We start from the raw sequence: 57671 nt of genomic DNA on the forward strand, positions 1-57671 counted from the left end.
TTTACATTCTCTAACTAGATTTAATGTTTTTTCTACCTCACCTTTCTCTGATGCCGTCGATTCAGGCAGTAGTTTTGCCATATCAATCATTAGTTCCACTACTATCATACAGAATGTAATGATTGAAATCGGATTTTCCCCTCGCTCATATCTGGACATTTGCTTCTCTAATACTCCGACTTTACTTCCTAGACCTGCTTGAGTATATTTTTGCCTTTCCCTCTCATATTTTAACTTTTTCCCTACTTCATAGTCTGTAGTCATGTCTCTTTAAAATATTTTGAGACAAAGATATACTCTTTTATCTAAGATTCTATTAAAGAACACTCTCCTACCGCACAGAAATGTAAAATAGGAGAGCTGAGTAAAAGAGGTTTCTGCTTTCTCTAAATATGTGCACCACGGCTGATAAGGTACTCCTTTACGTCCTCTTTATACCTTTTATCTTGATATTCACTATCTTGAATAGCCAAGCGCAGCGGTGTATTATCATTCTTGTCTCTGGCATTTATATTTGCCCCATTTATTACAAGACATTTGACCATGTCAAAGTTACAATGTTCAGCAGCTATATGTAATCCAGTGGTGCCATCTTCTGTTGTAGCACTGACATAAGCTCCTTTCTCTATTAGGTATTCTACTACTTCAACATTATCTCGCTCAACAGCATCAAGTAAAGGTGTCCAGCCGTTTTTTTCCACAAAGTTTACATCAACTCCTTTCTCCTCTACCAAATATTCAACAACATCCAAGTGGCTACATAATATTGCTGTTTCCAACAGATCATTGCCGTCATAAACAACATTTTTTTCATCTATCAGATATTCTATAGTATCCAGGTCACCACCTACAACAGCTTGACCAAATAAAGTACCTCCATATTCGTCTGCTGTCATAGGATCAATACCCTTTTCTTCTACAAAATATTTGACTATTCTAACATGGCCATATTGAAATGCATAATATACGGGAGAACCTTCACCGTCAGTAATATTATAATCAGCACCCTGATCTATTAAAAATCTTACCACATCAATATTTCCTGAATAGACAGCGTAATACAACGGAGTCCAACTACATTCATCCTGAGCGTTTAAATCAGCTCCTTCAATTAGAATATATGCAGTTAAATACAAATTACCTTTTTTTGCAGCAATACACAAAGGAGTACATCTGTACCGACCAATAGCGTTAATATCAGCCCCTTTCTCTATAAGATGTTTAACTGCTTCAAGATTACCTTCTTCCACAGCTAAATGCAAAGGCGTATTTCCTTTATCACTCTTAACATTAACATCTTTCTTATCTACTAAATACTTTTCTATGATATTACACATACCAACCTCACTAAATTAATAAAACTATTCCATTCTACAGACACAAACATTATTTTTTTATTAACTGCAAAACCCGTATAAATTCCTATATGCACTGCTCATTCTCTCTCATGAGGGCATTCATAATTATGCTAATATCTTATATATATTAATTAATAATCTCACTTTCTTCCCTCTTCAATGGCCTCTTCTATGACAGCAGCTATTTCGTTCAACTTCTTCAACTGATTAACTTCTGAATTTGCACGCATTTCCTTAAGCACCTTTTGATAAAGATCTTGTCTTTTCTCATTATCGAACAGTTTGCAGTATAGTTTTAGCTGCTCAGGGGTCTTTGATAGTAGTCGTGCTAGCGTATTGTTGCTTAATTCTCTACGGCTATTGTTATTATTACTCATGTAAAAATCCTCACTAATTAACGCTTCAATTTTTTTTAATGTTTACTACTGTTTTCTTAGTAGTATTGGCATAAAGCCATCTATTTTGGCGGAAGTCAAGAGATTTTTTAAATATTTATTTGTTATTAATAATAGTAAGGATATCAATATATTAATTTCGAAGTTGAAAAGTAAAATCAATGGTAGTTGGGCTGACACTTTCCACTTTTTCTAGCTTTGTGCCAAGCTTTAGAGCATTATACAACGCATAACTCACACAACAACTATTCCGCCAACTACCGCTATGGCGTACATTTTCAATACACAAGCTATGATACTACTGACTAGTAATGCTGCACCAACACTACCAGCCAAGATTGCTCGTCTTTGTTGCATTGATGGTTTTTCTTTTTTGTCTGCAGTATTTTCTTTGCTAGACCCATTATCAAAACATGCAGCAGAAGAAAGGCTGTTGGAAGCATCTTGCTCTTGTATGTCAGTTTCTGTTACAGCAGTTTCATTTTTTTCGCATATTCCAGCATTATCAAGCTTTTCTATTGAAGCAGCGATATCTTTGTCCTCTATAGCTATTGCATTACTGTTTTCGCATGGTTTATGTTCTATAGATTCTTCAAGACTACTTTCATTACTATTTTCATATGCATCAACTGGTACCACGATATTATCTTGAAGCACTTTTTCACTTCTAGCTGTAGTAGCTTTGGCTGTTACAACAGTGGACTGCTGGGTTACTCTCTTATTAACAAGTTCTCCGGAGAATTTTAAGATTTCTTCTACAGCCTCACTATTTTTACGTGCTTCAGCATAGGTGAATGGAGTGTAAGTTGTTTCTTTGCCATTTGAATGTTTTATCGTTATTCTTTTTTTGACAATCTCTTTCAAGATACCATTTTCCTCAGAGATTTTTAACACTGCTCTCATAATGTCATTGTCTCTACGTGATATAGCATCTGTAAGTATTGTATGATTTTCTTCCCGACCATCTGAATGTTTTGTGGTCATCTCTTCATTCAGAACTTCCTTTAATAGTTTTTGTTTTTTGGCTTCTTCTAAAAGATCTTTTACAGCTTGATTATTTTTATGACTTATAGCATAATGTAGTAGTGACAATGCCTCCTCTCTACCCTGATACTTGTAAGTTATTTTTGCTAAAAGAATCGTACTTGCGTTATAGCTGGACCTTTTGAATATTCCATTTCTGAACCTTCCAGCAATACCTTTCCCTTCTTCTATTTCTCTTGCTAGCTTTTGAATATTCTTTCTATCTTTATTTGTTAATTCATATATATCACATACTAATTCACCAGTCAGTTTTGACGTTTTCATAGTTCCTCCTATTGTAAGATTTGTTGATTTAGTTGTAGTAGTTGCAGTTGCTCGCTCCATAGCTTCGGTATCTTCAATAAGCTATGTTTTATTGTTTAAAGTATCTTCGGCTTTGTTGCATATGAAGGAGCGTAGATGGCAAATTCGAAGATAGGCAGAATTTTAAGTTAAGCAAAGTAAGATTGAAGGAAGCTATAAAAATTAGAAAACTTGATTGAAATTAGTAACGACAAAAAATCTTTTATTGACTCAATTCTATTTTATTCTACAAATTTGCTTTAATTTTTCTTGTAAGTTCTCAACTGGGTGTGTATCCTTACGTGAGTGAAGATTGATAAAACGCATTCTATATCGCTAATTTTGTCAAATTGACAAGCAAGCGTGAGAGGAGTTCTTTTTTAGTGTTACTCCTTCACTCACAAATTTTGAAAAACATGCTAAAAGAACAAGACAAAATATTCACCAACCTAAATGGTAAAGAAACTCCCCTGCTTGAGGGTGCAAAAAAACGTGGTAGCTGGCAAAAAACAAAAGAATTACTGGATTTAGGATCAGAAAAAATCATTGATGAAGTAAAGAAATCTGGCCTGAGAGGTCGAGGAGGTGCAGGATTTTCCACCGGCCTTAAGTGGAGCTTTATGCCTAAAAATCCTACAAAAGCATATTTGGTAGTCAATGCAGATGAGTCAGAACCTGGTACATGTAAAGACAGAGACATATTACGATATGAGCCACACAAGCTACTTGAGGGGATTCTTCTAGCTGGCAGAGCGATCAGCGCATCAGCTGCGTATATTTATATCAGGGGTGAATTTTATAATGAATATTTAGTTCTAAAAAAGGCACTTGAGGAAGCCTATAAAGAAAACTTAATTGGAAAAAATGCCTGCAAATCAGGCTATGATCTTGATGTGTTTATCCATAGGGGTGCAGGAGCTTACATATGTGGGGAAGAAACAGCTCAACTCGAATCAATTGAAGGAAAAAAGGGCTTTCCTCGCATGAAACCTCCATTTCCCGCAGGTGTTGGACTTTTTGGCTGCCCAACCACAATAAACAACGTTGAAACTATAGCCATGGTTCCAGATATTCTAAATCGCGGAGGAGAATGGTTTGCATCTCTTGGTAAACCAAATAATACTGGCACTAAGATCTTTTGCATTTCAGGGCACGTAAACAACCCGTGTAATGTTGAAGAAGAGCTCGGAATTCCACTACGTGAATTAATTGAAAAATACGCAGGTGGAGTGCGAGGAGGTTGGGATAATTTACTTGCTGTGATACCTGGTGGGTCTTCAGTGCCATTAATTCCAAAATCTATGTGTGATACTATTGAAATGGATTTTGATTCATTAAAAGCTGCACAATCAGGGCTTGGTACTGCTGCTGTAATAGTGATGGATAAATCAACTGATATAATAGCTGCAATAGAGAGGTTATCACACTTTTATATGCATGAGTCCTGTGGGCAATGCACACCATGCCGTGAAGGTACTGGATGGATGTGGAGGATTATGAGGAGGATGGTGGCAGGAGATATTAAGCCTAATGAAATAGATAAACTGCTTGACCTTACGGCTCAAATAGAAGGACATACAATTTGCGCGCTTGGCGATGCTGCAGCTTGGCCGATTCAAGGATTAATAAGACATTTTCGCCATGTTATCAAAGAGAGAGCGATAATTTAACTCTACTTATACTTCTTAAGCCGTTTTGCTACTTAGCAACCAGAGCTAAAAAATATTGATTCCCTTCTCTTTTAGGTGCCAATTCTACCTTTGCAATATCTTCAGTGTCTCTAATTAGCCGTTCTAATTTTTGCAGTCCAACTTCAGTGTTTATAAGCTCTCTGCCCTTAAATCTCATTGTAACTTTGATTTTATGTCCGTGGGCAAGTAGGTCTCTTGCTTGACGCAATTTTGTTCCGTAATCGTGATCACCAATATTAGGACCCAGTTTAATTTCTTTTATAGTTAATGTTTTTTGTTTCTTTTTTGCTTCACTTGCTTTCTTTTTTATATCATACTTTTGTTTGCTATAATCCAGAATTTTACATACTGGAGGGGTTGAATCAGGTGCAATTTCTACCAAGTCTAAACCAACACCCTGTGCAAGTTCCAAAGCTCGTTCTATTGGCACGATTCCGACCATTTCACCACTATGATCAACTAAGCGCACCTCCTTAGCTGTGATGAATCCATTAATTCTGTTTTTATTGTTCTTTTTGACTTGCAAACTTTAACTCCCTTAATTCAAATTAATACTTTTTAACAACAATTCAATAGCCTTCTCCAAAGAAAAAGACTCCTGTCTTTCCGATCCTAAATTTCTCACTGACACAGTTTTACTTGTAACTTCATTTTTGCCTACAATCCACAATATAGGAACCTTGTTTGAACTATGCAAACGTATCTTATAACTAATTTTTTCATTGGTCAAATCAGTCTTGACTCTCACACCTTGTTCTTTTAAAATATTGCTAATTTCTGTGGCGTAACCGTCAGCTTCATTTGTAATGGTCAGAATAGCAAGTTGCGTTGGAGCAAGCCAAACTGGAAATTTTCCTGCATAATTTTCTATCAAAATTCCAATAAAACGTTCAAAAGTTCCAAGAATTGCCCTATGTAACATGACAGGGTGATGCTTGTGCCCATCTGCCCCTATATAAAAAGCTCCCAGACGTTCTGGTAAAATGAAATCAACTTGTAATGTTCCACATTGCCAATTTCTGCCTATTGCGTCTTTCAAAACAAACTCTAACTTTGGACCATAAAATGCACCTTCACCAGGGTTAAGTTTATAACTCAAGCCCGCTTCTTTAACGGCTTCAAGCAGCGCTTTTTCAGCTCTATCCCACACTTCATCATTACCTGCTCTAATATCTGGACGGTCTGAAAATTTCACAGAAATTTCATTGAATCCAAGCTCTGAATATACTTCTTTTAAAAGGTCACAAAACTTTACAGTTTCAGAATTTACTTGTTCTTCCATACAAAAAATGTGTGCATCGTCTTGCGTAAAACCACGCACTCGCATCAGTCCGTGCAATGAGCCTGAGCTTTCATTTCTATGGCATGTGCCAAACTCTGCCATACGTATCGGTAAATCACGATAGCTTCTGGTGTGAGAATTAAAAATCTGCACATGACAGGGGCAACTCATGGGTTTTATTGCTAGCTTTTTGCTTTCAGACTCGTCAACAGTAAACATATTTTCACGAAACTTATCCCAATGTCCAGATCTTTCCCACAGCTCTTTGCCTACTAAAATAGGGGTTTTTACCTCAAAATAGCCATTATTTATCAACTTCTTTCTGATGTAAGACTCAAGAACATTATATAAAATATATCCTTGTTCATGCCAAAAAACCTGCCCGACAGCTTCCTCTTGAATGTGAAATAAGTCCATATCCTTAGCAATTTTGCGGTGATCGCGTTTCTCTGCTTCTTTGAGACACTCAAGATAAGCGTTTAATTCATCCTGATTTCTCCATGCTGTGCCATATATTCGCTGCAACATTGGGCCCTTTGCATTACCTCGCCAGTATGCACCCGCTACTTTCATAAGTTTAAACGCTTTAACTCTGCCGGTTGATGGTGAGTGCGGACCACGGCATAGGTCTACAAAATCGCCTTGTCTATAAACAGTTAGGTTTTCATCCTCTGGTATGGATGAGATAATATCAACCTTATATTTTTCGCCTATACCACTAAAGAAATCAATTGCCTGTTTGCGAGTCCAAACCTCTCGAACAAATCTGTGATTACTTTTTACAATCTCTTTCATTTTCTTTTCTATTGCGGTAAGATCGTCCGTAGTGAAGGTAAGATCTGTAGCAAAATCATAGTAAAAACCGTCCTGAATTGTTGGGCCGATAGTAATCTGAGTATTAGGAAATAGCTCTTTCACTGCCTGCGCCATTATATGAGCAGCATCATGCCTTATTATATCTAAACCCGCTTCGTCACTCAGTTGTATTACCTCTATCTCTGTATCAGATTCAATTTCACGTGAGAGATCATATAACTCACCATTTACTTTCAATGCAACTGCTTCTTTCAAAGTATCCGGTTGTAATATATCAAAGCCAGTGACTTTACCACTGTATTCTTTTACTTTTTGTTCGGTTGAAAAAGTAACTTTAATCATTTATCGACCCTTTTGTCATCCAAGTAACCCTATCCTTGTCATCCCCTATGATGTCATCCCAGTGCGTGACACTGGGATCCATCTTATTTTTATAATGGAAATTAGTTTAACGTATGCTTCTAAAATCTGTTGTCCATTGCACAATTTGCAAATATTTTTATACCTGGATCCCAGTGTCACACACTGGGATGACAAAAAAAGGAACACTGAAATGACAGAAAAAAAGCACCTGGGTAACAAAGGAATGATTTGAAAGCTATAAATTTTTAACATCAGTAATACGGCCTATTCTTTTTTAACCTGAGTGCAATTGCGTCTTCCCAAACTTCACCATTACGCAATAACTTTTCTTTATTGTACATTAGCTCCTCTCTTGTTTCAGTAGCAAATTCAAAGTTAGGACCCTCCACAATTGCATCAACTGGACATGCCTCTTGGCAAAGCCCGCAGTATATGCATTTTGTCATGTCAATATCATAGCGTGTGGTGCGACGACTACCGTCTTCTCTTTCCTCTGCTTCAATAACTATTGCTTGAGCAGGGCAGATAACTTCGCATAATTTACAAGCTATGCATCGTTCTTCACCGTTTGGATACCTACGTAACGCATGCTCACCACGAAACCTTGGACTTAAAGGGCCCTTCTCCATAGGATACCTCAAAGTAACCTTTGGCTTAAACATATATTTTAATGTAATAACAAACCCTTTAATTAACTCTACAAAAGACCAGTACCAAGCTAATTTCTTGAGCATAAAATATTTAAAACTTGTGTCAGTCATTATAAATCATATTATCAGTTTTCAAAATAAATATTTTTACCTGGGTGACTTTTACAGCTTTTCTATATAATACATTCACTAGTATGATAGTACTGCATTAATATAAACTAGCAAGATAGATAAAAATTTTGAATATTTTCAAATTAGGTATTTTGGTTTCTTAAGTGTAATATTGCTAAGTAGTTTATATAAATAATGACAAACACAAATGAAACTATTTTTGCTTTATCGACCGTATTTGGTAAGTCAGGAGTTGCAGTAATTAGAATTTCAGGCAACTATGCGCTTAAAGCTTTAAATCATTTTCATATTAAGAAAGAAATTAAACCAAGATTTGCTACTTTAGTTGATCTATATGATGATTCCAGTCAATTAATAGATAATGGAATAATCATCTATTTCCCTGCTCCAAACAGTTTCACTGGCGAGGACGTTATAGAGTTACAAGTGCATGGAAGCAAGGCAGTCATAAAAATCATCTTGGAGGAATTATCAAAAATTTTCGTTATGGCCAGGCCTGGAGAATTCTCACTTAGGGCTTTTCTAAATGGTAAATTTGACTTAACGCAAATAGAAGGGATTGCAGACTTAATTGATGCTGAAACGAAAATGCAAGCTAAACAAGCGATTAAGCAGATATCTGGAGAATTGGAGAGACTATACAGCAATTGGAGGCAAAGATTAATAACGATACAATCCAAAATCGAAGCATATATAGACTTTCCAGAGGACATTTGGGCAGAAAAAAGTGAATTGGAAAAAATTAATAATGAAGTGCAATCTCTCGTGCAGTTGATACAAGAGCATTTAAATGATAATAGACGGGGCGAAAGGTTGCGTGAGGGTTTACATATTGTAATAACTGGTGAACCAAATGTCGGTAAATCAACTCTGTTTAATTTCTTAGCCAAGCGTGATATTGCTATTGTTTCTGAATATGCAGGCACAACAAGAGACGTGCTTGAAGCTCATATTGACATTGGCGGATACCCAATCATTCTCTCTGATACTGCTGGAATTCGTGAGAGTTCAGACCCGATAGAATCAGAAGGCATAAGTCGAGCGAAAAAGAGGTCTTTTGAAGCTGATTTAAGAATAGAACTGTTTCCTTTTGAACAACGACACGATGTCAATTATCAAGCCACAGGCAATATACCATCCGTTGTACCAGTGCTTGACACACAACTATGCAAATATTGTAATCAACAAACGGTGTCATCCCAGTGCGTGACACTGGGATCCAGATATAAAAATACTTGCAAATTATGCAATAGACAATGGATTCTAGAAACATGTACTGAAAACAATGTTCATGATGAGATAAGCTGGATTCCAGTGTCAGCTACTTGCATGACATCAGACCAAAATGACACCATTTATGTTCTGAGCAAAGCTGACGATGTTATCAATAATCACAATATAAAAATTAATGGCATAGATCTTTTACCCATTTCTATTTTAAAGGGAATAGGTACAAACAAGTTGATCTCTCTCATAAAAAAGAAGGCAGAGGAGAAATTTGGGCATGATAGAGACACTCCTGTGATTACTCGGCAAAGACATAGGAGTCACATGCAGAAAGCACTGGAACATTTACAACATTTTAATATCGATAATCCAATTGAGTTAATATCTGAAGATTTGAGGCTCGCTGCATTTGAACTTGGTGCGGTGATTGGAATTATTAATGTTGAGGAAATATTGGGTAGTGTGTTTAGCAACTTTTGCGTGGGCAAGTAAAGCTTTTATAGATTGCTTAAAATAAAATGTTGTGATAGAAAAGAAATGGACGGATGGCCGAGCGGTTTAAGGCACCAGTCTTGAAAACTGACGTACGTGATGAGCGTACCATGGGTTCGAATCCCATTCCGTCCGCACAGCATCTCGCTATGCTAGCTGATTTTTAGAGCTTATTTGGACTATGTGGTTCATAACGCTGGAAATCTTATCTAATCTAGCCACATCTTTTAAAAATACATCCCTTTGTAAATTGACCTTATTAGCGAAGAAAGCTAATATCTATAAATAGATTACCATCTGAATATGAAAACCAATATAGTAATAATAGGTGCAGGGCCTGTTGGAATATTCACTGCTTTTCAAGCGGGAATGCTTGATATGAGATGTCATATAATAGATGTTTTGGATCAAGCAGGAGGACAATGCACAGCTCTTTACCCAGAAAAGCCAATATATGATATACCTGGTTATCCTGTAATTACTGCCCAAAAATTAATTGAGCGACTAATGAAGCAAGCTTCACCATTTGAGCCTGTTTACCATTTAAGTCAAAAAGTGGAAAAGATTTCGAATAACGGAGGTGAAAACTTTACTGTCATAACAAACATAGGTACAGAGGTAAAATGCAAAGCCATTATCATTGCTGCAGGTAACGGAATGTTTGAACCTAACCGTCCACCCTTAAGTGGTATATTAGAATATGAAAATAAATCTGTATTTTACAGTGTAAATAAAATTTCTGATTTTCAGGACAAAACTATAGTCATTGCAGGGGGGGGTGATTCTGCAGCTGATTGGACTGTAGAACTTTCTAAAGTTGCAAAGAAAATTTATGTGATACATAGAAGAAAGAAATTTCGCTGCACTCCTGAAACTAGAAATAAATTAGAATCACTTGAAAATGATGGAAAGATAGAACTGGTAGTGCCATATCAATTACACGAACTAGCAGGAGGTAATGGGCAGTTGAGCGCAGTGATAGTAAAAAACATTGCCTCTAAGGAAGAAAAAGAAATATCCGCTGATTTTTTGCTGCCATTTTTTGGACTGTCAATGAATCTTGGTCCAATAAACAGTTGGGGTATAGAGTTAGAACATGGCCGCATAATTGTCGACCCAGCTACACTTAGAACCAGTAGAGATAGAATATATGCAATCGGAGATATAGCTACTTATTCAGGCAAACTAAAGTTAATATTAAGTGGTTTTGCTGAGAGTGCCATGGCTTGTTATGACATATACAAAATAATCCACAACTCTCCAGTCAATTTTCAATACTCGACTTCAAAAGGAATTCACGGGAAAGAAAAACTTGCTTGACACCCTTCGCCAGCGCCCTTATTATGATAGTGAAGCTATTTATTTATCTTCGCAATCTGTGCAGGTTAATGACAAAAAACTTAGGGTATTTGGCGTCTCATGTTTAATTTTTCGCACTACGTGCATCGCATGTCTTTAAAAATTTTTAGGTTTTTACCTATATAAGCCGAAACGCGCTTACAAAGCGTTTAAGACAGCAAAAAACGTCAAATTGACAAGGGAGAATTTGAATGCTAGCTACTACGGGGTTTCTTTGCCTTTTTTCCTGCTTAGTAAATTTCTTAAACACTTGCGGTGTAGGTTAGTTGCAAGTTAAAAGCAGCTAAATCGCTCTTAATCAAGCGTTTAGAATAAAAAAACGCCGATATTTTAGTACATAGTAAATAGCCAACCACCACGGGGCTTCTTTTGCCTTTTTTTTCATTTGGTAAATTTCTTAAATATTTATGGCTAAACGACAACCGTCATCCCGCTACGTGTTAGCGGGATCTATGCCAAGAGATACCGTGACGATATGATGTAGGACTGCTGTCATTCCAGCGCGTGACGCTGGAATCCAATTCTTATTACCTGGTGTAAAGTTAAGTTTCCTGGATCCCAGTGTCTGGGCACTGGGATGACATCACAGGGGCGCTGGGATGACACCTTTGGGCACTGCCGTCATAAAGGAACCAGTGCCTGCTACTCGGATGACAGATGGAATGGCACTGTCATTATAAAGTGAACCAGCGTCGCGCGCCGGGATGACGAAGAAAGAGCATAAGGCATTGTGTTTTACGTTGTGCATTTTATTAACCGACACTATAAACAACATCCTTACAATTATGAGATTGGACCACAACTTGCTCAAGCGTTAAGCTGCTGCGTTTAGCGTCTTTACCGTGGTTTTCCTCAAGAACATTTGTTCTTTCTCGTTTTATTTCCTCGATTAATTCTTCATTAACCTTTTTAGGACCAATCTCTTCCTGCGAATATATAAGATTAGTGCAATTTGTTTTTCTATAGTAATGTACACCAAGACATATACTTAATAACGCAAGTATACCAGAACCTATAAGTAATGATAACCCTATGTTATTAATCAAAGGGTTTTGGTAAAATTTTTGTACGTTATTAACACCGCCTTCCGCGTACAGCAATAAAGGAAGTGCTATATTTGCAGCAACTACACCGGTCAGTAATGCAGTAAATAGTGGCCTATTGTTAATTACTGATTCTATTTTATTAGTTCTAGTAATTACTTTTTCGTCAATATTAATGAAGCCTTGTTTAGCTTCCCAAGCATTAAGTACAAAATTTGAATGAGTGCCATTGCTATATTCCAGTCTTACAGATTTTATAGCTTTATCTTCTGGCTGACGCTCCAACACCTCAGCTAAAATTTCATCCGCACCTTTTTTTTGAATGGAATATTCTTTAGTATTTCTAAATTGTTTTATTGCACAAAATATTGGACTAATTGCAAGCAATGCAGCAAGTGCGATAACTGGTATAGTGATATATTTTGGGCTGTTTGTAAAAAATGCAATAAATTTTGCTTCATCTTGTAAATATACTAAAGCTGCAGATGTGCTGAGTATAATAGCACTTGCACCAAAAATTACAAAACCCTTCTGCTGCAAGGCATATTTTGCTCTTGGCAAGAATCTGTTTGTTTTCTTGCTTGGGCTGATTAAAGGAATTTCTGAATCCATTTCACTATCGGTATCATCACTTTCAAGTAGAGAAGGAGTTAAACTATTATTGAATTTTTCTAACATATCTTTCTCACTTTTTTCCCTATCCCAAGGGTCACTAAATTCCGTTCCTTGTGAAACTGATCTTTTCATTCCATAGCTTATTCCACTATCCCAACTCTCTTTGGGAGTTTTATTACTCGGATTTATAACTGCATAAATAGGTTCTCCTGATCCACCGTGGACTGATTCTTCTGAAAGAGGTAAATTCAACTCTGCATAGGCATGTTCTTCTGATCCATTATCAGATAATCCTCCTAAATCTGAACTTGCTAGCATTTGTGGCACATCAACATAAATCTCATCTCTTGTTTGTGGTGGAAAAAGGGGTGGTGGTACTGTAGTATTAGGACTAAGTAAAGCTTGATTTTTTGGCGGAATCAGTGGTGCTGCATTCATTACACTTGAGATAGGATTTTCTCCTTCTCCAGGCGATGATGGAGCTTTTTTGCCATCTTCACCTATTGGTATATAAGAAAGTATTTTTACTGTATCTTGATCTTGTGTTCCTGGCATATTTATCCTCCAAAATTAATTACTATGCTGGTTAATTACGCTATAGTTATTAAGATGTAGTAAATACCAGTTTACGGATAATTATTAGTATAGAAATTGCCTATCAAAGATTCTTTCATTCAGAGGGTAATCTTTGTCAAAAAGCAAAGTGATTGTGTTCTCATGGTCTTTTTGTATTTTTATCTGTGATATATCATGAAATTCTTTGTAATCTGATACTACAAGTGCTGGACGGTTTTTTGTGTCGTTAATGTCAATTTGTACGATTGTATCGTTTGATATTAACGCTCCATTCCAATGCCTTGGGTAATAGCTATTGATAGAGGTCAATGCAAGTAAATTTGAATTTAGTGGTAAAATTGGACCGCCGGCAGAGAAGTTATATGCAGTGCTGCCTGTGGGAGTAGATAATATTACTCCGTCCCCTCTAAATTTTTCTACTTTTAGTTTATTATTAATAGTAATATTCATTTCTACTATTTGATTTGCTTTTCTAAAGACATATACTTCGTTTACCGCTATGTAGTGATACCTCTTGCCATTTATGTCTGCTGCCTCCATTTTTAGTAAAGTTAACTGAGTTGAAGTTGCGTGCTCTATATGATCAATTAAATCTTCACTGCGGCTAAAGCATTTATTCATCAAAAACCCAACATTGCCAGTGTTTACTCCGTATACGTGTGTGTTTTTGTTTTCTATAACGTAATTATGCAAGGTGCGTAGCATAAAGCCATCACCACCAACAACTATCAATAGATCGATTTCGGACTTATTTTCTTCTGTTATATTGATAAAATTAAGTTTCTTTAATAGTTTAGATACTTCCTGCGATTTTGGTGATTGAGAAGCAACATAGCCTATATTTTTGTATTTATGCATGCTTCAGTAAACCCTCTAAAACTTAAAGAGGAGGAAAATTAGAAAATGCTTCCATATTTATCGTTAAACTTAGCTAATTTGCTAGTTTTACTTGCTGACCCGCTTGTTAAACTTCCAGTCCATGCAGGGTGAGTGAGGGGATCTCTATCAAGTTTTATCTTATCACCTTCCTTTCCATAAGTGGAACGAGTTTCAAACTCTTGACCATCTGTCATGACTATAGTAACCTTATGATAATCAATTTCTGCCATTGTTGCTTATAAACTTTTAGTCAGTTAATATTCTAGTGAACTTAATTCACTAAGTCAATCATTATTCTAAAATATTGACAAAAAATAAATAAAGTAGTATATTTAATAAGTAATGAATAATAGTTATCATGATTTTCGCTTTCCCTGGTCAGGGCTCTCAATTTGTAGGAATGGGAAAAAGTTTATATAGTGAATTTTCTGTTGCTAAACAAGTATTTGATGAAGTAGATAGCGTACTGAATAGAAAGTTATCTAATTTAATTTTCAATGGTTATATTGAAGAATTAACTATTACAGAGAATGCTCAACCAGCTATAATGGCAGTGTCAATCGCGACGCTACGTGTTATCGAGCATGTGTTTGGTGAATCTCTTTTTTCTAATTATGGAATTAAATATGTTTGTGGACATTCAGTCGGTGAATATACAGCGCTATGTGCTGCAGGGGCATTGACTCTTGAGTCTGCAATCAAGCTGCTGAAAGTTCGCAGCGAAGCAATGCATGAAGCTTCTTTGAAATGTGAAGGGGGAATGGTTGCATTGCTTGGAGCGGAGCTAAACGAAGTGGAAGATGTTTTAAAATCAGTCCAGATTGATAGAGTTTGTGAAATTGCAAATGATAACGGTGGTGGGCAAATAGTTATAAGTGGTACTAGAGAGGGTCTTGAAATATTACCCGATTTGCTCAAGAACTTGAACATCAAGAGATTAGTTAAGTTACAGGTTAGTGGACCTTTTCACTCATCTCTTATGAAACCTGCTGATGAAAAAGTTTTGGAATTTTTGGAGGGTATTAAAATAACCCGTCCTATAGTTCCTTTGATATCAAATGTTACAGCTAAAGAGGAGAGTGATCCCAAAGTTATAAAAACTTTGCTTGCTAAGCAAATTATAAGCAGAGTGAGATGGAGAGAAATGGTTTTGTATATGGCAAGCCGTGGCATTAACAAATTTGTTGAAATTGGCCCTAATAAAGTTTTATCTAATCTAGTTAAAAGAATTGACCAATCTATCAGTACAAAAAGTATAGGTAATATTGGTGATATTGACGGCTTCTTTGATGAATCATTAGTACTAACAGCGAAAAATTTAAAAGTTGGGTTAAGTTAAAACACATCTATTTGCCAGCGCGTCTAGCTGGAATGACAGAGGGTAATGCAAGAAATCAACGAACTACCTGTCATTTCATCAGGTTTCTTAATTCCAAGTAGCTGTAAAATAGTAGGGGCAATATCAGATAATCTTCCGTCTCTTAGTTTTAGATTATCGCAAGACACAATAAATGGCACTTTATTTAGAGTGTGTGCTGTATGAGGTGTATTATTTTCTTCATCGAACATACATTCCACATTACCATGGTCTGCAGTAACAATTAATGCGGTGTTGCTTGACTTTTTAACAGCACTCAGCACTTTCGCAAGACAATCATCTACAGCTAGCACAGCTTTTTCAGCTGCTTTTATATTACCTGTATGCCCTACCATATCAGGATTAGCATAATTTACAACTATCAGTGCGAATTCTTGGGAGTGAATTTTTTCTACAAGCTTTTCTGTGAGCTTGAAGGCTGACATTTCGGGCTGCAAATCATAAGTTTGAACTTGTGGTGAGGGAATGAGTATTCTTTCTTCACCAGAGAAAGGTTCTTCTTTCCCACAATTGAAAAAGAAAGTCACATGAGCGTATTTTTCGGTTTCGGCGATGCGTAATTGTTGCAATTTATTGTCTTCTATTGTTTGTCCTAAAGTGTTAGCAAAAGATATAGGAGGAAAAATATAAGGAATTTTGAGATCTTCTTTATATTTCATCATGCTTAGAATTGAAGAGAGTTTTGCTATTTCAGTATGGTTTGTTTTACTAAGCAAAATACTTGCTAATTGTATCATTCGATCAGCACGAAAGTTAGCCAACAGCACTCCATCTTCTGGTTTTATACCTTGATAGTCACCTATTACTGCGGGCCTGACAAACTCATCAGTTATGTTATTTTGATAATTTTCATCAATCAACGATACTGCATTATCATGACGAGGTGCCTTTGCAAATGCGATAGCCTCATAAGCTTCAATTGTTCTCTCCCACCTGTTATCACGGTCCATAGCATAGTAACGCCCAGAAACAGTAGCAATTCTTATGTCATTTCCCTTTATACTCTTTATAAATTCTTGAATGCATTTTTTTCCTGAATTTGGTAATGTGTCTCTGCCATCTAAAAATGCATGTATCACCACTTTGATTCCATGCTGTGATATTTTATTTGCTAAAGTCGAAATATGCTTTTGATGCGAATGAACACCGCCATCTGACACTAATCCCATTATATGGCATACTCCGTTCTTACTTTTTAGATTACTAATAAAACTTTGTAGATTTACATTGTTTTCTATTGTTCCAATCTCTTGATTAATGCGCTGAAGGCTTTGCATTACTACTCTACCACTGCCAATATTCATATGGCCAACTTCTGAATTACCTATTTGACCACCAGGTAACCCAACATCAGCTCCACAGGCGGATAAACTGCATTTTGGATAATTAGAGCTAATATATTGCCAACAGGGTGGATTTGCGTTGCTAATAGCATTATATTTACTGCTTTCTACTCCATTTCCCCAGCCATCTAGTATACATAAAACAACTGATTTAATGCCCATATAAGATTAACACTAGAATTTTACAGAGAAGAGCTCCCCGGGCCGGATTCGAACCAGCGACCAATTGGTTAACAGCCAACTGCTCTACCACTGAGCTACCGAGGAATAAACCGTCTTTAATTTATCACGTTGAACGTTGATTGTAAACGTTTTTTGTATACTTTGTAAGAGCCTGTTCATAATCTTTTCAGAAGCAAAGCAGTGAAAGCCAGAACGACTATTTGTAGGCTAGTATTGAGTTTTCGCTCACAATTTTTCCACAATCTTCTACATTTTTCTAACCAAGTAAAAGATTTCTCAACAACCCATCTTTTTGGCAATACAGCAAAGGAATGCAATTCACTTCGCCTTATTACTTCAACAGTTGCACCAATAATATCTTTTATTTGAGTTGCAAAATTCTCTCCTATATAGCCCGCATCAACCAGTATATTTTTAACTCCAGAAAGGTTTTCTTTTGCATTGTTGACCATTCTCACAGCACTGCTGCGGTCAGTTGTTCCTGCAGTTGTTACATAAATTGCATGTGGTAAACCTTGAATATCAACTGCGATATGGCCCTGAGATTTTTTTACCAGCGTCATAGCCTTTTTCTTCAGCAGTATCTGCGTTCTTTACACTCTGAGCATCAATTATGCAAAAGCTGTTTCCGACCATTGTTTTGTCGCAACTATATTTTTTTAACACGCGCTCCAAAACACTTTCTTTACTTCCGTTTGGTTTTTCACTCCATTTTTTAAAATAATCATAACAATTGCGCCATTTTGGAAACTCTTTTGGTAGCATCCTCCACTGACAACCGCTTTTCAGGACGTATAACACTCCACAAAATACATTATACAAATCAAGTTTTCTTGGTTTTGTTTTTTTTCTACAGGACTCTAGATCTGGTAAAATAATCTCAAATCTTTCCCGACTTATGTTACTTGGGTATAAACTCCTCATATATCCTAATTTATATACATTATCTCTTAGTTTATTCCTTTCTTGAGATTATGTACAGGTTCTTAGCTATATTTCTAGCTGTAACTATAAATGTATGGATTTTTTATCGTGCCATGTTATAATTAACGTCTTGCTAAAAATTAAATATTGATGAATGAACTAAAAAAGTTAAGTATTACACAAATGCATAACGGGCTCAAAAAAAGGAGTTTTTCCGCTGTTGAACTCGTGGAGGCGCACATCAGTGCGGTTGAAAATGAGAAATTAAATGCATTTATAACAAAAACCCCAGAGATAGCAATGAAAGCTGCTAAAGCTGCAGATAAACATTTCTCTAGGCAAAAGGATGATTTAATCTCGCCGCTCATGGGTATACCAGTTGGCATCAAAGATCTATTCTGTACAAAAGGAATAAAAACAACAGCATGCTCAAAAATGCTGGAAAATTTCGTTCCGACTTACGAATCTACGGTGTCTGACTTGCTTTTAAAAAGTGGAGCAGCCATGCTCGGTAAGCTTAATATGGATGAATTTGCTATGGGTTCTGCGAACACAAACAGCTATTTTGGCCCTGTTGAAAATGTTTGGATTAGAGAAAGTGATGGGGAAAAAGTTGTTCCTGGTGGATCATCTGGTGGATCTGCAGCATCGGTTGCTGGATTTTTATGCGCTGGAGCGTTAGGGAGCGACACCGGTGGATCTGTACGCCAACCAGCAGCTTATTGTGGAGTAGTTGGAATAAAGCCAACTTATGGAAGATGCTCGCGTTTTGGTATGATTGCATTTGCGAGTTCTCTGGATCAAGCAGGAGTCATTACTCGTTCTGTCTCTGATTCAGCATTAATGCTGGAAGCAATTTGTGGCTATGATAAAAAAGATTCAATATCGAGCGAAAAGCCAGTGCCTAAATTTTCTAGCTTTATAAATGGTGATGTTAAGGGTAAGTGTATTGGTATACCAAAAGAATATAGGATGGATGGAATTTCAGAGGAAATAGTTCATAATTGGGAAAGAGTTGCTTCCTATTTAAAAGAAAATGGCGCTGAAGTTGTTGACATCACTCTGCCACATACTAAATATGCAATACCAGTCTATTATTTAATCTGTTCTGCTGAAACTTCATCCAATCTTGCTCGTTACGATGGTGTGCGTTATGGATTAAGGGTTGATGCTGATACCCTTGAAGAAATGTATTCACTAACAAGAGCAGAAGGTTTTGGTAAAGAGGTGAAAAGAAGAATTTTAATTGGCGCTTATGCGCTTTCTTCAGGTCATTATAATGAATATTACGAAAAAGCGCAGTGCATTAGGGCATTAATCAGAAATGATTTTATAAAAGCGTTTGAAAAAATAGATTACATACTTGTGCCATCTGCTCCAACAGAAGCTTTTGGCTTAAATGAAAAGCCAGATCCGCTAATTATGTGCATCAATGATGTGTTTACCGTGCCAGCAAGTCTGGCAGGATTGCCTGCTATTTCTGTTCCTGTTGGGCTTTCCAATGAGGGTTTACCACTTGCCTTGCAAGTGATTGGAAATTATTATGACGAAGCTGGAATATTAAATGTGGCAAGTGTGATAGAGCAAAATTGCGGCAGAATAATTAGACCTCTTGCATAATCTATTTTCTGATAGTAATTTTTGCATTAAAATTTGCTTATGCTTATCAACGTACTCTATGGTTCCATTTTTAGATGAATAGCAAAAACAGGGCATATTAATCTGTTTACAAAATTTTCGTGTAACAGTTCACACTTAATTAAACAGACTAAATTCTGTAATTTTGGGATGTTGAAAAATTTACCTTACGTTGTCATTCCAGCGTGTGACGCATAACTGTACGAACATTGTGATTTGGGCCTACCAGAAGGGCAATGCCTCTTATCCAAGTACCCTCTTCTTGTCATTCCAGTGCTTGACACTGGGATCTAGTTCTCTTTACAAATTCACCAAAAGTGTTTCATTCTATAACGCAAAACCCATATTCACAAAACCCAATGCATTACTTGCAGTTAAGTTTCCTAGATCCCAGTGTCACGCACTGGGATGACAAAAAAAGGAGCACTGGTTCACCTTATGACGGTGTCATCCTAATACCTTCCCCTGTCATCCCAGTGCGTGACACTGGGATCTCATTTTACTTTATGATGATGTTATGAAAGTAGCTGACACTGGGATCCAGAAGACTTAATTTCAACCAAATAATAAAGGCTAGATCCCAGTGTCACGCACTGGGATGACAGAAGAAGGTGCTGAGATGACAAAAAAAGGAGCACTGACCTCTCTTGGGCTCTTTTAGCTATAAACATTAAGAAATTTACCAAGTGGAAAAAAAGGCAAAAGAAATCCTAGTCACTGTCTATTTTCTGTATTGGCGTTTTTTAAGTCTTAAATGCTGCAATTTAGCTGCTTTTAAGTGCAACTAACCTTAGCTTAAATGTTTAAGAAATTTACTAAGCAGAAAAAAAGGCAAAAGAAACCCCGTGGTAATTAGTGTTCACTCTCTAATCCTGCAAATTGGCGTACTATACTGTCTTAAACGACTTATAAGCGCGTTTCAGCTTATATAGGTAAAAACCCGAAAATTTTATAAAGACATAGAGTGCACATAGTGCAAAAAATTAAAAATAAGACGCCAACTACGTTGTTTTCTTGCTGTTTAATCTGCACAGATGAAGATAACTGAATACCTTCAGTTTCATGATAAGAGGACTGGCAAAGCTTGTCAAGTAAGTTTTTTCGTTTCTATTCCCAATGTTATATGGTTATGCAAGAAGTCTATTGATTACCGGTAGTAATTTGTCAGTAATACTTGATATCTCTGCTGCCGATATTTTGTGATCATAAATTTCCTCAACATGTGACGCTATATCTCTATAGCCCATACCACTGGCAAATGTGCTCAAAATCTTCGTTTCAAGCTCTGGATGTAAGTTTGTTTGCCTTTTTTTGACTCATGTCAAACCTCCATTTTTTATATCAATTTATTACTTTTTTTTCGGTTTGACACGCTTTTTTGAACATTCCCTGGTCACGATTTTCATTAAAAGACAAATGTGAAGGATTAGAGTATCCACTTTAACCTCTCTAAATTTGCTCACAATCTCTTAACTTGACGCGTATGACTCCCTACTTGGATGACAGATAGTAGTGCGAAAGCCTCTTACAACTTACTTTTAATTAGTCTAACCCATGCGTGCCAATCCCTCTCACCAAGATTGCTTTCAAAAGATAGGAGATCCTTTACAGCTTTTGAGCAAATTTCTTCACTTGGAATTGATAACTCCCTATTCATTGCTAACGTTAAACATTGAGTTTTGCACGCTTGTTCTAAATGATACGTGTAAAACATTGCTTCTTGTATAGTCCGACCACACGTTATAGATCCATGATTACGCATTAACATGACAAAATTTTCTTTCAGATCAGCTATTAACCTCTTTCCTTCTGTATTGCTAAGTGCTAGGGAATTATAATTATGGTAAGAGATTTTATTGTAAAAGTGCAGTACCCATTGACTTATAGGAAGCAGCCCATCTTTGAGAGAAGAAACCGCTACAATAGAAGGTGTATGCAAGTGAAAAATTGCTTGAATATCTTTCCTTGCTTGATAAACAAAACCATGAATTATATAGCCAGTTTTATTATATTGATATTCTGTACCCTCAATCACATTTCCATCTAGTGATACTCTCATCAATGAATTTTCATTCACTTCGTCAAAGCATATACCAAATGGGTAAATATAAAACGACTTTTGATCTTCAGAACGTACCGAGAGGTGAGTATATGTATGATCATCCAGTTTAAGGTAAGACAAAATCTGATAGGCATAGACTAGATCCCTTTTTACTTTGCTCTTTGTTAACAACACAATCCTCTGTTAGAATCTTCTGAAGATTTATACACGAAAAAAAGGCTTGTAGTAAACTAATAAGTCTATGCCACTCTGTCTTGCTTTCTGAATACCAAACACTTTTGTGTTGTAGCTTGCTTAAAAATAGTTATCGTTATTATAGAGTTTATATACAGAATTTATGTTTCTAAATTACATAATATCTTAACTATAAAAATAATTTTCTATATAATATTTCATATGTTTTAAAGCTTTATTTTTATGTTATTATAAATGTAAGTTTCAAGATTGAAAATAATATGGTAAGTATTAACACAAAAAAACAGCCAGCAGGATTTTTCATATATCTCTCTGGTCTTCCAGGAAGTGGTAAACTTTCCACAGCAATAGAATTATCCAATATGATAGACGCATTAATTGTAAATAGTAAGTTCTATAACAATGTTCAAATTTGCTCTATATACAATGGTGTCTTTGAACGTGATCAAATACCTAAAGAAGTTCAAGATAGAATATATGGCATTATGCAAATTATGCTTCAGGTAATAGAAAATTATCCAATTCACTCAAAAAATTACATATTTATTGATGAGTTGATGGAAAATAATGACCAGAACATGAGGATGTATGATTCAATAGTAAGGCTTAGTAAAAAAATGAACACAGAAATCCTTCCTGTGGTACTTAGGTGTGATCTACCGACATTACAAAAGCGTATTGCATTAAAAAGGCAAAGAAAAAATAGGAAGGTGACTAATGTAAATAGCATGATAGAGCAATTTAGGATTAACAATTTATTTATACCACCGAGTGCCATAGAGATAGAAAATTCAGATATGAGTATAAAAGAAGTAGCTCAAGAGATAGTAAACCAGATGCACAGGCTTAGCCACATTGCATGTACGCGAAAGAATAGTCTATAATGATTTCATATACTGAGGCTCATTTAAATATAGAGCCTCAACTTCATTTAATTTTTGCTTGTTCTTCAGTCTATAATGAACCAATAGTCCTGCATGGCTAGCATTTAAATTGCAATCCATATGTGTAATGCAGTCACTGCTTGTAGCGTGACACTTGGATCCAGGGTCACGTGCTGCAGTTGGACCAGATAGCGGCAATAAATTGAAATCAAATAACTGCGTATAAAACCCTTGAGCATTTTTGATTATAGCTCTGATATTTTTTTTGCTATTCGTACAAAGCAAAGATATTGTGTAAGCTTGAACTTCCAGCGCATTAACTCCGTATAATGGCTTATTTGTAGCAAGATTTATACCTTGTGCTGCTGATATACCAACTCTAATTCCAGTGAAACTTCCTGGTCCAACTACTACCGCTAAATGATCTATTTTATCATAATTATAATTGTGCTTATCAAACAAAGTATTCAGAATTTGAAAAAATGATTCTGCATGATTGTTGCTGGCGGAATTGCGCTCTACAAAACAATTACCATCATAATCAACTATTGCTATTGAACTACCAGTACCTACAGTATCAATCGCTAAAATAGACATTACTTAAGCTTATCATAGAGTTTTGTAAACATCATAGTAAAGGCACCATTACCCATAACATTTGCTGAAGTGATTATTGGGTCAAACACTATATACAAGGCTGTGATTAACGAAAGCATTTCTGGAGAGAATTTGAGATATTTCTCAAGAATAGGTAGCATTACCATAATTCCTCCTGCCGGCACTGCAACGATAGCAAATTTAAATAACAAAAAATAGAGAAGGAAAGTTACATAGTCTGTTGTGCACAATGAATAACCGGAGGCAATTATCATTGATAATATTATGATAAAAAAGCAATCACCTACTAAATGAAAGCTAGCAGTTATTGGTATAACAGACGATGCTATGTCAGGTTGCTTTACATTTTTTTTGCTTCCTTCAAGAGTAAGCGGCATAGTTGCATTACTAGACATTGTGCTCATTGCAGTAATAAATGCCGGTATCATATTGCCTATGCTAGCTATCCAGCTTGTGATCTTGAATGAATTTGCTGCTCCATATAAGAGGAAAACATAAAGGTAGGTTGCAGATGCTATAATAATGAAAATTATTGAGTAATCCTTAAATATTATAGATAAAACTTGATCATGTTGCATTTTTAAAGCAAGCCCAAGTACAAATATTGGAATAATCGGCATCAAAAATGCCTTCAAAATGAAGAGAGTTAAATCTAACATTTTGTGCGAGAGCTCTTTGCCTTTCTTGGGTAGCAGAATGGACACTACTATGCTGGACACAAATCCACAAGCAAGAGCATGAAAGTTAGAAAGGAGTAGCGGTAGCTTAAACGACCACAAAGGAGCAATTGTTTCTTCATACTTTATATCTTGTATTGAATAAGTGTTTTGTAGGATAAAATGCCCAACCGAATAAGCTATTAAACTTGAAGCCAGATTCGATAAGAAGATCATTATAATAAGTAACAATATGAACTTTATAGCTGACTGCTTAAGATTGTTAACACTGCTAAAGATTAACGCAAAAATAATAAAAGGCATTATAAATAGCAAAACCTCTTTTATACTCAGGCTCGTTGAGTACAAGAAGGTTTTTGCTTCCATTGGAACTAAATGACCAAAGAATGCAACTGAAGTGATGACAGCAAGTAAGATTAATAGTTGTAGCACGTTCTTGTATACCAATGTCCTATGGACATATATATGGTAAGTTAGTTGTTAAGTAAAGCAAAACTGTCTAAACTGCTGTGGAACACTATGAAAAACCAGCTGCTTTTGCTACTCTAGTGCATACCGCACGAATATTGTCTATCAGATCCCAGTGCCCTCTTCTTGTCATTCCAGTGTCAAGCACTGGAATGACATCGCTTATTATGTAACATTGTATCATATTACAACGTTCGTACAGTTGTGTATCAAGCTACTTGGATGACACCCTTCTCTGGCGAAAATTGCCCTTAAATTGCAATACTTGTACAGTACGCGCTGGAATGACAAAGAAGAGTGAAATTAGCACTCACTTATTATTCGTGTCGTTTTCAGTAAAAGCCTCTTCCCATGTGCCTTGAGTTGCTGCGCGGCTATACTCTGTTACTCTATTTTCAAAGAAATTCGTATGTTCCACGCCATTTAGTATTTCATCGAGCCATGGAATAGGATTATCATTGACATCATATATGGACTCAAGACCTAATTGCATTAACCGTCTGTTTGCTACGTAGCGTATGTAATTGCGCACTTCTTCTGCGGATAGTCCTTCAACATCTCCGAAATCAAAAGCAAGCTTTATAAATTCATCTTCAAGTTCAACGATAGTGCGGCATGCAGAGTATAATTCCTCTTTAAATTCTTCGTCCCAAATTTCATTATTCTCTTTAATAAATGTATTAAATAACATAATAATTGAATTGGTGTGCAAAGTTTCATCACGGGCTGACCAGGCGATTATCTGCCCCATTCCTTTCATTTTTCCAAAGCGTTGGAAATTGAGCAAAATTGCAAACGATGCGAATAACTGCAACCCCTCGGTAAATGCACCAAACACCGCTAGAGTTTTAGCTACATGTTTTTTATCGTGTTTTTTACTTTCCTCAAATTCTAGCATGTACTCATACTTCTTTCTCATAGCATCATACTTTAAGAATGCTTGATACTCGCTTTCTGGCATGCCAATTGTGTCTAAAAGATAAGAATAAGCTGCAATGTGTATGGTTTCCATATTGGAAAAGCTTGCAAGCATCATGCATATTTCTGTTGGCTTAAATATATTTGAATAATGCCTCATGTAGCAGTTATTTACTTCAATGTCCGCTTGAGTAAAGAATCTAAAAATCTGAGTTAGTAGATTTTTCTCTACGTTTGAAAGTTTAGTTTTCCAATCCTTCACGTCATCAGCAAGCGGAACTTCCTCAGGTATCCAATGGATTCTTTGTTGCTGCAGCCACGCATCATACGCCCAAGGGTAATTAAAAGGTTTGTATATTGGATCTGCTTCTAACAATGACATAAGACACCTATTATTTTCTAAAGTAAATATTATATTAAGTGATATTGAGAACTAGTCAATTTAACTTTTTGAAATTTGACGTCAGGTAATTTATTAGTGTATTATAGCTTCAAGTAATTTATCAACAGAAATGCGAGTATTAATATCTTTTATTTTATTATTTACAGTGAGCTGCACACACACTATTCACAACCATGGAGCTCCTGGCATTAGTGTTGAATTGTGGAGCAAGATAAAAGTAGGTGACGATAAAGAAAAAGTGGTTCACACTTTAGGATCACCAATATTAGTATCAAAGTTCGATGGCAATGTTTGGTATTATGTCTCATATAAAATTAAACAAGCTAACTTCTTAGGAAAAAGGAAGTATAGCAGTAAGTCTCTGCAAATTTCATTCGATCAGAACGGTAAAGTTGCAGATACAAAAGAAACTGACATCTCAGAGAGATCTTTGGCTGTTCCTGATTGAAAATCTGCTCAAATCTCTCTACGTCATACCGCCGCGGTATCTCAGCATAGATTCCGCTAACAAGCAGCGGAATGACGGCTTATTAAATTATGGAATTACTTTAGCTATAGAATAAAGTCTAGTGTTACTTCACGCCAAATGTGGTGGTGCTGAGTAGGCAAGCCGGTCAATGGGCTACATTTATATACTGCACGCATTGCGTTATCTGCTATCGACCTGAAAAGTGGATTATTTCGATAGGAATCACTGTCTGCTACATCGGCCATAATTATCTCGCCTTGACTGGATAATAATAAGTTAATTTTTATATTAAAATTTTCTTTGTAAGCTATGCTTTCAGGAATGCTCCAGCATTTTGTAAGTTTGTCTCTTATAGAGTTAATAATTTCTGTTACAACTAATTCATCCTTTTTACTCTCAACGCTTTTTTCGTTTCCTATTTCATTTTTTGCCTCTCTAACATCCCTTCTTAGTTTCTTCCCTACACTTTTTTTTCTTTTTGGAACTGGAATGAATTCTTTACCCTCGTTAATAATGACTTCTTCTTGCATTTCGATAATTTGCCTCGGTTGTGCTGTTTTTTTCACAACAGTGTACTCAACTGTTTCTTTTTTCCTTTGTGGTATAGGAACAACTGACGTATCATTCGTTTGGGCTTTTGTTGAAGGTAACGAAAAAAGCAGAAAACAACATAAAGATAAAAAAAGAATGTAATTAGAATAGAAAAAACGCATATGTTAAGCAGCTTGTTTTACTGGTTTAAAGCTAATATTGCACATAAAGTCAATATATTTTAGTTGATGGACGAGTTTGAAGTAAATAAGGAATCCCTTCAAAGTTGCAGGCAAGCGAAAGATTGTCTTCTCGACAGACAAAGGAATTGTATAATGGATTAAAAGGAACCGTATGACAAAAATTATAGCAAAAGAATATACAGAATTTTTAGAGCAGTTGAAAGAACATATCGCTACTAGTCGTTATAAAGCAGCACTTGCAGTAAATAGTAAGCTTATTTTGCTTTACCACCATATTGGTACAGAGATCCTAAAACGCCAAAAAGAACATGCCTGGGGAGCTAAGGTAATTGATCAATTAAGTAAGGATTTGAGAAGTACATTTCCAGAAATGAAAGGCTTTAGCACGAGAAATCTGAAGTATATGCGTAAGTTTGCCGAAGAATATCCTGATGTTGAATTTGTGCAGGAGCCTCTTGCACAATTAACTTGGTATCACAATATCACTCTTTTGGAAAAAATAGAAAGTCATGAAATAAGATTATTTTATGTAAAAAAAGCTATTGAGCATGGCTGGTCACGTAACATTATGGTTATGCAGATAGAGCTTGGACTACATAAACGTCAAGGGAAAGCTATTACTAACTTGTTGTCTAAGTGAAGAAGGTCGCCCTTCCTCACTCGACTTCAAAACCTTACTATTACCCACAAATATAAATGTTTGTTGCATAGCTCTTAATGGCATAACTTTTGCTTGAAATAACTGTTTATATGGTGCAATTTACAGCTTTTAGTTGCTAAAATTATAACTCTTAGTTTAATAATTTTAATCCAATAAGCTTTCAGGTTAATAAAATTAAATTATTTGAGTAAATACAATACTATGTTTTTATTTGTGGGTAATAGTAAGCTTCAAAACCGTACGTGAGACTTTGCGCCTCATACGGCTTCTCTCCAATTTGGTGCTTTTCATGCACACCTCCTGTGTAATTCATCGTGACAATGTCCATGTAACAAAGATAAGTTTTTGATCATATTGTTTCGTCTATTCCGGTCTTTGTGATGTATTTCTATTGTATCATCACTTTTAAACCATAGTCTACAATTATCGCATTTACTTTGTTGCAACCTCAATAATTTTATTACTCCTAGTGGCTTATCTGGTATTTTTCTCAGACATTTACCCCAATATACCCAATCACCATCATATGGGGATCTGGTTTTTTGCACTTTGATATGTCGTTTAATAACATGATCGCTGTGTATAGTAAGACGTATCTTGTTACTTGTCATAAAGCGCCAGTTTTCGTTATTATACTTCTTAAAGTACTTTCTTTTTATCCAGCATCTCCCTTTGTTTGGGTGCCTAAAAACTGCCCACTTTCAGAGTTTTCTATGCATAATATTATCCAATGAGCTAAAGATTTTACATGAAACTACCGAGGAGTAATATTGACTCCATCCTCTGTTTATTGGATTGAGATCCTTTATCACCCGTTCTTGTGGTGCTCCACGCATTTCTCTGAGCTTATGTTTAATAGCTAGTGTATGCTGTTTTATAGAATTACGACTTGGTTTACTTGTAACCTTTCTTACTTTCTTTTATTGGATATTGTCTTATTGAAAATCCAAGAAAATCAAATCCTGGTTTTGTTTCGTCAATGGTTCTTAATGTATGAGAAACTCTTGTTTTAGAGGGCTTTAATTTTAGTCCAATGGTTTCTAACCATTCTTCAACTAAAATTTTTGCTTTAAGAATAATCTCTTCATTTTCATGTATGATGACAAGGAGAGTAGACCGGCGGAACTTCCCCACCAGTCTCCATAAGTGTTGAAAGTATCAAAAATGGCGTGATATAAGATGATCGACAACATGTAAATTACCTCCTGATAGTAAAACAATTGAGCGTATAAAAGAATCATTAAGATCTAGTGTAAATTGCAATAATGCCATTTTAAATCCATGTAAATTGTTTTTAATTTTATAAACGAGAAACAGCAGGGCTGTAATAATAATCATATAAATATATACTTTCATTCCGTTCATGCTATGGCTCAAAAAGTGTTTATATCCAAGGTTTTGCTTTATAAATTTGAAGAATACTTCTATGTCCCACCTTCGCCTATACGCCTGTGCAACATCATAAGCAGGCATCGTAAACAAGTTAGTTAAAAACCATATTTCATTTCCTGCCTTGTTTTTGATTTTTATCAAACGTAAGTTATGCTTTTCTGCAATTTTGCCCTGTGCGCGATAAAGATTAACTATTATATCTTCTAAAATTTCTGATCCATCTTGCTGTTGTCCTTGAATAACTTTACTCCTACTTACAACATCATGCTTTCTGCTTGTTTCAACTCTTGTTATAAATTTGTATTCCTTCTCATCAAACTCAGCAAAAGTTCCAACCTTTCTGATTCCCCTATCAAATAGCAAAATATCCTCTTTTTTAACTTTTGCTTCGTTGATTGCCCTTACCAGTGCTATGTCTTCACTACCTTCTTCTTGCCCTTTACAAAACCTTATACTTGTTGGCAATTGTCCTTTTAATCCCAGACTTACTTTGACTTATTACTTTGGTTACCTAACTTTAGTCCATCTTTTATAAGATACCCTGATAAATTTATGATTGTTGAATCAAATCTATGTAAATCATGTGACGTTTTTTTGGGCAACAATTTTTCAACTTTGTTTATCAGATCAATATATACTCCCTTAAAATAATCAGAACTTTTAACCTTTTCGACAAGCCACTTTATGTGACTGTACTTTTGTCATCATTTTTATCTATCACACACCTGTTTATTACCATTGCTAATGCTCTTAAGCTTGTTTTCTGACCCATTAATATTAACTTCATTAAGCCTTTAAATATGATTTTGCCCACTAACTTAGTATTGCATTTATCTATCTCACTTAATTTTCCTAGCCTTTCCAAATCCTTGTCTTTAATTAAGTTTAATATGCCTTCTATTTGATCCATTATTGCCTCCATTTTTCTGCAATAATAGCTCTTTATATCCTTTTTGTATTACTTTCAACACTTATGCACCAGTCTCTCGCAGAACTGCACGGAAACCTCTCGGTTTATACAGCTCCCATTATTCAGTCTTTTGATCCAAGTCCCAATGTCCAGTGATGGAAAATATTTGGATTCTCCTTCCTCACTTTTCCCAGAAGTTTCCTTGCTAGTTTTCCATGATTTCGAAGTTTCTTATATTTCCTTCTTACCCACTTTTCAAGATGCCGCTCTATGTTCTTTAGAGGTTTATATATCTCACTCCTGTAAAACCTGCCATAGCCAGCCTCTGACTATTGGATTTACTGTCTTTGATATTTCCTCTAATGTTATGTGTGTTTTTCGTAGTATTTTCCATGACTTTATGGTTGTAGTAATCTTTTTCTTAGCCTTATTGCTAATTGCAGGAAGAAATGAAACGAAATCCTTTCCTATTTTACTTCTTGTTAACCTGGGTCTAAATGTGTAACCCAGAAAATCAAAACTTTGTTTAGGAAATTTACTTCTCCTATTATCATCCTTGCAGTACACAATTTGTGTCTTTTCAGGATGTACCTTTAGCTTATATTCGGCCAATCTTTCTTCGATCATTACTCTCATAAATTCTGCCTATTTTTGAGTCTTGCAATGCACTATCGCATCATCCACATACCTCTCAAATGGTACTGTCGGGTAGTTCTTTTTCATCCATATATCAAACACATGATGCATGAATATATTAGAGATGATTGGGCTAACTGAACTTCCTTGTGGAACTCCTTTATCCCTAACTACCTTACTGCCATCTGCAAGTTGTATAGGGGATTTCATCCACCTTTCAACGTATAGTATGACCCATTTGCAGTCTGTGTGTTTCTTGATAGCCTGCAGTGCTAAATCGTGGTCCAGATTGTCGAAAAATCCAGATATATCAAGATCTACCGTCCAATCGTACCTCCAGCATCTTTTGCGTGCTGTATCTACCGCATCCAGTGCTGATTTATTTGGTCTATAACCATATGAATCTTCGTGGAATTTTGGCTCTACTAGCGGCTCAAGATACATAGAAGCAGCCGTTTGCCCTATCCTGTCGAACACTGAAGGAACACCTAAAATTCTTTGTCCTCCTCCCGTATCTTTCGGTACTGCTACAGCTTTTACAGGCTCTGGAAAATAACTTCCGGATGACATCCGATTCCATAGTTTGTATAGATTATCTTTTAGATTCTCTTCAAACTTTGTTATCGAAACCTCATCCACACCTGCTGCACCTTTACTTTTCGATACTTGTTTATAAGCTCTCCAAATAAGTTGCTTCGGTATATCAAAAGACTTTGTTTTATTCATTTATTCCTCCCTTTCGGTTGACAAATAATTAAAACTAAATCCCTTCACTCCATTTCCATTACAGAAACTCCTTCGCTACTACGCGCCCCTGTTTTTCGCATCGGTACTCTCATCCTCAGAGATCAGCTCTTTGGACTTCTCCCTTATCATCGAAACGACAGGTTCCCGTAGTTCCATGCAATAGCCTAAAATAGATTCACGCCACTTTTATGCCGCTACCCAGTAAACAAGCTCCCGGTACCAGGTTAACGACTACCCCCTGGTTTTGACGTCGTCTCTACGCTTTCGACACTTCATCAGTGGTTCACTTGCGTTCGTCTCTCTATTTCACACATGACACATAATTGTGCCTTTTCCATAACGCTCACTACTTTACCAAAGCAGCTTATGGCTGTTTGAAGCCTGCTCTTGCAAACCGGCTCCGAGGGGTCCTCCCTCATCTACTGCACAGCTTCAACACTTCCCGTGTTTCTACGGCGCACAATCATCACAGTAGAAAATTATACTAATAGACTTTTGCGCGTTTTTATGCGATATCCTACCATATTTTCTTTTCATGCATTGAAAGAGTTCGTTTGTTAATGCTTTTTTGACATGTTGCTCTAATCCGTGTAATGCAACACAAGCTAGCAACGGTGAGATCGTCCCTCCTTGAATTGTACCACGTTTTGTGGATTGAAGCTTTCCATCTTCCATAACACCCGCTCCTAACCATCCTCTTATGATTTTCTTTAACGTTGGTGTGGTATTGAGCTTTTCAAGCAGTTTATTATGGTTAATATTGTCAAAGCATCCAGAAATATCAGCATCTAATACATATGCTGTTTTCTGTTTTAGCACATCAAATATGGCTTCAATTGCATCATGACAAGATCTACCAGGTCTAAAACCATAAATGTTCGGCTCAAATTTTGCCTCCCATTCGGGTTCTAGCGCCATTTTAACAAGTGTTTGTTTTGCTCGACACGATATAGTGGGAATACCAAGGGGACGACGTTCCAATGGCTTACCAGGTTTTGGAATCCATACGGCCTTGTTGCATCGCACTTTATGAGATGGTGATTTATGGTAAATTCATGTAACTATCTCAAATTTAGCCATACCAATATCAGTGAATTTGTTAAGTAAATAACACTTGAGTAGCAGTTCCCTCTCACGATTAATTTCAGATTTGTTCCTAAAACTAAATCCGAATATTTGCTTTAATCTTGAGAAAAATCCTTCAATGCGAGCTCTCTTTCCATAATCTACTTCTTCTTTCCACTTTTTTATGCAATCATATGACTTTATTAGTCTAACAGCAGCATTTCTATCATCCATGTAATCCAATTTTTGGTGCTCTGTTGCGTTGTTTTTCGGAAGAACTTTTGTCTTTATACCAAACTTGTTACATAATTCGTAAAGCTTATGCCTGTCATATGCTCTATCCGCATATAATACCTTTACAGCATGAACTTCTTCTAACAAATCGCAAGTGATCCGAATAAACTCCGCTGCTGTATTTTGCTGCTATGACTTTTTATACTCAACATTACATGCAGTTTCCGTGTCTGCTCATAGCCGTTCTGTCTGCACTATTTTCCTTCTGGGGTATTGCTGATGCTTGTGCTATCTATGGCAATTTCGATATCTTCCATATTATTTTTATCAATTCTGCAATCATTGATCTTAATATTAAGTTTCTTAAACCTTCTTGATGCTTGTGAATAGCTGATAACTGCCAAATCTCTTCCTATTTGTTGCAAATATCTTTTTATAAACCCGACTGTTTTTCTTAAACCTATTCTGAATAGATGGGTTATTATATGTATCAAAATTACCACTTTATTGCTGTAAATATTGTTGCCACCCTGCATTTTTGGACTATTTTCATACCAATTTTCGATAGCTTCATTGATGTAACGAAAAATATTTCCCCTTTCTTGGAGAAATTTGTTATATTCGTTTTGGTTACTGACTCTCATTTTTTGTGGCATATTTTTTCTTCAAAGGTTAAATGGCTATTTTATAATGAATTTTGTCAGTAACTGCCAGTTCTTTTCATCTGAGCGATGCAACAAAGCCATCCCAGACTGGGATGACACCTCTGGGCACTGCCGTCATAAAGGAACCAGTGTTAGCTACTCGAATGACACCTTGACGATTTGAAGAATCGTCATCCCGCTACTTGTTAGCGGGATCTATGCTAAGAGATACCGCGAATGAATCGCGGTATGACGGTTAAGTAGGGTGTCATCCCAGTGCCTTGACTACTTGGATCCAGTTGAGCTATTTCAACAAAAATACTGCATTTTGAGATGAACGTTTATTTTCACCAGACTTATTTACAAGTATAACAATTAAAGTCTGGATCCCAGTGGGCTTTGTTGCATCGCTCAGATGAAAAGAACTGGCAGTTACTGACAAAATTCATTATAAATAGCCATTTAACCTTTGAAGAAAAAATATGCCACAAAAAATGAGAGTCAGTAACTGCCATGAATATAACAAATTTCTCCATGAAAGGGGAAATATTTTTCGTTACATCAATAAAGCTATCGAAAATTGGTATGAAAATAGTCCAAAAATACCGGGTGGCAACAATATCTATAGCGATAAAGTTGTGATTTTGGTGCACATAATAACTTATTTATTTAGAATAGGCCTGAGGCAAACAGTTGGATTTATAGCAGGATACCTTGAGCAAGTTGGGAAAAATTTGCAAGTTATCAGCTATTCCCAGGCTTCAAGAAGGTTTAAAAAACTTAACATATGACCAAAGATATGATAAAAATAATATGAAAAATATTGAGATCGCCATAGATAGCACAGATCTACAATAATATTCCAGGTCATAGTAAGGCAAACGGTACAGATATTGCAGCTATGAGCAAACAAGAAAACTGCATGTAATATTGGAAATAGGTAGCAAAAAAGCCATAGCTGTAAAATACAGTAACGGTGTCTACTCTGATCACTATGGAGCCTGTGATCTTATTGAAAGGGTTGATGCTAAATACAACATAAGCACACTATATGCAGACAGGGCATATGACCGAAGGAAGTTATATAAATTGTGCAATGAGCTTGGCATAAAGACAAAGATTCCTCCGAAAAATAATGCAGCAGAGCATCCAAAGTTAGACTATATGGCTGAGAGAAATTCTGCAATCAAGCTCATAAAGTCATATGATGAAGATGGTATAAAGAAGTGGAAAAAAGAGATGAGTTATGGAAAGAGATCTTATATAGAAGGTTTTTTCTCGTGATTAAAAAAGACATTTGGATTTAGTTTTAGGAACAAATCTGAAATTAATCGTGAGAGGGAACTGCTACTCAAGTGTTATTTGCTTAACAAATTTACTGAAATAGGCATGGCTAAATTTGAAATAGTCGCATAAAATTATTTACTCTGGAAAAAACTTACGTTGCTATGCAACAAAGCCCACTGGGATCCAGGAAACTTAATTGCAAGTAATGCATTGGGTTTGGTGAGTATGGGTTTTGCATTATAGAATGAAGCACTTTTGGTGAATTTGTAAAGAAAACTGGATTCCAGACTGGAATGACACCCTTCTGGTGGAAATTGCTCTCAAACTACAATGTTTGTACAGATGTATGCTTGACATAGGATCCAGAAAATTTAGTTATATATAGGAAAATCTGATTTGACTACACCAACTCACGTTCAGCAAAAAAGAAAGCTATCTCCTTACGAGCATTTTCTAGACTATCCGAGCCGTGAACTCTATTTTCACTAATGTCATCAGCAAAATCACCCCTGATTGTACCTTTATCTGCCTGCTTTGGATCGGTAGCTCCCATGATTTGTCTGTATTTACTTACTGCATTTTCACCAACTAAAACTTGAACTATCACAGGACCAGAAGTCATAAACTCTATCAATTCCCCAAAAAAAGACCTATCTTTATGAATTTCATAAAACAGCTCTGCTTGTTTTTTTGTCAGTAACATCATTTTTTGTGCTATAATTTTGAGCCCAGAGCTTTCAATGTATGAATTTATCTTGCCTGTAATATTATTTTTTACTGCATCAGGTTTTAATATCGAAAGTGTTCTCTCAATTGCCATATTATTTCCTTATATAAGATTGTACATTCATAGATTCATTTTATTGCAAATTTTTGTTTCATCAAAGAGGTTTTTTATTTATAGTTAAGAATAAACCATCAAGGAGGTATTGTATGCATACTTGTTGTAAAAAAACTAATGAAAAACCTGAATCTACTACCAAACAACCGGTTGAAACTGAATCTACCGCTAAAAAATTGGTCAATAACTTAAAGTCATCAATTTTTTGTGGAACAAAAGGATTTTTGACTTTTAATTTGGCATTTTTAAGCTATTTAGAATATAGTATGTATGACTATACTCTACAAAAGCAAGGAAAAAGTAACAATCAATACATGGAGCTAAAAAAAGGTGCTGCCTTTGCAATGAGAAGGAATGTTATTCCGTTTCTTGAAATGACAATCATAGCACCGCTTGTTTGTTTTGCACTGCCGGCTATGCTAGGCAGTATGAGCCTCATGCAATGCGCACTTTTATGTGCTGCCTTAATGATTGCCACATGTTTTATCGTCAGAACTTTTAATCTACGTGAAAAGTTATTAGAAAAGCAAACAGGTTGCTCAAAAGAAACAGTGAATAAGGAATTTAAGAAAGATACTATAAAATTCCCTATCTTTGATCAAAATAGAAAACACACCGAGTATAATTCGCCTAACTCAGGGCGACCACTGGATGAAACAAGTAGCACCTCTCTTTTCGTTGAAGTTTTACTTTTTCCCCTCAAAGTTCTTCTGAAGGTCCTGCAAAGTTGTATAATGCTATCTTTAGCTGCCGTTGAACTTCTTGAAGCAGTGCCAAGTTTTCTTGTTGATAAGGTTTTTGATAAAAGCCTTACATCTACCAAGAGTAACGTGCAAAGATCTGGCCATTTATTGTATGCAAGTGTAAGAAATTTAGTGCCTATAACTAAATTTGATAAGTGTGTAGCTAATTTTATAGGCACCCCAGAAGTAACTTGTTGTAAGTAGTGCGTAGGTGAAAAAGGCTGTCATTTTATTTAACCTTGGTGGACCAGATTCACTGAATGCGGTCCGTCCTTTTTTATTCAATCTTTTTTATGACAGGAGAATAATCAATCTACCGAATTCCTTTCGGTTTCTTTTAGCAAAGTTTATATCCGCAAAACGAGAAAATACTGCACAAGAAATATATGAGCAAATTGGAGGTAAATCACCAATTTTGGATAATACGAAAGCACAAGCTAATGCTTTAGAACTAAAATTAAATGAAAATAGAAACCATGTACACAAGGTATTCATCTGCATGCGCTATTGGCGTCCATTTGCTGATGAAGTTATTAAAAGTGTAAAACAATTTGATCCTGATGAAGTAATTTTGTTGCCACTATACCCTCAATATTCAACTACCACAACTCTGTCATCCATCGAAAATTGGCAAAAAAATGCTAAAAAGCATGGCCTAAAATGCAATACAAAAATAATTCATCATTATTATGACAATGAAAACTTTATTGAGGCTCATGCTAATTTAATAGCTAAGCATTACAAATTAGCCAGCAGAATCGATAAGCCAAGAGTCCTATTTTCAGCCCATAGCCTGCCTCTCAGTGTTATTAAAAAAGGCGACCCTTACGCCCTACAGGTAGAAGAAACAGTACAACTAATAGTAAAAAAATTAAATATCAAAGACCTTGATTGGTCAATATGCTATCAGAGCAAAATTGGTCCCGTAAAATGGCTAGAGCCAAGCACTGAAAGTGAGCTATTACGCGCAAAAGCTGATGGTGTACCTGTAGTTCTATCACCTATATCTTTTGTTTCTGAGCATTCAGAAACTCTAGTTGAACTTGATATAGAATATAAAGCAATTATCAAGGATGGATATTACTTTCGCGTGCCAACTCTCAGTATCGATCCCTTGTTTATTAAATGCTTGGCTGATTTATGCATAAATCTCCCTTAAGGTCCTGATTTATAGTGCTTTTCTTTTAGGATTTTATGTGATAGAATAACAGAAAGTTATTATTTTGTTAACTATTTCATGCCAAGCAAGCTAAAAAAGAAATCTAACACGCTCGCACAAAAGGTGCATGATATTTATGATCATGATTTCAGGAAGGTAATCTGCATCACAACAGGTTTAACAGCCCTATTGTGTAAGATTTCACTGCAATTTTGCTGTGAGTTTATTGACAATAACAGATCCAATATCTCTTTTATAAAGAATGTTGCCCGATGGGTGAAATTTCCGACATCTACCCTATACATTGTCCATTCTGCATTTATCTTACGGGATTTGGTAAAAGATTATAAAGACCCTAAGGGTAAAAAAGAATTAGCAAAAATTTTGGGTAAATCGGCCAGTCTTACAAATAGCACCATAGAAGCGTTGATGATGCTGAAAGTCATACATTTTTTGGCTAGAGGTAATGCAGATGTAATAAGTTATATTAGCTCAACATCAACGATCCTATTTCTGTTTATTTCGGAACCTATAAGTTACTATTATTCATGGAGAAAATACCTAGATAATAAGGATCCTGAAAAGTCTGCTGAGTGTAAGAAGGACCTCATTATCAGCACATTAACTTTGTCATTGGGTTTGTTAAACTTCATACTAAAAAGAATGGAGACTGCAACCATACCAATCAACTTGGGTAATGGCATAATCTATAATTTCAATTTAAGCGTAACAGTCAGCATAATATATAGTGCAGTATTCTTGGTAGTTCAGTTTGATAAACTGTTTAATCAACCTATCAATGATGACCCTTCTACTGAAATGGATCATGCTCATACAGATGCTCATGTCCCTAATAGTGAAGCTGTAGAGATATAAGAACTATTAGTGAAAAGACCTTATTTCTACCGCCAATGCTAACACTGCTAATTTGCTAACAATACTCCAAAGTGACAGAATTTTACTTTCCACAACCTGGCTGACATCATGAAACTCACAGTCAGTGGCATTCAAGCTGGAATATACATCTTTCCTGCTATTACATCGGTATAAGTAACATGTTGGAGTATCTCCTATATAGTATATTAGCGGTTCTGCAGAACTGCTTTTAAATATGTCAATGGTTGGTACACCTTCTTGTATAATAACGCTATTGATTGCTATTCCTTCTTTTATCTTTTTCATTTTATGACGCTTTTTTTTATTGAGGTTTAATATTTCTTCACCACTTGTTGCTGTTATAATACCCATCCCATATGTGCCATTGCTTGCTTTGATAAAAACGTAAGGTTGTGTTTTTATTTCATATTCCTCATATTTTTTTTGCACTAGAGATAATACTTGGTCAACTTTAGTTGCTACTGCTCTTAGTGACGAATCATCATCAAAATCAACTCCATCACAGCTCTCTGTGAGCATAGAAATTAGCCATGGGTCCATTTTAAATTCGCTACAAAACTCGGACGCTAATTCTTGATAGATTTCAAAATACTTAAATTTCTGTCTGCTATGCCAACCGTATAGTGGGCTTGGTACTATATCTTGCTTTACGTCTTTTAGCATGTCTGGAATATGGCTCGTCATATCACGGTTCAGTATAATAACATCAGGCACAAATCCTGAAGTTGTCTTTAGCAGAGAGTTTTCTTTCACAACAGTTTCATACTGTTCTATTAAATTGTACGTTTCATTATGAAAGAGGCCAATCTTAGTTTCAAAACCAGCCAGTTGCAGTATTTTCTCTATAGCAAATATGTTTTCTATATACATTTTATTTCGTGTATAATTTTCCGGTATTATCAGAACCTTTTTATATTGTTTTTTTTCAAAGTAGCTTTTTATTAATCTTGCCGCCACCGTTCTTGATTCTTCACTTAAGTTATTGAACCCCGCAGGAAATAAATTAGCGTCCACTGGAGCAATTTTGTAGCCGGAGTTTCTGAGATCTATAGAGCTATAAAATGGCGATGTAAGGCCGTTAAATTTTGCTTCGAACCAATTATTTATACTTTTTTCCAAATCTGGGTGAATTATGTTTTGCATCTGCACTTTAAATGTTATAAGGAAGGTACTATATTATAAGTTATAGTTAAACATATTTAGTAAATTTGACTAGCGATTACAGTGTAATGAAATTACTATTTAAAATGATTCAACACGATAACAATAAAATGTACGGAACTACTATACTGTCAATTAGAAAAGATAAAAGCGTAGTAGTAATAGGTGATGGACAGGTTTCACTGGGCCACACTGTTATAAAATCTGGAGCAAAAAAAGTCAGACGTCTTTCTGGTGATTCTGTAATTGCCGGTTTTGCTGGAGCAACAGCCGATGCATTTACTCTCTTTGAAAGACTAGAATCTAAACTTGATAAGCACCCAGGGCAATTAATGAGAGCATGTGTTGAACTTGCAAAAGACTGGAGAATGGATAAATATCTGAGGAAATTAGAAGCTATGATGATCGTTGCAGATAAATCTATTTCATTAGTAATTACGGGAACAGGTGATGTTCTTGAGCCTGAAGATGGAATCGCAGCTATTGGCTCTGGGGGAAATTTTGCTCTATCTGCAGCAAGAGCTTTAATTGACATTAAAGGAATATCAATAGAAGAGATTGCAAAAAAGGCTATGAAGATAGCTGGCGATATATGTGTTTATACAAATCATAACGTAGTTATTGAAAAGATAGAGGAGTGATATGTCTTCTGAACAAAAAACTTTGTGCACTAATTTTTCCAATCAGCCTATAACCCTTTCAGAAGGGCGGTCTTGTAGTAGTGACACCTATGATGAAAAAAATGACCTCTATAAAGATGCTAAGAGTGGTTTTGATTCAAATGACAGCGATATTCAAGTTAATGACAGTACTCAAGTTTTGTTAGATGACCTGCCACCACAGAAGATAGTTAAAGAATTAGATAGATTCATAATCGGACAGGATGATGCAAAGCGTGCTGTTGCTATTGCGCTCAGAAATCGTTGGCGTCGCAATCAGGTTCCATTTCCATTGCGTGATGAAATCATACCTAAGAATATATTGATGATCGGTCATACAGGGGTTGGTAAAACTGAAATAGCTCGCCGCTTAGCAAAACTTGCCGGTGCACCGTTCATAAAAATTGAGGCAACGAAGTTTACTGAAATAGGATACGTTGGACGTGACGTTGATTCGATAATACGCGATTTAGTTGATGCAGCAATAGTTTTAGTTAAAGAGAAAGCCCGTAAAGCCTTAGCTAAAAAGGCTTTAATTTTAGCTGAGAAAACAATAATAAACTCTATGGTAGGCGAAGATGCAACCGAAGAGAGTAAAAAAATTTTTAGAGAAAGGTTGAGGAATAAAGAGTTTGAGGACGGAGAAGTTTCTATTAACGTCAGAGAGAGCAAGAGTATGTTACCTACTTTCGATATACCAGGCATGCCAGGTGGGCAAGTTGGTGTGATGAATATAACAGAAATAGTGGGCAAGATGTTTAACGGGAGCAAAAAAACAAAAACTATTACGGTGAAGGTAAAAGAAGCGCGTGAAATATTAATTAATGAAGAAAGTGAAAGGCTAATGGATGAAGATAAGATAATCAAAGAAGCCATTGATCTTGTTAGTAATGACGGTATAGTATTTTTGGATGAAATAGACAAAATTGCAGCGCGTACAGAAGTAAAAGGTGAAGTAAACAGAGAAGGAGTGCAACGCGATCTGTTACCACTACTTGAAGGAACAACTGTTACAACTAAGTATGGCCATGTAAAAACAGACTATATATTATTTATTGCATCTGGTGCTTTTCATCAGTCTAAACCATCTGACCTCTTACCGGAATTACAGGGCAGATTACCGATCAGGGTAGAACTTAAGGCACTTACTCAAGAGGATTTAATAAGAATATTAAAGGAACCAGAATCTAGTTTATTAAAGCAGTACATAGCTTTAATGAAAACAGAAAATGTGACGCTTGAGTTCACTGATGATGGTATAAAAACCATAGCTGAAATAGCGTTTACAGTTAATAGGCAAGTGGAAAATATAGGCGCAAGAAGGCTTCACACTATCATGGAGAAGCTTTTAGATGAAATAAGTTTCATTGCTTCTGAGAAAAATAGCGAAAAATTCATTATAGACAGCAAGTATGTAAAAGATAAACTTGAGTCAATTTCGAAGCAGCTTGATTTATCTAAGTTTATACTTTAGGAAAAACAAAAAGCCTACTTTAAGTAGTATAGAGAGTATTCAGAAGGTCAGCCAGTAAACCTAAAATTTCAGCTATATTCTTTAGGCTGTTTTTCAACAGTAGAATGGTGTGCTGCGACCTCTTGCTTAACATCTAAGCTTAAGTCAATTATTGAGATATTTTCTTCATCATAATCTATGTCTTTTATTAACATATCGTCAGTAATAGTCAAAAGGTCAGGCGGAGAAAGAATAGTTCTTTTATTACCAGCTCTCATTCCCACAACTCCAAGCTCTATAGCAAGTGGTATTTTTTTATCGCCAACCCTAAATTGCACTGTTTGATCTTTGACTATATATTCCCCATTATGCTCCTTTACGCTATATTTAACTGATATCTCATCACCGCACCTTACTTGTTTTCCAGTCTTGTTAATTAAGTCATTAAAAACCATCAGATTATTTACTGAGTCGGGATATTTATCCTTTACTTCGATCAATTTGACGTAATAAGAATTAAAATTCATTTTGTTATCATTGGCAATAGTAACTACACGCTCTCCGCCTTCTTTCATACCTATTACCCCTAAACTCACTTCTTTTAGGTCATCTTGACCTATTTTCAAAGTAACATCAGAAACTTTGCTAGGGAGTGTTGCTGAGTTATTATTAGAAATTTTATATATTTGCAATAGGACTTCCAGGCCACAGAAAGCCTTGCTGCCATTACCTTCAGTAATTTCATAAAAATTTATCGAATCTTCTTCCTTTTGCTGCGTCATTTCTTCTAAATATTCTGTTAGCCCATGCTTTTCAATATAGCGGTCGAGTGCTGATTCAAGTATTGGCTTCACTAGATAATGTGCTATCGTCTGTATCAAACCACCATGCGTGGCACTTATCTCATAAAGCTTGTCCTTTTTTTCCGGTTTACCTTTGTTTATATAGACAATAGTAAACATAAAAGCAGAGGTTAAAGTGAGAATCATTACTATGGAAATAAGCATTTGTAATATAATTTTTCTAACCATCTTTCTTTACTTGATTCAATAAATCATATAAATAATTAGTATCCCCTGAAAGCGCACTCAAATTATCCAAGCCTTGTTTAAAGAGGCCGTCTATATAGTCCTCTACTTCACTTTTACCAAGCACAGACATTAGATTATTTGTTTTATCTTGTTCGTAATCTTCAATATCATCCTTAGCTTGAAAGATAAGCCCTAGGTTTATCCCGTAGTTATATAACGCTTTACGTTGCTTATCTGTAGCATTCCCTATTATAGCACCTATTTCACATGAGGCTGCAAATAGTTTTGCGGTTTTCATCAAATGAATTTCTTTTATTTTATCAGCTTGGCCCGACGTCATTCCAGCGTTATACATACAGCTGTACGAATGTTGTGGTTTTAAGGTAGAAAGGGTGTCATTCAAGTAGCGGACACTGGAATCCATTTCATGTTCAGCTCCACCATCGCATGGCTTTTTGCACGAAATGCTTGTAGGCAAAGCCTTCTGGATCCCAGTGTCAAGCACTGGGATGACAGAGGGTTGGGGTCTAAAATCTATATGCTCACTGTTAATATCTAAAGCCTGTCCTCTTACCATTCCCTTAGCCCCTATCGCTTGAGAAAGAACTTTCATAATTTCACAGCGTTTGACGCTGTCTTCATTTAACGAAGATAATACCTCAAAAGCCAGAGTAAGTAGTGCATCTCCGGCAAGCACTGCTGTTGCTTCATCAAATTTTTTATGGCAGCTTAGCTGGCTTCTGCGAGTATCACTGTTGTCCATGCACGGTAAATCATCGTGAATTAGAGAGTAAGCATGAACAAATTCAATTGCTGCAGCAACTGATATTACTTTTTTAGCTTCCGCGTTAAACACTCGCGATGAAGCTACGACTAAAAAGGAGCGTATATGTTTTGCAGGAGCAAGGAGTATATAACGCATAGCTGATATAAGCTTATTCTCGCTATTTTCAGGTAAAAGTTTGTTTACTTCTACAATAAGCAAATTTTTCGTTGTTTCGTCTAGCATTTTTGAATTGTTAATTACCTAGCACGTAACGCTAGCCAGCTAGGGCAGTAGAAAACTTTGCTGTAGTTTACCAGTTATAAAAGATATTGCAAACATAAAAATTTTTTATAACATCAAAGAATAGGTTATTTTTTTGGTAAGAAATGTGAATAGCGAACTAGCAAAGAGCACTAGAGAAGACATAGAAGAAAAAGTGAAAAAGATTATACTAGAGCACATTAGTAAGGATGTAGAGAAATTCAACAGCTCTTCAAAGCTTTCGGAGCATGGTGCAGACAGTTTAGATGCAGTTGAAATCATCATGGCGGCAGAAGAAGAGTTCGGGATAGAAATCCCAGATGAAGACGCACAAAAAATGGAAACTATGGAGCAAATAGTTGAGTATATTAATAGTAAAAAAGGCTAATAGTTAGTGTTAAATGAGCAGAAGAGTAGTAGTCACTGGTGTTGGTTTAATCACTCCGCTAGCGGCAGATGTTGACAACACTTGGTCAAGGCTGATAAAAGGCGAGTCTGGCATAAAAGCAATCAATACAGATAGATTTGACTCTTCTGATCTTGCTTGCAAGGTTGCAGGGCAGGTGCCTGTGCAATCCGATAACATTGAGAATTACTTTAATCCTGTAGGTTATATTTTTGAAAAAGATCTAAAAAGAACGGATCGTTTTATTCATTACGGCATTGCAGCAGCGATTCAAGCTGTGGAAGATTCATCTTTAGAAGATTCAAAAGTAGATAGAGAACGTATTGGCGTAACTATTGGCTCTGGTATAGGTGGTCTTCCGTCAATTCAGGAAAATGTAATTACCATGCAGGAAAAAGGGCCCAGACGTGTCAGTCCATTTTTTGTCCCTGCAAGTCTAATAAATTTGATATCTGGCCATATTTCTATTAAATACGAATTTACAGGTCCAAACGATTCAGCAGTAACCGCATGTGCAACAGGTGCGCATGCAATCATAAACTCAGCAAGAACTATAAAACTTAGTGAAGCGGATGTTATGATTGCAGGTGGAGCAGAAAGTGCACTGTGTAGAGTTGGAATTGCAGGTTTTGCATCTATGAAGGCGTTATCAACTAAATTCAATGATAAACCCAAAGAAGCTTCAAGACCATGGGATGCAGAACGCGATGGTTTTGTTATGGGTGAAGGAGCAGGTATATTGGTGCTGGAGGAATACGAGCATGCAAAAAAAAGGGGGGCAAAAATACATGCTGAACTGGTTGGGTACGGACTCACAGGAGATGCGCACCACATTACAGCACCACATCCAGAAGGAAGAGGCGCATTTAAGGCAATGCAGCTTGCTTTAAAGAGCGCACAAATTAATCCCAATCAAGTAGGGTATATCAATGCACATGGAACTTCAACGCCACTTGGAGATAAAATTGAAGTAATAGCAATGAAACAGTTATTCGGTGACTACGTTTATAAAATACCTGTTTCTTCAACTAAATCTTCTATAGGACATTTACTTGGTGCTGCAGGGAGCGTTGAAGCAATATTCAGTATTCTTGCGTTAAATAATGGAATTATTCCGCCAACCTTAAATTTACATAAACCTTCAGAAGGATGTGATTTAAATTTTGTACCGCTTAAAGCTCAAGAGCATAAAATTCAATATGCACTTTCTAATTCATTTGGTTTTGGTGGCACTAATGCATCGCTCATCTTTGGACAAGTGTAATCAATTTTGCTGCTGAATAGCTAAAATGTACGAACATTATGATCTGTGATAGCTATATTATCTGTAATTTGCCTTTTACTGTCGATTTACTATACTTATTTGGTAAGATCTAGCTTAATTAAATGCACAAAATATTAGTAAGTAGTAACCATAAACCTCTGGTCGGAAAAATCAAGATTAATGGCTCAAAAAATGCTGTTTTACCAATAATGGCAGCAAGTCTATTGAGTAGCTTCTCGGTAATTTTGCATAATGTACCTGATTTAATTGATGTGCATCTAATGTCTAAGCTGCTTGAGAGTCTTGGAGCGAAAGTGAATTTTACACGCAATAAAGATTATAAAGCAAATCATACTTTGGAAATTGATTGCAGTAATATCAACAATCACGTAATGTCACACGAAACTGCAAGTAAGCTGCGAGCATCTCTTTTAATGCTAGGTCCAATTCTCAGTAGATTTGGTAAAATCACAACAGTCTTTCCTGGTGGATGCAATATCGGAAAGCGTCCCGTTGATATGCATATCAAAGCATTAGAAGAAATGGGAGCTAAAATTGAAGTTGAAGGCTGTAATATAATTGCAACAGTGAAAGGAAAGCTACAAGGAAAAAAAGTTACACTTGAGAAAATAAGCGTTGGTGCAACAGAAAATGTAATAATGGCAGCAACACTTGCAGAAGGAGTGACAATAATAAACAATGCTGCAACGGAGCCGGAAGTTCTTGATTTAATAGAGTTCCTAAAGAAAATGGGTGCTAATATTGAGATTAGTGATACAAGGATCACAATAACAGGAGTTGAAGCATTAAATGGATGTGTTCATAAAATAATACCAGATCGCATAGAAGCAGGCACCTATGCGCTAGCTGCTATAATAACCGGTGGTAAGTTGGAGTTAGAAGGAATAAGTCTATCTGATATAAGATGTATTGCAAATGAGTTGGAGACTATAGGAGCTATGATTGAACTGCATGATGGGGGCATTGTTATTTCCAGAAAAAATTGCTCTATTAGGTCTGCTAACATTGCAACAGATCCATACCCCAACTTTCCCAGTGATATGCAACCACAACTGATGTCTGCAATGTGCATCGCTGATGGGATATCAGTAATTGAAGAGAACATTTTTGAAAACAGATTTGCACATGCAGATGAATTGAGAAAGTTAGGCGCTAATATCAGCATCGAGAAAAGCAAAGCTACTATAAGTGGAATAAAAAGCTTATCTGGAGCTAATCTGTGTGCCACTGACTTAAGGTCAACAGCAGCTTTGGTACTTGCTTCTTTGGTAGCTGGTGGAGAAACTACAATAAATAATTCGCATCATTTATGGAGAGGATATGAAGCAATGCACGAAAAACTCAATTCATGTGGAGCTGATATCTCCATTTCATCTTGAGGATATTTTATGAATGAAGCAACTAAACGAACTACAGTAAAAGAAATAGATGAAATCTTATATGAAGAACATAAGGTATTAGACCATGGATTTATTCGAGTAGTGGATTATATGGGCTCTGATAGCGCTATAGTTCAAGCTGCTCGTGTTTCTTATGGCAAGGGAACAAAACAGATAAGTCAGGATGAAGCACTTATAAAGTATTTAATGAGACATCATCATACAACTCCATTTGAAATGTGTGAAATTAAGTTTCACGTGAAACTTCCAATTTTTGTTGCAAGGCAATGGATAAGGCATAGAACTGCAAATGTGAATGAATATTCGGCAAGATATTCAATACTTGACAATGAATTTTATATACCAAAACCAGAACAGATTGCAAAACAATCTGATAATAATAAACAAGGTAGCGGTGAAGCTTTTGATCCGGATACCTCAAAGGAAATAATAGATTCTCTAACAAATGACTCTAATTTAGTATATTCTCATTATGAAAAATTTATTGAGCAGGGGCTTGCAAGAGAAATTGCCCGAACTAACCTAACGCTTAATTACTACACGCAATTTTATTGGAAAATAGATCTGCATAACCTCCTTCATTTTTTGAAGCTTAGAGCTGATAAGCATGCCCAATATGAAATCAGAGTTTATGCAGAAGTTATGCTGGATATAATAAAAAAATGGGTCCCATTGGCCTACAATGCCTTTGTTGAATATTGCCTAGAATCAGCTTGTATTTCAAGAACTGGTCTAGAAATAATTCGCAAATTAATTAAAGGGGAAAACGTTACTAGAGAAGAAAGTAATATTGGTAAAAGAGAATGGGACGAGCTGATGTCTATACTTGATAAACAATCTTAAAGATAAAGGCATACGCGTCAATCTCCTCTGTCAGTTAACTCTCGTTCACCAAATTGAATCTTGCTTTTTACATCACATTAACTCATCACTTTTATAGAACATCTCATTAAAATCATCCAAAGTTCCAAAATCTTTATTTTGAACAAATAGATGACCATCTGTTATGTATGCCTTAGGCAGGGTAAATGGTTTATCATAATGCTGCGATGCTGGCCTAACAATTTCATTATATAAAACCATTACTTGCTCGTAGTTATATCCATCACCAGCATGATATTTACCACGTACGGTATCATAAAAATTCTTTATATCATCATATGTCACTTGCAGCTCCACCTCATACTTTCCCACTTCAAGAGGACTTCCTGTCCTTATTTTAAAGGGATGTTGTGCATTTGCAATACTGTTAGAATCTTCTGCTTCACTATCAGAATTTTTATCCATATTTTCTATCACACTTGCCATAACAGTTTCTTGTTCGTCTTCTATTGGTTTTGCTTGTTTTTCAATTTTATTATTGCTACTGTCAGTTTCCACAGTGACTTTTCTTGTTTCCATATCTTTTTGAGCTTTCTCATTACTTTGCTTGCGTATTTCATCTCCATGCAATTTCTCCTGCAGAGCTTTTTCCATGTCAGCATAACCGTCACGATTGCTTTGCAAAGCTGGTTGATCTTCAACATAACTGCTGCTATCATCTGCTTGCATTTGATCTATATAGTTAGATTCTTCTTCCTGTATAGTATTTTTTGCGTTATCCTCACCAACCGTTCCTTTCTCCCCAGACTTGGCTTCACTCTCTACCACAACTTCTTCGTCTACTTGCTCATCATTAAGTGTAACTTCTGCATCTATCTGATTACTATCTTCCTCTAACTCATTAGATAATTTTTCAGATAGCTGATCACCACTCAAATATGGTTCCTTTGAATATTTAGCGTAATTATAGGGATCAGTGCTGTCTGCTGAATAAAACCCACTTTCAAAGTCTGAGTAGGAGCTTTGATTGAGCACAAAAAATAAGTTTTCATAATTAACCAGCATATCACTATCAGGGCTAACAAAATTTAAATATTCATCGCCTTCCCATTCTGGGTGGTGTCTATACTCTGCTATGTAGTATTTACTGGAGTCGAGAGGTATCTTGTCACCTTCTTCCCCATCAAGTTGTAAAACTACTGCTGAACGCCCATTACCTAAATCATTACCTTTTACCACTTTGAATATTTTAATCTCATCCTTTTCTACAAGTTCTTTTAACTCCTCGTTCTTTTCATTTAACTCTTCCTCCCTTTGTCTTTCTGCTTCTCTTTCTCTTGCCAATCTTTCTGCTTCTTCATCAGCTTTCTTCTGCAGTTGTGAGAATACATTTTGTAATATATCTTGTGTGGTTAAGCTATTTGTGTTGCTTAAAAAATTATCTAACACATTTGATGCAATTGGTGACAATTCACCGTGATCATCAAATACTTTTTCCTTTGCTTTATCATAGTGATTTGGGTTATAGATTGCATACAGAGGATAAAAACCATAATCTGCAATTGACGGTCCGTCAGATGATAGTTCCATTGAGAACCCGTTATGATTAAGTGGAAGATTGGAGGTTAAATATCTACCGTTATCATCCCTAACGTATAGCTCACTTCTACCATTGTGCTCACTATATTTATTGTAGTAGATATAAAAATTCTCATGGTTAAGATTGAAGTGATCATCTAGATTATCGAATTGAATTGTACTGCCAAGCTTCTCGCGCAAAAGATTTTTGCTTTCATCTGTAAGCTTTATACGTGCAGAAAAGTAGTATCGATCTATAGGTTCGCCTTTTTCTATCTCAAAGTTCAAAGTAATCTTGTCGTTGACCATTGGTAGCCTCCAAACATTATGTAAATCTATTCATTATTTTATTTATCAATCATATGGTGTGTACTATGAAAAATGTGTTAAGTGTTAAGATTTTTTTTCTGTATCTAGATAAGGTAACAGTAATCTGTCATTTCAGTGCATAATGTACAACTGTATGAACATTTGCTTTTGTTAAGGTAATTCACACAGAAAATGATGTCATTCAAGTAGCTGACACTGTAATCCAGAAAAAAGAATGGTGTCATCCGAGTAGCTGACACTGGGATGACAAAAAAAGGAGCACTGGAATGACAAGGCTATAGGTTGCAAGCAAGACGTCATACCGCCGCAGACCGTCATACCGCCGCGGTATCTCAAAGCATAGATCCCGCTAACAAGCAGCGGGATGACGAGATGCCACCGCGAACCGTCATACCGCCGCGGTATCTCAAAGCATAGATCCCGCTAACACGTAGCGGGATGACGAGTTACTATACCGTCACGGTATCTCAGCCGCTAACACGTAGCGGAATACTTAACCATCATCTACACCGTCATACCGCGATTCATTCGCGGTATCTCAAAGCATAGATCCCGCTAACAAGCAGCGGGATGACGAGATGCCACCGCGAACCGTCATACCGCTGCGGTATCTCAAAGCATAGATCCCGCTAACAAATAGCGGGATGACGATTGTCAGGCTAGTGCCTTTTTTTGTCATCCCAGTGCTTGACACTGGGATCCAGGAATTTTATTAAGTTGGCAAGCATAAAAGTAGCCGTTTTATGTTAAAATACAACGTTTTGATGATTATGAAAAAGCTGGATTCCAGACTGGAATGACAGCAGTCCTACGTCATACCGCCACGAACCGTCATACCGCGATTCATTCGCGGTATCTCTTAACATAGATCCCGCTAACAAGTAGCGGGATGACGATTGTCGGTGAACCTAAGTTACTTTAGCTATAAACATTAAGAAATTTACCAAATAAAAAAAAGGCAAAAGAAACCCTAGTCATTGTCTATTTTCAGTATTGGCGTTTTTTTATGTTTTTAACACTTAGTAACCGCGACTCAGCTGCATTTAAACTGCAACTAACCTTTAGCTATAAACATTAAAAAATTTACTAAGCAGAAAAAAAGGCAAAGAAAACCCAGAGTAGCTAGTATTCAAATTCTCCCTTGTTCTATTTGACGTCTTTTGATGTCTTAAACGCTTTATAAGCGCGTTTCGGCTTGTATAGGTAGAAACCCAGAAGTTTTATAAAGACATGAGGTGCACATAGTGCAAAAAATTAAGCATGATTTACGCCAAATACAAAGTTCCCTTTGTCGTTTTAATCTGCAGATTGCGAAGATAAATAAATAGCTTCACTTTCATGATAAGGGGGCTAGCGGAGTTTGTCAAGCAAGTTTTTTCGTTTCTATTGAATGACAGTTGTGACTTGGGAGGTGATGCAAGAAGTCTACTGATGGCTTTCAAAGCAGTTGAGCTTAACTATTAGAGTAGTAATGTTTATTTTTATATTGACTATTGAGGTTTATTATTTTATAACTAAAAACTTAGTTATTTTAATGAGCTTGAGTTTATAACATATGCCTACGATAAATCAATTAATACGTAAAGGTAGATTAGGATTGACCCATAAGAAAAAGGTACCAGCTTTGGGAGAAAGCAACCCTCAAAGGAGGGGTGTTTGCACTAAGGTGTATACTACAACTCCTAGGAAGCCTAACTCAGCACTCCGTAAAGTAGCCAGAGTAAAAATTAGTGGGTATGGTGAAGTGACAGCTTATATACCTGGTGAAGGTCATAATTTACAAGAGCACTCTGTTGTTTTGATACGTGGTGGGCGGGTTAAAGATTTGCCAGGTGTGCGTTATCACATAATAAGAGGTGCCCTTGATCTGCGTGGTGTGCAAAATCGAAAGAAAGCTCGTTCAAAATATGGTGTAAAGAAATCTGGTTAAAGTTTATGGCTCGTCGGAATAAAGCAAAAAAAAGAGAAATAAGTCCTGATTCGCGTTACGGCAGTGTTTTGCTGATGCGTTTCATTAATACAATCATGAAATGTGGTAAAAAATCTACTGCAGAAAAGATTATCTATGACGCTTTGTCTTTAGCTGAAAAGAAAATAGGCGAAGGTGGGTTATCAATTTTTGAAACAGCGGTAGGAAATGTTACTCCTTCTATAGAAGTGCGTTCTCGACGCATTGGTGGTGCAACTTATCAAGTGCCTGTTGAAGTTCGACAAGATAGAGCGATTTCTTTAGCGTTAAGGTGGATTGCTAAAGCAACTTCTGCTGCTCGAAAAAAGAGTGGAAAAACCACTGTTGATTGTTTGCAATCTGAAATACTGGATGCTTATAATAAACGCGGTGGTGCGTTTAAGATGTGCGAAGAAAAATATAAAATGGCTGAGGCTAATAAGGCATTTTCTCATCTTCGTTTTTAATGTTAGCTAATTAATTGTGATATGGAAATTGGGATATCTAAATACAGAAATATAGGAATAATGGCTCACATAGATGCTGGTAAGACTACCACAACAGAGCGTATTTTATTTTATACTGGCAAGCAAAATAGAATTGGTGAAGTGCACGATGGTGCAGCTTCTATGGATTGGATGGAGCAGGAAAAAGAGCGTGGTATTACAATCACATCTGCTGCAACAACATGTTTTTGGAATGATCATAGGGTCAATATAATAGACACTCCAGGTCACGTTGATTTCACTATTGAAGTTGAGAGATCTTTAAGGGTTTTGGATGGTGCAGTTGCTGTATTTGATGGAGTTGCTGGAGTTGAACCTCAATCTGAGACAGTTTGGCGTCAAGCTGATAAATATAGCGTTCCTCGTATCTGCTTTGTTAATAAGATGGATAGAATAGGGGCAAATTTTTATCGATGTGTTGATATGATAAAGACGAAGCTTGGTGCAGCACCTTTAGTAATTCAGTTGCCAATAGGAAGTGAGAAAGATTTCAAAGGTATAATCGACCTTATTTCTATGAAAGCCATTATATGGCAAGAAGAAACGTTGGGTGCTAAATTTTCTTATGAAGATATTCCTTCTGATTTGCTTGACAAGGCTCAAGAATATCGAAATCTTTTATTAGATGCTGCAGCTGAGATGGATGATGAAGCGATGAATACTTACTTTGAGTCTAATGATCTGCCAGTGGATTTACTGAAAAAATGCGTGAGAAATGGGACCATTAAAGGAAAATTTGTTCCTGTATTATGTGGATCAGCTTTTAAAAATAAAGGCGTACAACCACTTTTAGATGGTGTAGTTGATTTTTTACCTTCTCCTATTGATGTTGATGTAATTATTGGAACTGATCCTAAAGATTCAGAAAAGAAAATTGAGATCAAACCTTCAGAAAAAGAGAAATTCGTTGCTCTTGCGTTTAAAGTGATGACGGATAAGTTTGTAGGTAGCTTGACGTTTATTCGTATTTATTCCGGTAAGTTAAAATCTAAATCTGCTGTGTTAAATGCGGGAAAGAATGAGACTGAAGGAATTGGCAGAATGCTGCTTATGCATGCAAATAACAGAGAAGATATAAATGAAGCTAAAGTTGGCGATATAGTTGCCTTAGTTGGATTAAAGAGAACAATTACTGGTGACACTTTATGTTCATCTGATTTTCCTATATTATTAGAGCGTATGGAATTTCCTGAGCCTGTTATTGAAATTGCTGTGGAACCTAAAACTACTTCAGATCAGGAAAAATTAGGTGTTGCTTTAAATAGATTGGTTGCAGAAGATCCTTCTTTAAGAATGTCAGTAAATGCGGAGAGTGGACAGACTATATTGAAAGGCATGGGTGAGCTGCATCTTGAGATTATTGTTGATAGAATGAAGCGCGAGTTTAACGTTGAAGCTAACGTCGGTGCGCCTCAAGTTGCATATCGTGAAACTATCACTAAATCTGTTGAAATTGATTACATTCATAAAAAACAATCTGGTGGTGCTGGCCAATTTGCAAAAGTAAAGATTATATTTGAACCTCTTGAGCCTGGTTCTGGGTTTCAATTTGAAAGTAAAATTGTAGGTGGTGCAATTCCAAAAGAATATATTCCTGGTGTACAAAATGGTTTAGAGTTGATAAAAGAAGGAGGCATGATCTCTGGTTTTCCGGTTATTGATTTTAAGGCTACCCTTATTGATGGTGCTTTCCATGAAGTTGATTCTAGTCCTTTAGCTTTTGAACTTGCTGCTAAAGGTGCTTTTAAAGAGATGGCAAATAAAGCTGGTCCAAAAATGTTAGAACCTATAATGAAAGTTGAAATCATTACGCCTGAAGAGTATATGGGCGATATCATGGGCGATGTAAATAGCAGAAGGGGGCAAGTTTCAAGTATGGAAACGCATAATAGTAGCACTATAATTCTTGCTTTCGTACCTCTTGCGAATATGTTTGGTTATATAAATGTTTTGCGTTCTATATCTCAGGGAAGAGCTCAGTATAGTATGCATTTTTCTTATTATGAACAAGTACCACAATATGTGGTTGATGAGTTAAAGTATAATTAAGGGTAATAATTATGACAGCAGTAGTGGAAGCATTTGGAAAGCCGCATGTAAATGTGGGAACAATAGGACATGTGGATCATGGGAAGACAACGTTAACAGCGGCGATAACAAAGCATTATGGAAATTTTGTAGCGTACGATCAGATAGATAAAGCGCCAGAAGAAAGGAAGAGGGGGATAACGATAGCAACAGCGCATGTTGAGTATCAGACGGAAAAAAGGCATTATGCACACGTTGATTGTCCTGGACACGCTGACTATGTAAAGAACATGATAGTAGGTGCAGCACAGATGGATGCGGCGATATTGGTAGTGTCGGGGGTTGATGGGCCAATGCCACAAACGAGAGAGCATATATTGCTGGCGAAGCAGGTAGGTGTTGGATATATCGTGGTGTATATAAATAAAGCTGATGTTGCTGATGCTGATATGATAGACTTGGTAGAAATGGAAGTGAGGGAATTGCTGAATAAATACGGATTTCCAGGGGATGAAGTGCCTGTGGTAGTGGGGTCTGCATTGAAAGCGCTGGAGGATGATAGCAGCGAATATGGAAAGAAATCAATAGATAAATTGATGGAAAAGTTAGATAAATATGTGGCGGTTCCACCAAGGCCTGTGGATTTACCATTTTTGTTGCCAATCGAAGATGTATTTTCGATATCGGGGCGAGGAACGGTGGTAACAGGAAGGATAGAGAAGGGAGAGATAAAGACGGGAGAAGAGATAGAGATAATAGGTCTGAAAGCGACGCAAAAGACGATATGCACAGGTGTAGAAATGTTTAAGAAGTTGCTGGATAAGGGAAGTGCAGGACTCAATGTAGGGATATTACTAAGAGGGACAAAGAGAGAAGAAGTGGAGAGAGGGCAAGTATTAGCAAAACCGGGGACGATAACGCTGCATAGAAAGTTTAAGGCGGAGGTTTATATATTAAAGAAAGAGGAGGGAGGAAGGCATACACCATTTTTTGCGAATTACCAGCCACAGTTTTATTTAAGGACAACGGATGTAACGGGGAGCATAAAATTGCTAGATGGGAAGGAGATGGTAATGCCAGGAGATAATGTGAGTGTAGAAGTAGAATTGCAAGTACCGATAGCAATGGATAAGGGATTGCGTTTTGCGATAAGAGAAGGCGGTAGAACTGTTGGTTCTGGTGTTGTTTCTGAAATTTTGGAGTGAGAGTTTGAGTTATAGGAGTGTAGCTCAATTGGTAGAGCGCTGGTCTCCAAAACCAGAGGTTGTAGGTTCAATTCCTATCGCTCCTGCATTAATGTTGTGGTGAAAATGTTAAAAAGTTTGTGTGTTTTTTTCTATGATATAAAGCAAGAAATACGAAGAATTGCTTGGATAAAGAAACAGGAGGTGTTGTCATCTCTATTTGTTGTGATGATTGTTATATTATGCTTTTCGATTTTCTTCTGTTTTGTGGATTTTATGTCTCTTTACGTAATTAAGGCTTTATTTGGAATTATTTATGGAATGTGAATATAAATGGTATGTCATTAGAGTTGATTATGGATATGAGCAAAATATACGCGAATTGGTAAGTAATGCTGTTTATTTTAAGGAAGTGTTTATTCCTTATCAAACGGTATGTAATTCAAAGTCTGATATAAAAGAGTTATGTGAAGTGTATGTATATATGCATCTATGTGATGAAAGCAAAAACATTTTGAATCAAACGCCTGGATTCTGCAGTGGCGAATCTGGTGATTTTGAGATGATTTCAGATGATGAGATAAGTTTAAAGTGTAAAGAATTTAATAGATATAAATGGTATATCTTGAGAGTTGCTTCCAATTGTGAAGAGAAAGTGCGCCAACATATATTGGAAAATTCTATGAGATTGAGTGTTAATGGTTACTTTAAGGAAGTTTTTATTCCATATGAAGAGCTAAGTGAAGTAGAGTTGAAATCTAAGAAAATTGCTACACGAAGGAAATGCTTCCCTGGTTATGTCTTTTTATACGTGAATTTATGCGATGAAGTATTGAATTTTATCAATAATATACCAAAATCTCTTAAGGTTTATGGGTTTTTGAAAAATGGTAATATTCCAAAGGTGATTTTGGACGATGAGATTCACTCAATGTGTAATGCACTTTATAATGCTCAAGAGACAAAGAAGTTAGGTTATGGTTATGAAAAAGGTGAAAAAGTGAAAATTAATGATGGTCTTTTTCAAAATTTTACTGGTAAGGTAAATATGGTAAACGATGAGAAAAAAATTATTAATGTGGAAGTATCAATTTTAGGTAAGCCGACAATAATAGAGCTTGATCTGGCTCAAGTAGAGAAAATAGAGGATTAATTATGAGTGTTATAGTTGCTAAGATTAACTTACTTATGGAAGCTGGGAAAGCAATTCCAGGACCGAAAATTGCTTCAGTACTTGGTCCACGTGGTATACCTGTTCCTAAGTTTTGTGAAGCTTTTAATAAAGTTACTAGCGCTGCTAACGCTAATTATAAAGTAGGCGATTTAGTAACAGTGCGAATTTCCATAAAGGATGATCGCTCTCATGATTTTACTGTCAGCGGTCCACCTGTGGCTTATTTACTTAAGCAGGAGGCTAAATTAAGTAAAAGTTCTGGTAATCCTGGTAAAGAATTAGTGGCTAAATTACCTATGTCTGCTATAATTAAAGTGGCAAAGTGCAAGATGGTTGATATGAAAGTGGATAATGAAGATTCAGCAGTGAAAATGGTTGTAGGCACTGCAAAATCTATGGGTATAGAAGTTGTGGAAGGTTAGGTAAATGAATACATATAATGATAATCCTAAGCAGTGTTTGAAGAAGATTGTTGAGTCTGCTTCAGCAAAATTTAATGAATCAGTTGATATTGCAGTCAATTTAGGCGTAGATTCACGTAAATCTGAAGAGCAGGTGCGTGGTACAGTAGTTTTGCCTAAAGGTATCGGGAAGAATATTAAAGTAGCTGTTTTCGCTCAAGATAAACATTTATTAGAAGCTGAAAAAGCTGGTGCTGATATTGCAGGAGGAGAGGATTTAGTTGAAGAAATAAAAAAAGGTAGAAAATTAGATGTTGATTGGTGCATTACTACTCCTGATTTTATGGCAAAAATCACTCCTATTGCAAAAGTATTGGGTGCTAAAGGGCTGATGCCTAACCCTAAATTTGGTACTGTGACTTCTAACATTGCAGAAGCTATTAAAACCATTAAGTCTGGTCAGGTAAAATTTAGAACAGATAAAAATGGTATTATTCATGGCAAATTAGGAAATATTAAATTTGATATTGATGACTTGCTAGAAAATTTAAAAGCCTTTCTTAAAGTAATTAAAGATAATAAACCTATTTCTGCGAAAGGAATTTACTTTAAGGGTGTTTTTTTAAATTCAACTATGGGCGAAGCTTATAAGATAAGCAAAGTGGAAGATATAATTTAAGGGAGTGATACCGTGAAGCGTAAAAATAAGGATGAATTTATACAGAGCACAATAAACGTATTTGTAAATAATGATTTCTTGATATTAGTAAATTTTAAATCTATAAATGCTAATGATTCATTAACTCTGAGGAATAGCCTGAAGTCTATAGCAGGTGGGGTATTAGTAGTTAAAAACACTCTAGCGCGCTTGGCTTTGGAAAGGACTGGTAAATTTTCTTATTTATCAGGCAAATTTTCTGGTTCTGTTGCTATTATATACTCTAGTGGCATAGTAGAAGCTGCA

General features: G+C 36.1%; 62 protein-coding genes, 3 tRNA genes and 2 pseudogenes (2 of these 67 cut by a window edge). 30 read left to right on the plus strand and 37 right to left on the minus strand.

What is annotated here, in order from left to right; all coding sequences use genetic code 11:
* The 4 genes from ABWU58_RS06705 to ABWU58_RS06720 all read right to left on the minus strand — a co-directional run.
* Positions 1 to 264, minus strand: partial view of a helix-turn-helix domain-containing protein gene (locus ABWU58_RS06705; RefSeq protein WP_353282985.1) — the 5' end (the start) only. The gene continues 660 nt to the left of window position 1, outside the view; 264 of the gene's 924 nt are visible here — the first part of the coding sequence; the start codon lies at positions 262 to 264; its stop codon lies beyond the left edge, outside the window.
* 122 nt (positions 265 to 386) lie between these two features.
* Positions 387 to 1337, minus strand: a complete 951-nt coding sequence (locus ABWU58_RS06710) for an ankyrin repeat domain-containing protein (RefSeq protein ID WP_353282986.1) — start codon at positions 1335 to 1337, stop codon at positions 387 to 389.
* Between the two features lie 161 nt (positions 1338 to 1498).
* On the minus strand, positions 1499 to 1735 hold the full coding sequence (locus ABWU58_RS06715; RefSeq protein WP_353282987.1) for a hypothetical protein: 237 nt from the start codon (positions 1733 to 1735) through the stop codon (positions 1499 to 1501).
* Between the two features lie 252 nt (positions 1736 to 1987).
* Positions 1988 to 3121, minus strand: coding sequence for a hypothetical protein (locus tag ABWU58_RS06720; RefSeq protein ID WP_353282988.1), 1134 nt, complete (start codon positions 3119 to 3121; stop codon positions 1988 to 1990).
* Between the two features lie 374 nt (positions 3122 to 3495).
* On the opposite strand from ABWU58_RS06720, the gene nuoF reads away from it, so the two are divergent.
* Complete coding sequence (gene nuoF, locus ABWU58_RS06725) at positions 3496 to 4749, plus strand: NADH-quinone oxidoreductase subunit NuoF (RefSeq protein WP_353282989.1); 1254 nt, start codon at positions 3496 to 3498, stop codon at positions 4747 to 4749.
* 28 nt (positions 4750 to 4777) lie between these two features.
* Here nuoF and infC read toward each other — a convergent pair whose 3' ends face one another.
* From infC to nuoI, 4 genes are read right to left on the minus strand one after another with little or no spacing between them, the layout of a single operon-like run.
* Positions 4778 to 5296 carry a translation initiation factor IF-3 gene (gene infC, locus ABWU58_RS06730; protein WP_353282990.1) on the minus strand — a complete coding sequence of 173 codons (519 nt, stop codon included), beginning with the start codon at positions 5294 to 5296 and terminating at the stop codon, positions 4778 to 4780.
* Between the two features lie 12 nt (positions 5297 to 5308).
* Positions 5309 to 7210 (minus strand): threonine--tRNA ligase, encoded by a 1902-nt coding sequence (gene thrS, locus ABWU58_RS06735; protein ID WP_353282991.1) that lies wholly within the window; start codon positions 7208 to 7210, stop codon positions 5309 to 5311.
* Between the two features lie 45 nt (positions 7211 to 7255).
* Entirely contained in the window at positions 7256 to 7483 is a 228-nt protein-coding gene (locus ABWU58_RS06740; RefSeq protein WP_253302749.1) for a hypothetical protein, read from the minus strand.
* The gene (gene nuoI / locus ABWU58_RS06745; RefSeq protein WP_038199316.1) at positions 7483 to 7965 is read right to left on the minus strand and encodes an NADH-quinone oxidoreductase subunit NuoI; all 483 of its coding nucleotides are present in this window, start codon (positions 7963 to 7965) and stop codon (positions 7483 to 7485) included. The genes ABWU58_RS06740 and nuoI overlap by 1 nt, the downstream gene beginning before the upstream one ends.
* A gap of 222 nt (positions 7966 to 8187) precedes the next feature.
* On the opposite strand from nuoI, the gene mnmE reads away from it, so the two are divergent.
* The 3 genes from mnmE to ABWU58_RS06760 all read left to right on the plus strand — a co-directional run bounded on the left by mnmE (position 8188) and on the right by ABWU58_RS06760 (position 11052).
* Entirely contained in the window at positions 8188 to 9732 is a 1545-nt protein-coding gene (gene mnmE, locus ABWU58_RS06750; protein WP_353282992.1) for a tRNA uridine-5-carboxymethylaminomethyl(34) synthesis GTPase MnmE, read from the plus strand.
* 47 nt (positions 9733 to 9779) lie between these two features.
* Positions 9780 to 9867: transfer RNA gene (locus ABWU58_RS06755), tRNA-Ser, on the plus strand.
* A 168-nt stretch (positions 9868 to 10035) separates the two neighbouring features.
* Positions 10036 to 11052, plus strand: a complete 1017-nt coding sequence (locus ABWU58_RS06760) for an NAD(P)/FAD-dependent oxidoreductase (RefSeq protein WP_353282993.1) — start codon at positions 10036 to 10038, stop codon at positions 11050 to 11052.
* A 791-nt stretch (positions 11053 to 11843) separates the two neighbouring features.
* Here ABWU58_RS06760 and ABWU58_RS06765 read toward each other — a convergent pair.
* From ABWU58_RS06765 to rpmE, 3 genes are all read right to left on the minus strand, one after another.
* Entirely contained in the window at positions 11844 to 13304 is a 1461-nt protein-coding gene (locus tag ABWU58_RS06765) for a hypothetical protein (RefSeq protein ID WP_353282994.1), read from the minus strand.
* A gap of 84 nt (positions 13305 to 13388) precedes the next feature.
* Positions 13389 to 14183 (minus strand): NAD kinase, encoded by a 795-nt coding sequence (locus ABWU58_RS06770; protein WP_353282995.1) that lies wholly within the window; start codon positions 14181 to 14183, stop codon positions 13389 to 13391.
* A 38-nt stretch (positions 14184 to 14221) separates the two neighbouring features.
* Entirely contained in the window at positions 14222 to 14434 is a 213-nt protein-coding gene (gene rpmE, locus ABWU58_RS06775; RefSeq protein ID WP_265032789.1) for a 50S ribosomal protein L31, read from the minus strand.
* A gap of 128 nt (positions 14435 to 14562) precedes the next feature.
* Here rpmE and fabD point away from each other — a divergent pair, with 128 nt between their 5' ends.
* Entirely contained in the window at positions 14563 to 15543 is a 981-nt protein-coding gene (fabD, locus tag ABWU58_RS06780; RefSeq protein ID WP_353282996.1) for an ACP S-malonyltransferase, read from the plus strand.
* Between the two features lie 23 nt (positions 15544 to 15566).
* Here fabD and gpmI read toward each other — a convergent pair whose 3' ends face one another.
* The 3 genes and pseudogenes from gpmI to ABWU58_RS06795 all read right to left on the minus strand — a co-directional run bounded on the left by gpmI (position 15567) and on the right by ABWU58_RS06795 (position 18032).
* A complete protein-coding gene (gpmI, locus tag ABWU58_RS06785) occupies positions 15567 to 17087 on the minus strand; it encodes a 2,3-bisphosphoglycerate-independent phosphoglycerate mutase (protein WP_353282997.1) in 1521 nt (506 codons plus the stop codon).
* Between the two features lie 33 nt (positions 17088 to 17120).
* Positions 17121 to 17192, minus strand: a tRNA-Asn gene (locus ABWU58_RS06790).
* 71 nt (positions 17193 to 17263) lie between these two features.
* Positions 17264 to 18032: pseudogene (locus ABWU58_RS06795) on the minus strand (IS5 family transposase).
* 150 nt (positions 18033 to 18182) lie between these two features.
* Here ABWU58_RS06795 and gatA point away from each other — a divergent pair.
* Positions 18183 to 19652, plus strand: a complete 1470-nt coding sequence (gene gatA, locus ABWU58_RS06800; RefSeq protein ID WP_353282998.1) for an Asp-tRNA(Asn)/Glu-tRNA(Gln) amidotransferase subunit GatA — start codon at positions 18183 to 18185, stop codon at positions 19650 to 19652.
* 533 nt (positions 19653 to 20185) lie between these two features.
* Here gatA and ABWU58_RS06805 read toward each other — a convergent pair.
* The 3 genes and pseudogenes from ABWU58_RS06805 to ABWU58_RS06815 all read right to left on the minus strand — a co-directional run bounded on the left by ABWU58_RS06805 (position 20186) and on the right by ABWU58_RS06815 (position 21906).
* Positions 20186 to 20341, minus strand: coding sequence for a hypothetical protein (locus ABWU58_RS06805; RefSeq protein ID WP_353282999.1), 156 nt, complete (start codon positions 20339 to 20341; stop codon positions 20186 to 20188).
* A gap of 471 nt (positions 20342 to 20812) precedes the next feature.
* Positions 20813 to 20986, minus strand: a pseudogene (locus ABWU58_RS06810) (transposase); the annotation flags it as partial.
* Between the two features lie 209 nt (positions 20987 to 21195).
* Entirely contained in the window at positions 21196 to 21906 is a 711-nt protein-coding gene (locus ABWU58_RS06815) for a class II aldolase/adducin family protein (protein ID WP_353283000.1), read from the minus strand.
* 281 nt (positions 21907 to 22187) lie between these two features.
* Here ABWU58_RS06815 and ABWU58_RS06820 point away from each other — a divergent pair, with 281 nt between their 5' ends.
* Positions 22188 to 22811, plus strand: a complete 624-nt coding sequence (locus ABWU58_RS06820; RefSeq protein WP_353283001.1) for an AAA family ATPase — start codon at positions 22188 to 22190, stop codon at positions 22809 to 22811.
* Here the strand turns inward: ABWU58_RS06820 and tsaB are convergent.
* The 4 genes from tsaB to ABWU58_RS06840 form a co-directional block, all read right to left on the minus strand.
* Positions 22806 to 23408, minus strand: a complete 603-nt coding sequence (gene tsaB / locus ABWU58_RS06825) for a tRNA (adenosine(37)-N6)-threonylcarbamoyltransferase complex dimerization subunit type 1 TsaB (RefSeq protein ID WP_353283002.1) — start codon at positions 23406 to 23408, stop codon at positions 22806 to 22808. The genes ABWU58_RS06820 and tsaB overlap by 6 nt on opposite strands.
* Positions 23408 to 24538, minus strand: a complete 1131-nt coding sequence (locus tag ABWU58_RS06830; RefSeq protein WP_353283739.1) for a cation:dicarboxylate symporter family transporter — start codon at positions 24536 to 24538, stop codon at positions 23408 to 23410. Before ABWU58_RS06830 ends, tsaB begins: the two co-directional genes overlap by 1 nt.
* Before the next feature lie 85 nt (positions 24539 to 24623).
* Entirely contained in the window at positions 24624 to 24758 is a 135-nt protein-coding gene (locus ABWU58_RS06835) for a hypothetical protein (RefSeq protein WP_353283003.1), read from the minus strand.
* A 126-nt stretch (positions 24759 to 24884) separates the two neighbouring features.
* Positions 24885 to 25874 (minus strand): ribonucleotide-diphosphate reductase subunit beta, encoded by a 990-nt coding sequence (locus ABWU58_RS06840; protein WP_353283004.1) that lies wholly within the window; start codon positions 25872 to 25874, stop codon positions 24885 to 24887.
* Between the two features lie 130 nt (positions 25875 to 26004).
* Between ABWU58_RS06840 and ABWU58_RS06845 the strand changes: the two genes are divergently transcribed.
* Positions 26005 to 26343: an outer membrane protein assembly factor BamE gene (locus tag ABWU58_RS06845; RefSeq protein WP_353283005.1), complete on the plus strand. Its 339-nt coding sequence runs from the start codon at positions 26005 to 26007 to the stop codon at positions 26341 to 26343.
* Positions 26344 to 26447: 104 nt separating this feature from the next.
* Here ABWU58_RS06845 and ABWU58_RS06850 read toward each other — a convergent pair whose 3' ends face one another.
* On the minus strand, positions 26448 to 27077 hold the full coding sequence (locus tag ABWU58_RS06850; RefSeq protein ID WP_353283006.1) for a hypothetical protein: 630 nt from the start codon (positions 27075 to 27077) through the stop codon (positions 26448 to 26450).
* 172 nt (positions 27078 to 27249) lie between these two features.
* On the opposite strand from ABWU58_RS06850, the gene ABWU58_RS06855 reads away from it, so the two are divergent.
* The gene (locus ABWU58_RS06855) at positions 27250 to 27738 is read left to right on the plus strand and encodes a DUF1016 N-terminal domain-containing protein (protein WP_353283007.1); all 489 of its coding nucleotides are present in this window, start codon (positions 27250 to 27252) and stop codon (positions 27736 to 27738) included.
* Positions 27739 to 28046: 308 nt separating this feature from the next.
* Here the strand turns inward: ABWU58_RS06855 and ABWU58_RS06860 are convergent, their stop codons facing one another.
* The 10 genes from ABWU58_RS06860 to ABWU58_RS06905 form a co-directional block, all read right to left on the minus strand.
* Positions 28047 to 28370 carry an HNH endonuclease signature motif containing protein gene (locus ABWU58_RS06860; RefSeq protein WP_353283008.1) on the minus strand — a complete coding sequence of 108 codons (324 nt, stop codon included), beginning with the start codon at positions 28368 to 28370 and terminating at the stop codon, positions 28047 to 28049.
* A 90-nt stretch (positions 28371 to 28460) separates the two neighbouring features.
* On the minus strand, positions 28461 to 28595 hold the full coding sequence (locus ABWU58_RS06865; protein ID WP_353283009.1) for a group II intron maturase-specific domain-containing protein: 135 nt from the start codon (positions 28593 to 28595) through the stop codon (positions 28461 to 28463).
* Between the two features lie 58 nt (positions 28596 to 28653).
* On the minus strand, positions 28654 to 28893 hold the full coding sequence (locus ABWU58_RS06870) for a hypothetical protein (protein WP_353283010.1): 240 nt from the start codon (positions 28891 to 28893) through the stop codon (positions 28654 to 28656).
* Between the two features lie 24 nt (positions 28894 to 28917).
* Positions 28918 to 29616, minus strand: coding sequence for an IS4 family transposase (locus ABWU58_RS06875; protein ID WP_353282756.1), 699 nt, complete (start codon positions 29614 to 29616; stop codon positions 28918 to 28920).
* Positions 29617 to 29833: 217 nt separating this feature from the next.
* A complete protein-coding gene (locus ABWU58_RS06880; RefSeq protein ID WP_353282963.1) occupies positions 29834 to 30061 on the minus strand; it encodes a hypothetical protein in 228 nt (75 codons plus the stop codon).
* 294 nt (positions 30062 to 30355) lie between these two features.
* Positions 30356 to 30697, minus strand: a complete 342-nt coding sequence (locus ABWU58_RS06885; protein WP_353283011.1) for a hypothetical protein — start codon at positions 30695 to 30697, stop codon at positions 30356 to 30358.
* A 9-nt stretch (positions 30698 to 30706) separates the two neighbouring features.
* Complete coding sequence (locus tag ABWU58_RS06890) at positions 30707 to 31423, minus strand: reverse transcriptase domain-containing protein (RefSeq protein WP_353283012.1); 717 nt, start codon at positions 31421 to 31423, stop codon at positions 30707 to 30709.
* A gap of 471 nt (positions 31424 to 31894) precedes the next feature.
* Positions 31895 to 32470, minus strand: coding sequence for a reverse transcriptase/maturase family protein (locus ABWU58_RS06895; protein ID WP_353283013.1), 576 nt, complete (start codon positions 32468 to 32470; stop codon positions 31895 to 31897).
* 27 nt (positions 32471 to 32497) lie between these two features.
* Positions 32498 to 32890, minus strand: coding sequence for a transposase (locus ABWU58_RS06900; protein WP_353282749.1), 393 nt, complete (start codon positions 32888 to 32890; stop codon positions 32498 to 32500).
* 107 nt (positions 32891 to 32997) lie between these two features.
* Positions 32998 to 33399, minus strand: coding sequence for a transposase (locus tag ABWU58_RS06905; RefSeq protein WP_353283014.1), 402 nt, complete (start codon positions 33397 to 33399; stop codon positions 32998 to 33000).
* A gap of 470 nt (positions 33400 to 33869) precedes the next feature.
* Here ABWU58_RS06905 and ABWU58_RS06910 point away from each other — a divergent pair, with 470 nt between their 5' ends.
* Positions 33870 to 34178, plus strand: a complete 309-nt coding sequence (locus ABWU58_RS06910; protein ID WP_353283015.1) for a transposase — start codon at positions 33870 to 33872, stop codon at positions 34176 to 34178.
* Between the two features lie 139 nt (positions 34179 to 34317).
* A complete protein-coding gene (locus tag ABWU58_RS06915; RefSeq protein ID WP_353283016.1) occupies positions 34318 to 34671 on the plus strand; it encodes a transposase in 354 nt (117 codons plus the stop codon).
* Between the two features lie 403 nt (positions 34672 to 35074).
* Here ABWU58_RS06915 and ndk read toward each other — a convergent pair whose 3' ends face one another.
* Positions 35075 to 35494, minus strand: a complete 420-nt coding sequence (gene ndk / locus ABWU58_RS06920) for a nucleoside-diphosphate kinase (protein ID WP_353283017.1) — start codon at positions 35492 to 35494, stop codon at positions 35075 to 35077.
* Between the two features lie 113 nt (positions 35495 to 35607).
* Here ndk and ABWU58_RS06925 point away from each other — a divergent pair, with 113 nt between their 5' ends.
* The 3 genes from ABWU58_RS06925 (at position 35608) to ABWU58_RS06935 (ending at position 38293) form a co-directional block, all read left to right on the plus strand.
* Entirely contained in the window at positions 35608 to 36462 is an 855-nt protein-coding gene (locus ABWU58_RS06925) for a hypothetical protein (protein WP_353283018.1), read from the plus strand.
* Positions 36463 to 36469: 7 nt separating this feature from the next.
* Entirely contained in the window at positions 36470 to 37417 is a 948-nt protein-coding gene (gene hemH / locus ABWU58_RS06930) for a ferrochelatase (RefSeq protein WP_353283019.1), read from the plus strand.
* 78 nt (positions 37418 to 37495) lie between these two features.
* Positions 37496 to 38293, plus strand: a complete 798-nt coding sequence (locus ABWU58_RS06935; protein WP_353283020.1) for a hypothetical protein — start codon at positions 37496 to 37498, stop codon at positions 38291 to 38293.
* 6 nt (positions 38294 to 38299) lie between these two features.
* Here ABWU58_RS06935 and gshA read toward each other — a convergent pair whose 3' ends face one another.
* Positions 38300 to 39457, minus strand: a complete 1158-nt coding sequence (gshA, locus tag ABWU58_RS06940) for a glutamate--cysteine ligase (RefSeq protein WP_353283021.1) — start codon at positions 39455 to 39457, stop codon at positions 38300 to 38302.
* 104 nt (positions 39458 to 39561) lie between these two features.
* On the opposite strand from gshA, the gene hslV reads away from it, so the two are divergent.
* Together hslV and hslU are read left to right on the plus strand one after the other, a co-directional pair.
* Complete coding sequence (gene hslV, locus ABWU58_RS06945) at positions 39562 to 40116, plus strand: ATP-dependent protease subunit HslV (RefSeq protein WP_096617344.1); 555 nt, start codon at positions 39562 to 39564, stop codon at positions 40114 to 40116.
* A 1-nt stretch (position 40117) separates the two neighbouring features.
* Entirely contained in the window at positions 40118 to 41608 is a 1491-nt protein-coding gene (hslU, locus tag ABWU58_RS06950; RefSeq protein WP_353283022.1) for an ATP-dependent protease ATPase subunit HslU, read from the plus strand.
* A gap of 68 nt (positions 41609 to 41676) precedes the next feature.
* Here the strand turns inward: hslU and ABWU58_RS06955 are convergent, their stop codons facing one another.
* Together ABWU58_RS06955 and ABWU58_RS06960 are read right to left on the minus strand one after the other, a co-directional pair.
* Entirely contained in the window at positions 41677 to 42618 is a 942-nt protein-coding gene (locus ABWU58_RS06955; RefSeq protein WP_353283023.1) for an FKBP-type peptidyl-prolyl cis-trans isomerase, read from the minus strand.
* On the minus strand, positions 42611 to 43627 hold the full coding sequence (locus ABWU58_RS06960) for a polyprenyl synthetase family protein (RefSeq protein WP_353283024.1): 1017 nt from the start codon (positions 43625 to 43627) through the stop codon (positions 42611 to 42613). Before ABWU58_RS06960 ends, ABWU58_RS06955 begins: the two co-directional genes overlap by 8 nt.
* 145 nt (positions 43628 to 43772) lie before the next feature.
* On the opposite strand from ABWU58_RS06960, the gene acpP reads away from it, so the two are divergent.
* The 4 genes from acpP to thyX all read left to right on the plus strand — a co-directional run bounded on the left by acpP (position 43773) and on the right by thyX (position 47579).
* Positions 43773 to 44033 carry an acyl carrier protein gene (gene acpP / locus ABWU58_RS06965; RefSeq protein WP_341811841.1) on the plus strand — a complete coding sequence of 87 codons (261 nt, stop codon included), beginning with the start codon at positions 43773 to 43775 and terminating at the stop codon, positions 44031 to 44033.
* A gap of 13 nt (positions 44034 to 44046) precedes the next feature.
* Positions 44047 to 45315: a beta-ketoacyl-ACP synthase II gene (gene fabF, locus ABWU58_RS06970; RefSeq protein WP_353283025.1), complete on the plus strand. Its 1269-nt coding sequence runs from the start codon at positions 44047 to 44049 to the stop codon at positions 45313 to 45315.
* 122 nt (positions 45316 to 45437) lie between these two features.
* Positions 45438 to 46715, plus strand: a complete 1278-nt coding sequence (gene murA, locus ABWU58_RS06975; RefSeq protein ID WP_353283026.1) for a UDP-N-acetylglucosamine 1-carboxyvinyltransferase — start codon at positions 45438 to 45440, stop codon at positions 46713 to 46715.
* A gap of 9 nt (positions 46716 to 46724) precedes the next feature.
* Complete coding sequence (gene thyX, locus ABWU58_RS06980) at positions 46725 to 47579, plus strand: FAD-dependent thymidylate synthase (RefSeq protein WP_265017404.1); 855 nt, start codon at positions 46725 to 46727, stop codon at positions 47577 to 47579.
* Positions 47580 to 47651: 72 nt separating this feature from the next.
* Here thyX and ABWU58_RS06985 read toward each other — a convergent pair whose 3' ends face one another.
* On the minus strand, positions 47652 to 49445 hold the full coding sequence (locus ABWU58_RS06985; protein WP_353283027.1) for a hypothetical protein: 1794 nt from the start codon (positions 49443 to 49445) through the stop codon (positions 47652 to 47654).
* A gap of 1576 nt (positions 49446 to 51021) precedes the next feature.
* Between ABWU58_RS06985 and rpsL the strand changes: the two genes are divergently transcribed.
* The 10 genes from rpsL to rplJ all read left to right on the plus strand — a co-directional run.
* Positions 51022 to 51396, plus strand: a complete 375-nt coding sequence (gene rpsL / locus ABWU58_RS06990; RefSeq protein WP_006279787.1) for a 30S ribosomal protein S12 — start codon at positions 51022 to 51024, stop codon at positions 51394 to 51396.
* 5 nt (positions 51397 to 51401) lie between these two features.
* Positions 51402 to 51881, plus strand: a complete 480-nt coding sequence (gene rpsG / locus ABWU58_RS06995) for a 30S ribosomal protein S7 (RefSeq protein ID WP_253307294.1) — start codon at positions 51402 to 51404, stop codon at positions 51879 to 51881.
* Between the two features lie 21 nt (positions 51882 to 51902).
* Positions 51903 to 53969: an elongation factor G gene (fusA, locus tag ABWU58_RS07000; protein ID WP_353283028.1), complete on the plus strand. Its 2067-nt coding sequence runs from the start codon at positions 51903 to 51905 to the stop codon at positions 53967 to 53969.
* An 11-nt stretch (positions 53970 to 53980) separates the two neighbouring features.
* A complete protein-coding gene (gene tuf, locus ABWU58_RS07005; protein WP_353283029.1) occupies positions 53981 to 55153 on the plus strand; it encodes an elongation factor Tu in 1173 nt (390 codons plus the stop codon).
* A 13-nt stretch (positions 55154 to 55166) separates the two neighbouring features.
* Positions 55167 to 55239, plus strand: a tRNA-Trp gene (locus tag ABWU58_RS07010).
* Positions 55240 to 55249: 10 nt separating this feature from the next.
* Positions 55250 to 55459 (plus strand): preprotein translocase subunit SecE, encoded by a 210-nt coding sequence (gene secE, locus ABWU58_RS07015; RefSeq protein ID WP_353283030.1) that lies wholly within the window; start codon positions 55250 to 55252, stop codon positions 55457 to 55459.
* Positions 55449 to 56285, plus strand: a complete 837-nt coding sequence (gene nusG / locus ABWU58_RS07020; protein ID WP_353283031.1) for a transcription termination/antitermination protein NusG — start codon at positions 55449 to 55451, stop codon at positions 56283 to 56285. Before secE ends, nusG begins: the two co-directional genes overlap by 11 nt.
* Positions 56286 to 56287: 2 nt before the next feature.
* Positions 56288 to 56728: a 50S ribosomal protein L11 gene (locus tag ABWU58_RS07025; RefSeq protein ID WP_253307298.1), complete on the plus strand. Its 441-nt coding sequence runs from the start codon at positions 56288 to 56290 to the stop codon at positions 56726 to 56728.
* 4 nt (positions 56729 to 56732) lie between these two features.
* Positions 56733 to 57386, plus strand: a complete 654-nt coding sequence (rplA, locus tag ABWU58_RS07030; protein WP_353283032.1) for a 50S ribosomal protein L1 — start codon at positions 56733 to 56735, stop codon at positions 57384 to 57386.
* 12 nt (positions 57387 to 57398) lie between these two features.
* Positions 57399 to 57671, plus strand: the 5' portion of a protein-coding gene (gene rplJ / locus ABWU58_RS07035; RefSeq protein WP_353283033.1) for a 50S ribosomal protein L10. The gene runs 246 nt beyond the window's last position; only the first 273 of its 519 coding nucleotides appear in the window; it begins with the start codon at positions 57399 to 57401; the stop codon falls past the right edge of the window.

Source organism: Wolbachia endosymbiont (group A) of Pogonocherus hispidulus (assembly GCF_964028195.1).
Classification (GTDB): Bacteria; Pseudomonadota; Alphaproteobacteria; order Rickettsiales; family Anaplasmataceae; genus Wolbachia.

Bases quoted from the DNA above. Each gene is read 5' to 3' on its own strand.
- fabD (WP_353282996.1), top strand. From the start codon at position 14,563: ATGATTTTCGCTTTCCCTGGTCAGGGCTCTCAATTTGTAGGAATGGGA.
- ABWU58_RS06845 (WP_353283005.1), top strand. From the start codon at position 26,005: ATGCGAGTATTAATATCTTTTATTTTATTATTTACAGTGAGCTGCACA.
- fabF (WP_353283025.1), top strand. From the start codon at position 44,047: ATGAGCAGAAGAGTAGTAGTCACTGGTGTTGGTTTAATCACTCCGCTA.
- tuf (WP_353283029.1), top strand. From the start codon at position 53,981: ATGACAGCAGTAGTGGAAGCATTTGGAAAGCCGCATGTAAATGTGGGA.
- ABWU58_RS06890 (WP_353283012.1), bottom strand. From the start codon at position 31,423: ATGAATAAAACAAAGTCTTTTGATATACCGAAGCAACTTATTTGGAGA.
- ABWU58_RS07025 (WP_253307298.1), top strand. From the start codon at position 56,288: ATGAGTGTTATAGTTGCTAAGATTAACTTACTTATGGAAGCTGGGAAA.
- ABWU58_RS06865 (WP_353283009.1), bottom strand. From the start codon at position 28,595: ATGCGTGGAGCACCACAAGAACGGGTGATAAAGGATCTCAATCCAATA.
- gpmI (WP_353282997.1), bottom strand. From the start codon at position 17,087: ATGGGCATTAAATCAGTTGTTTTATGTATACTAGATGGCTGGGGAAAT.
- nusG (WP_353283031.1), top strand. From the start codon at position 55,449: ATGGAATGTGAATATAAATGGTATGTCATTAGAGTTGATTATGGATAT.
- tsaB (WP_353283002.1), bottom strand. From the start codon at position 23,408: ATGTCTATTTTAGCGATTGATACTGTAGGTACTGGTAGTTCAATAGCA.
- ABWU58_RS06765 (WP_353282994.1), bottom strand. From the start codon at position 13,304: ATGCCAGGAACACAAGATCAAGATACAGTAAAAATACTTTCTTATATA.
- hslU (WP_353283022.1), top strand. From the start codon at position 40,118: ATGTCTTCTGAACAAAAAACTTTGTGCACTAATTTTTCCAATCAGCCT.
- gatA (WP_353282998.1), top strand. From the start codon at position 18,183: ATGAATGAACTAAAAAAGTTAAGTATTACACAAATGCATAACGGGCTC.
- ABWU58_RS06850 (WP_353283006.1), bottom strand. From the start codon at position 27,077: ATGCGTTTTTTCTATTCTAATTACATTCTTTTTTTATCTTTATGTTGT.
- ABWU58_RS06760 (WP_353282993.1), top strand. From the start codon at position 10,036: ATGAAAACCAATATAGTAATAATAGGTGCAGGGCCTGTTGGAATATTC.
- murA (WP_353283026.1), top strand. From the start codon at position 45,438: ATGCACAAAATATTAGTAAGTAGTAACCATAAACCTCTGGTCGGAAAA.
- gshA (WP_353283021.1), bottom strand. From the start codon at position 39,457: ATGCAAAACATAATTCACCCAGATTTGGAAAAAAGTATAAATAATTGG.
- ABWU58_RS06910 (WP_353283015.1), top strand. From the start codon at position 33,870: ATGCCACAAAAAATGAGAGTCAGTAACTGCCATGAATATAACAAATTT.
- ABWU58_RS06860 (WP_353283008.1), bottom strand. From the start codon at position 28,370: ATGACAAGTAACAAGATACGTCTTACTATACACAGCGATCATGTTATT.
- ABWU58_RS06805 (WP_353282999.1), bottom strand. From the start codon at position 20,341: ATGTTTATAGCTAAAAGAGCCCAAGAGAGGTCAGTGCTCCTTTTTTTG.
- ABWU58_RS06955 (WP_353283023.1), bottom strand. From the start codon at position 42,618: ATGGTTAGAAAAATTATATTACAAATGCTTATTTCCATAGTAATGATT.
- mnmE (WP_353282992.1), top strand. From the start codon at position 8,188: ATGACAAACACAAATGAAACTATTTTTGCTTTATCGACCGTATTTGGT.
- ABWU58_RS06885 (WP_353283011.1), bottom strand. From the start codon at position 30,697: ATGAGAGTAATGATCGAAGAAAGATTGGCCGAATATAAGCTAAAGGTA.
- ABWU58_RS06835 (WP_353283003.1), bottom strand. From the start codon at position 24,758: ATGATACAATGTTACATAATAAGCGATGTCATTCCAGTGCTTGACACT.
- fusA (WP_353283028.1), top strand. From the start codon at position 51,903: ATGGAAATTGGGATATCTAAATACAGAAATATAGGAATAATGGCTCAC.
- rpmE (WP_265032789.1), bottom strand. From the start codon at position 14,434: ATGGCAGAAATTGATTATCATAAGGTTACTATAGTCATGACAGATGGT.
- ABWU58_RS06840 (WP_353283004.1), bottom strand. From the start codon at position 25,874: ATGTCATTGTTAGAAGCAGATCCAATATACAAACCTTTTAATTACCCT.
- nuoI (WP_038199316.1), bottom strand. From the start codon at position 7,965: ATGCTCAAGAAATTAGCTTGGTACTGGTCTTTTGTAGAGTTAATTAAA.
- ABWU58_RS06960 (WP_353283024.1), bottom strand. From the start codon at position 43,627: ATGCTAGACGAAACAACGAAAAATTTGCTTATTGTAGAAGTAAACAAA.
- ABWU58_RS06925 (WP_353283018.1), top strand. From the start codon at position 35,608: ATGCATACTTGTTGTAAAAAAACTAATGAAAAACCTGAATCTACTACC.
- ABWU58_RS06880 (WP_353282963.1), bottom strand. From the start codon at position 30,061: ATGGATCAAATAGAAGGCATATTAAACTTAATTAAAGACAAGGATTTG.
- hslV (WP_096617344.1), top strand. From the start codon at position 39,562: ATGATTCAACACGATAACAATAAAATGTACGGAACTACTATACTGTCA.
- ABWU58_RS06715 (WP_353282987.1), bottom strand. From the start codon at position 1,735: ATGAGTAATAATAACAATAGCCGTAGAGAATTAAGCAACAATACGCTA.
- ABWU58_RS06710 (WP_353282986.1), bottom strand. From the start codon at position 1,337: ATGTGTAATATCATAGAAAAGTATTTAGTAGATAAGAAAGATGTTAAT.
- thyX (WP_265017404.1), top strand. From the start codon at position 46,725: ATGAATGAAGCAACTAAACGAACTACAGTAAAAGAAATAGATGAAATC.
- rpsL (WP_006279787.1), top strand. From the start codon at position 51,022: ATGCCTACGATAAATCAATTAATACGTAAAGGTAGATTAGGATTGACC.
- ABWU58_RS06985 (WP_353283027.1), bottom strand. From the start codon at position 49,445: ATGGTCAACGACAAGATTACTTTGAACTTTGAGATAGAAAAAGGCGAA.
- ABWU58_RS06820 (WP_353283001.1), top strand. From the start codon at position 22,188: ATGGTAAGTATTAACACAAAAAAACAGCCAGCAGGATTTTTCATATAT.
- ABWU58_RS06905 (WP_353283014.1), bottom strand. From the start codon at position 33,399: ATGCCACAAAAAATGAGAGTCAGTAACCAAAACGAATATAACAAATTT.
- thrS (WP_353282991.1), bottom strand. From the start codon at position 7,210: ATGATTAAAGTTACTTTTTCAACCGAACAAAAAGTAAAAGAATACAGT.
- rplA (WP_353283032.1), top strand. From the start codon at position 56,733: ATGAATACATATAATGATAATCCTAAGCAGTGTTTGAAGAAGATTGTT.
- ABWU58_RS06855 (WP_353283007.1), top strand. From the start codon at position 27,250: ATGACAAAAATTATAGCAAAAGAATATACAGAATTTTTAGAGCAGTTG.
- ABWU58_RS06720 (WP_353282988.1), bottom strand. From the start codon at position 3,121: ATGGAGCGAGCAACTGCAACTACTACAACTAAATCAACAAATCTTACA.
- ABWU58_RS06740 (WP_253302749.1), bottom strand. From the start codon at position 7,483: ATGTTAAAAATTTATAGCTTTCAAATCATTCCTTTGTTACCCAGGTGC.
- nuoF (WP_353282989.1), top strand. From the start codon at position 3,496: ATGCTAAAAGAACAAGACAAAATATTCACCAACCTAAATGGTAAAGAA.
- rpsG (WP_253307294.1), top strand. From the start codon at position 51,402: ATGGCTCGTCGGAATAAAGCAAAAAAAAGAGAAATAAGTCCTGATTCG.
- ABWU58_RS06770 (WP_353282995.1), bottom strand. From the start codon at position 14,183: ATGCATAAATACAAAAATATAGGCTATGTTGCTTCTCAATCACCAAAA.
- ABWU58_RS06935 (WP_353283020.1), top strand. From the start codon at position 37,496: ATGCCAAGCAAGCTAAAAAAGAAATCTAACACGCTCGCACAAAAGGTG.
- ndk (WP_353283017.1), bottom strand. From the start codon at position 35,494: ATGGCAATTGAGAGAACACTTTCGATATTAAAACCTGATGCAGTAAAA.